Origin of the sequence: Psychrobacter sp. FME5, from assembly GCF_014861375.1 — a bacterium.
In the GTDB taxonomy this organism is placed as follows: Bacteria; Pseudomonadota; Gammaproteobacteria; order Pseudomonadales; family Moraxellaceae; genus Psychrobacter.
This window is the reverse complement of record NZ_RRYX01000007.1, coordinates 1-57,671: the sequence shown is the minus strand read 5'-3', so window position 1 is coordinate 57,671 and position 57,671 is coordinate 1. Positions and strand designations below refer to the sequence as shown.

41 protein-coding genes (1 of these 41 running past the window's edge) are annotated in these 57,671 nt (G+C 43.5%); 24 read left to right on the top strand and 17 right to left on the bottom strand.

Translation table 11 applies throughout. The features are described from left to right. Positions 1-1,369: the 5' portion of a methionine--tRNA ligase gene (gene metG / locus EI161_RS02385; protein WP_192528892.1), read on the bottom strand. 716 nt of this gene lie to the left of the window's left edge; 1,369 of the gene's 2,085 nt are visible here — the first part of the coding sequence; the start codon lies at positions 1,367-1,369; the stop codon falls past the left edge of the window. A 405-nt stretch (positions 1,370-1,774) separates the two neighbouring features. Next, positions 1,775-3,190 carry a GntP family permease gene (locus tag EI161_RS02380; protein ID WP_192528891.1) on the bottom strand — a complete coding sequence of 472 codons (1,416 nt, stop codon included), beginning with the start codon at positions 3,188-3,190 and terminating at the stop codon, positions 1,775-1,777. A 361-nt stretch (positions 3,191-3,551) separates the two neighbouring features. On the opposite strand from EI161_RS02380, the gene EI161_RS02375 reads away from it, so the two are divergent. From EI161_RS02375 to dcd, 7 genes are all read left to right on the top strand, one after another. Continuing rightward, positions 3,552-4,265: a CoA transferase subunit A gene (locus tag EI161_RS02375; RefSeq protein WP_192528890.1), complete on the top strand. Its 714-nt coding sequence runs from the start codon at positions 3,552-3,554 to the stop codon at positions 4,263-4,265. Positions 4,266-4,443: 178 nt separating this feature from the next. Continuing rightward, positions 4,444-5,073, top strand: a complete 630-nt coding sequence (locus tag EI161_RS02370) for a 3-oxoacid CoA-transferase subunit B (protein ID WP_192528889.1) — start codon at positions 4,444-4,446, stop codon at positions 5,071-5,073. A gap of 71 nt (positions 5,074-5,144) precedes the next feature. After that, positions 5,145-5,945 carry a 3-hydroxybutyrate dehydrogenase gene (locus EI161_RS02365; protein ID WP_192528888.1) on the top strand — a complete coding sequence of 267 codons (801 nt, stop codon included), beginning with the start codon at positions 5,145-5,147 and terminating at the stop codon, positions 5,943-5,945. A gap of 198 nt (positions 5,946-6,143) precedes the next feature. Next, on the top strand, positions 6,144-7,496 hold the full coding sequence (gene mgtE, locus EI161_RS02360; RefSeq protein ID WP_192528887.1) for a magnesium transporter: 1,353 nt from the start codon (positions 6,144-6,146) through the stop codon (positions 7,494-7,496). Between the two features lie 221 nt (positions 7,497-7,717). After that, entirely contained in the window at positions 7,718-8,944 is a 1,227-nt protein-coding gene (apbC, locus tag EI161_RS02355; RefSeq protein WP_192528886.1) for an iron-sulfur cluster carrier protein ApbC, read from the top strand. A gap of 155 nt (positions 8,945-9,099) precedes the next feature. Then, positions 9,100-10,251, top strand: a complete 1,152-nt coding sequence (locus EI161_RS02350; protein WP_225735189.1) for a DUF2804 domain-containing protein — start codon at positions 9,100-9,102, stop codon at positions 10,249-10,251. Between the two features lie 157 nt (positions 10,252-10,408). Next, positions 10,409-10,984 (top strand): dCTP deaminase, encoded by a 576-nt coding sequence (gene dcd / locus EI161_RS02345; protein WP_192528884.1) that lies wholly within the window; start codon positions 10,409-10,411, stop codon positions 10,982-10,984. 105 nt (positions 10,985-11,089) lie between these two features. On the opposite strand, the gene EI161_RS02340 is transcribed toward dcd, so the two are convergent. From EI161_RS02340 to EI161_RS02315, 6 genes are all read right to left on the bottom strand, one after another. Beyond that, the gene (locus EI161_RS02340; RefSeq protein WP_192528883.1) at positions 11,090-11,527 is read right to left on the bottom strand and encodes a ClpXP protease specificity-enhancing factor; all 438 of its coding nucleotides are present in this window, start codon (positions 11,525-11,527) and stop codon (positions 11,090-11,092) included. 309 nt (positions 11,528-11,836) lie between these two features. Beyond that, positions 11,837-12,451, bottom strand: coding sequence for a glutathione S-transferase N-terminal domain-containing protein (locus EI161_RS02335; RefSeq protein WP_192522809.1), 615 nt, complete (start codon positions 12,449-12,451; stop codon positions 11,837-11,839). A gap of 243 nt (positions 12,452-12,694) precedes the next feature. Further along, complete coding sequence (locus tag EI161_RS02330; RefSeq protein ID WP_192528882.1) at positions 12,695-13,402, bottom strand: cytochrome c1; 708 nt, start codon at positions 13,400-13,402, stop codon at positions 12,695-12,697. Further along, positions 13,402-14,622, bottom strand: a complete 1,221-nt coding sequence (locus tag EI161_RS02325) for a cytochrome b (protein WP_413038494.1) — start codon at positions 14,620-14,622, stop codon at positions 13,402-13,404. Before EI161_RS02325 ends, EI161_RS02330 begins: the two co-directional genes overlap by 1 nt. Positions 14,623-14,629: 7 nt before the next feature. Then, positions 14,630-15,214, bottom strand: coding sequence for a ubiquinol-cytochrome c reductase iron-sulfur subunit (petA, locus tag EI161_RS02320; RefSeq protein WP_192528881.1), 585 nt, complete (start codon positions 15,212-15,214; stop codon positions 14,630-14,632). Between the two features lie 504 nt (positions 15,215-15,718). Next, positions 15,719-17,659: an ATP-binding cassette domain-containing protein gene (locus EI161_RS02315; RefSeq protein WP_192528880.1), complete on the bottom strand. Its 1,941-nt coding sequence runs from the start codon at positions 17,657-17,659 to the stop codon at positions 15,719-15,721. Between the two features lie 158 nt (positions 17,660-17,817). Here EI161_RS02315 and EI161_RS02310 point away from each other — a divergent pair, with 158 nt between their 5' ends. The 8 genes from EI161_RS02310 to EI161_RS02275 all read left to right on the top strand — a co-directional run bounded on the left by EI161_RS02310 (position 17,818) and on the right by EI161_RS02275 (position 36,141). Beyond that, positions 17,818-18,078 carry a SlyX family protein gene (locus tag EI161_RS02310; RefSeq protein ID WP_192522805.1) on the top strand — a complete coding sequence of 87 codons (261 nt, stop codon included), beginning with the start codon at positions 17,818-17,820 and terminating at the stop codon, positions 18,076-18,078. Between the two features lie 224 nt (positions 18,079-18,302). Then, positions 18,303-19,793 (top strand): OmpP1/FadL family transporter, encoded by a 1,491-nt coding sequence (locus EI161_RS02305; protein WP_192522804.1) that lies wholly within the window; start codon positions 18,303-18,305, stop codon positions 19,791-19,793. 518 nt (positions 19,794-20,311) lie between these two features. Further along, positions 20,312-21,793, top strand: a complete 1,482-nt coding sequence (locus EI161_RS02300) for an outer membrane protein transport protein (protein WP_192522803.1) — start codon at positions 20,312-20,314, stop codon at positions 21,791-21,793. Between the two features lie 482 nt (positions 21,794-22,275). After that, positions 22,276-23,661: an OmpP1/FadL family transporter gene (locus tag EI161_RS02295; RefSeq protein ID WP_192522802.1), complete on the top strand. Its 1,386-nt coding sequence runs from the start codon at positions 22,276-22,278 to the stop codon at positions 23,659-23,661. Positions 23,662-23,952: 291 nt separating this feature from the next. After that, complete coding sequence (locus EI161_RS02290) at positions 23,953-27,681, top strand: transferrin-binding protein-like solute binding protein (RefSeq protein ID WP_192522801.1); 3,729 nt, start codon at positions 23,953-23,955, stop codon at positions 27,679-27,681. A gap of 668 nt (positions 27,682-28,349) precedes the next feature. After that, complete coding sequence (locus tag EI161_RS02285) at positions 28,350-28,619, top strand: hypothetical protein (protein WP_192528879.1); 270 nt, start codon at positions 28,350-28,352, stop codon at positions 28,617-28,619. Continuing rightward, entirely contained in the window at positions 28,585-34,437 is a 5,853-nt protein-coding gene (locus tag EI161_RS02280; protein ID WP_192528878.1) for a transferrin-binding protein-like solute binding protein, read from the top strand. Before EI161_RS02285 ends, EI161_RS02280 begins: the two co-directional genes overlap by 35 nt. 126 nt (positions 34,438-34,563) lie before the next feature. Further along, the gene (locus EI161_RS02275; protein ID WP_192528877.1) at positions 34,564-36,141 is read left to right on the top strand and encodes a surface lipoprotein assembly modifier; all 1,578 of its coding nucleotides are present in this window, start codon (positions 34,564-34,566) and stop codon (positions 36,139-36,141) included. A 91-nt stretch (positions 36,142-36,232) separates the two neighbouring features. Here the strand turns inward: EI161_RS02275 and putP are convergent, their stop codons facing one another. Together putP and EI161_RS02265 are read right to left on the bottom strand one after the other, a co-directional pair. Then, positions 36,233-37,732 (bottom strand): sodium/proline symporter PutP, encoded by a 1,500-nt coding sequence (gene putP, locus EI161_RS02270; protein ID WP_192528876.1) that lies wholly within the window; start codon positions 37,730-37,732, stop codon positions 36,233-36,235. Between the two features lie 651 nt (positions 37,733-38,383). Then, on the bottom strand, positions 38,384-39,256 hold the full coding sequence (locus EI161_RS02265; protein ID WP_192528875.1) for a LysR family transcriptional regulator: 873 nt from the start codon (positions 39,254-39,256) through the stop codon (positions 38,384-38,386). Between the two features lie 382 nt (positions 39,257-39,638). On the opposite strand from EI161_RS02265, the gene leuC reads away from it, so the two are divergent. From leuC to EI161_RS02235, 6 genes are all read left to right on the top strand, one after another. Next, positions 39,639-41,057, top strand: a complete 1,419-nt coding sequence (leuC, locus tag EI161_RS02260) for a 3-isopropylmalate dehydratase large subunit (RefSeq protein WP_192528874.1) — start codon at positions 39,639-39,641, stop codon at positions 41,055-41,057. A gap of 25 nt (positions 41,058-41,082) precedes the next feature. After that, positions 41,083-41,547 (top strand): hypothetical protein, encoded by a 465-nt coding sequence (locus EI161_RS02255; RefSeq protein WP_192528873.1) that lies wholly within the window; start codon positions 41,083-41,085, stop codon positions 41,545-41,547. Positions 41,548-41,593: 46 nt separating this feature from the next. Then, positions 41,594-42,256: a 3-isopropylmalate dehydratase small subunit gene (gene leuD / locus EI161_RS02250; protein ID WP_192528872.1), complete on the top strand. Its 663-nt coding sequence runs from the start codon at positions 41,594-41,596 to the stop codon at positions 42,254-42,256. A gap of 140 nt (positions 42,257-42,396) precedes the next feature. Next, positions 42,397-43,134 (top strand): hypothetical protein, encoded by a 738-nt coding sequence (locus EI161_RS02245; protein ID WP_192528871.1) that lies wholly within the window; start codon positions 42,397-42,399, stop codon positions 43,132-43,134. 142 nt (positions 43,135-43,276) lie between these two features. Next, positions 43,277-44,380, top strand: coding sequence for a 3-isopropylmalate dehydrogenase (gene leuB, locus EI161_RS02240; RefSeq protein WP_192528870.1), 1,104 nt, complete (start codon positions 43,277-43,279; stop codon positions 44,378-44,380). A 414-nt stretch (positions 44,381-44,794) separates the two neighbouring features. Beyond that, a complete protein-coding gene (locus EI161_RS02235; protein WP_192528869.1) occupies positions 44,795-46,027 on the top strand; it encodes a L,D-transpeptidase family protein in 1,233 nt (410 codons plus the stop codon). A gap of 276 nt (positions 46,028-46,303) precedes the next feature. On the opposite strand, the gene infA is transcribed toward EI161_RS02235, so the two are convergent. From infA to dinB, 7 genes are all read right to left on the bottom strand, one after another. Beyond that, positions 46,304-46,525, bottom strand: a complete 222-nt coding sequence (gene infA, locus EI161_RS02230; RefSeq protein WP_068036477.1) for a translation initiation factor IF-1 — start codon at positions 46,523-46,525, stop codon at positions 46,304-46,306. A 121-nt stretch (positions 46,526-46,646) separates the two neighbouring features. After that, entirely contained in the window at positions 46,647-47,486 is an 840-nt protein-coding gene (gene truA / locus EI161_RS02225; RefSeq protein ID WP_192528868.1) for a tRNA pseudouridine(38-40) synthase TruA, read from the bottom strand. Between the two features lie 106 nt (positions 47,487-47,592). Beyond that, a complete protein-coding gene (locus tag EI161_RS02220) occupies positions 47,593-48,678 on the bottom strand; it encodes an asparaginase (RefSeq protein WP_192528867.1) in 1,086 nt (361 codons plus the stop codon). 193 nt (positions 48,679-48,871) lie between these two features. Beyond that, positions 48,872-50,440 (bottom strand): FimV/HubP family polar landmark protein, encoded by a 1,569-nt coding sequence (locus tag EI161_RS02215; RefSeq protein ID WP_192528866.1) that lies wholly within the window; start codon positions 50,438-50,440, stop codon positions 48,872-48,874. Positions 50,441-50,491: 51 nt separating this feature from the next. Next, the gene (locus tag EI161_RS02210; RefSeq protein WP_192528865.1) at positions 50,492-52,342 is read right to left on the bottom strand and encodes a FimV family protein; all 1,851 of its coding nucleotides are present in this window, start codon (positions 52,340-52,342) and stop codon (positions 50,492-50,494) included. Between the two features lie 144 nt (positions 52,343-52,486). Continuing rightward, complete coding sequence (gene queA / locus EI161_RS02205) at positions 52,487-53,674, bottom strand: tRNA preQ1(34) S-adenosylmethionine ribosyltransferase-isomerase QueA (protein ID WP_413038493.1); 1,188 nt, start codon at positions 53,672-53,674, stop codon at positions 52,487-52,489. 411 nt (positions 53,675-54,085) lie between these two features. After that, entirely contained in the window at positions 54,086-55,171 is a 1,086-nt protein-coding gene (dinB, locus tag EI161_RS02200; protein ID WP_192528863.1) for a DNA polymerase IV, read from the bottom strand. A gap of 579 nt (positions 55,172-55,750) precedes the next feature. Between dinB and EI161_RS02195 the strand changes: the two genes are divergently transcribed. From EI161_RS02195 to EI161_RS02185, 3 genes are all read left to right on the top strand, one after another. Further along, positions 55,751-56,014, top strand: a complete 264-nt coding sequence (locus tag EI161_RS02195; RefSeq protein WP_225735188.1) for a hypothetical protein — start codon at positions 55,751-55,753, stop codon at positions 56,012-56,014. A gap of 302 nt (positions 56,015-56,316) precedes the next feature. Beyond that, positions 56,317-56,526, top strand: coding sequence for a hypothetical protein (locus EI161_RS02190; protein ID WP_192528862.1), 210 nt, complete (start codon positions 56,317-56,319; stop codon positions 56,524-56,526). 78 nt (positions 56,527-56,604) lie between these two features. After that, positions 56,605-57,594 (top strand): formylglycine-generating enzyme family protein, encoded by a 990-nt coding sequence (locus EI161_RS02185; protein ID WP_192528861.1) that lies wholly within the window; start codon positions 56,605-56,607, stop codon positions 57,592-57,594. Positions 57,595-57,671: the final 77 nt, after the last annotated feature.

Genomic DNA, 57,671 nt, shown 5'->3' with positions numbered 1-57,671 from the left:
TATCAGCACACTGCATGATTAGGCGCATGGCACGAGAGAACTCACGGTTTTCATAAGCCACCGCAATTTCATCGCCCGTTTTGGTAATGTCTTCTAACAAGCGCGGCTCTGCACATACTTCTGTGAGCATACCATCGTATTTTTTCACCAAGAATCCAGCACTACGACTGGCGATATTGACCACTTTGCCGACCAAATCAGAGTTGACCTTTTGCATAAAGTCTTCTAAATCAAGATTGATATCCTCAACTTTGTCAGACAGTTTACTGGCAAAATAATAACGCAAGTATTCAGGATGTAGATGCTCCGCATACGTTTCGGCTTTAATAAAAGTACCGCGTGATTTACTCATTTTTTCGCCATTGACCATCAAAAAGCCATGCGCAAAGACGCCCGTTGGTGTACGGAATTCACTACCAGCAAGCATCGCTGGCCAAAATAGCGCATGAAAATAAACGATGTCTTTACCGATGAAGTGATAAACCTCGGTTTTATGCTCGTTTTCTTGTGCCCAATAACGGTCAAAATCGAGCGCATTTTCAGTGCCTGCGCGTTTATCGCATAGGTTTTTAAAGCTGGCCATATAGCCGACTGGCGCGTCTAGCCACACATAAAAATATTTGTCTGGCTCATCGCTTGGCGTATCTGGAATTTGAAAACCAAAGTAGGGTGCATCACGAGAGATATCCCAGCTGGTCAGCCCAGCATCAAACCATTCTTGGAGTTTATTGGCGACCGATACTTGTAGGCGGTTGTCACTATGGGTCCAGTCTTGTAAGAATTGCTCAAATTCAGGCAAGTCAAAGAAATAGTGCTTAGAGGTTTTGAGTACTGGTGTGGCATCAGATAGCGTTGAATGCGGGTCTTTAAGGTCGGTCGCATCATAGGTAGTACCGCACACCTCACAGTTGTCGCCATATTGGTCTGGCGCATCACATTCAGGGCAAGTGCCTTTGACAAAACGATCGGCCAAAAATAATTGCTTTTCAGGGTCAAATAGTTGCTCGACGTCTTTAGTGCTGATATGTCCAGCATTATTCAGACGACGATAAATCAGCTCAGAGAAATGCTTGTTTTCTTCTGAATGGGTGGTGTGATAATTATCAAAATTTATTAAAAATTTATCAAAATCAGCCTCATGCGAAGCTTTAACCGAGGCAATCTGTTCCTCTGGCGTCACACCATTGGCTTCTGCCTTGAGCATGATAGCCGTACCGTGTGCATCATCTGCGCAGACATAAGTGACCTGATGGCCTTGCGCTTTCATAGCACGCGCCCAAATGTCAGTCTGAATGTATTCTACAAGATGCCCCAAATGGATATAGCCATTGGCGTAGGGCAGCGCACTGGTTACTAGAATCTCACGCACTTTTATCACCTATATTTTTATATAAACGGGTTGGTTATCAAACGTCGCAAGCCATTTACGACCAGCAGACGCGATATTATCAATGCTAAAAAGGTCTAAAAACTTCTAAAAAAAGCAAAAATTCGAAAAGTGTGCCTATGATACCGTAATTCGGCTAAATTTGTGACATTCCTCAGTAATTAATCCGCTAATGACCTCTATATCGCGTATAGACTGTCATTGAATTATTAGCCGTAAGTCATAGGTTTTAGATGGATTTATTTGTCATAAAAAAGCCATGAAAAAACCCACCAAGCAATCGCTCAGTAGGTCTTCGTATCGTCAGTTTAAAATAAAAGAGATACATTTTTAGCACTGTATCGCTCTTAGATTTAACCCACTACGTTTTTGACTGATGCAATCGAATTAAAATGACCCAAACATCGTACCTAAAGTGATGACCGTCGCCACGGCGACCAGTGGAATCACCATGGTGACCATGGCCACGTTTAGATAAGACTGCTTATGGGTCAAACCACAGATAGCGAGTAGAGTAATGACCGCGCCACTGTGCGGCAGAGTATCTAAACCGCCAGCTGCCATCACGGCGACTCGGTGCATTAGCTCTGGATCGATACCAGCGTTTACTGCCATTCTTAGATAGTCTTCACCCAACGTTGATAGGGCGATACTCAAACCACCAGACGATGAGCCCGTAATACCAGCAAGCGTAGTCATCGCGACCGCTTCTGAGATGAGTGGATTGTCAGGATTGAGATTCAAAATACTGTCACGAATGAGAAGAAAGCCTGCCAATGAGGCGATCACCGCACCATAACCGACTTCTGATGCCGTATTAAAAATTGGCAACATGGAGTCATAAGTACCACGGTTGATGGTTTTTTGTAGGTTATTCCAATGACCAATACGTAGTACGATCAACACCACGCAAGCCACGACCAATGAAATGATAATCGACCACAGACCAAGCGAGCCGGCGATATTTAGGTCAGGAAACTGAGTTTGTAAGCCACTAAAATCCATTGATGGAAAGACAGCATAAGTCAGTAAGGCGTTTAAGCCGATGACCAGTACCAGCGGAATCATAGCAACGGTAAATGAGGTGTGATGCGTACTCAGCGTCTCAGACTCTTTCTTGATTGCCCCAACGCCGCCCACATCGCCTTCATCGTGCTGACCATAACCTTCGCCTGCTGCGTTGGCTTTTCTGGCTCGTGACTGCAACCATAACCAACCACCAATAAACATCACCGTACCGCCAATAATGCCTAAAATAGGCGCGGCAAAGACATTGGTATTGTAATAGGGAATCGGAATCGCATTTTGAATGGCTGGTGTGCCTGGCAACGCAGTCATGGTAAAGGTAAATGAGCCCAAAGCAATTGCTGCTGGTATCAAGCGTTTAGGAATATCAGCCGCCTTGAACAAGTCTTTGGCGATAGGGTAAATGGCAAACGCTACGACAAATAACGACACGCCGCCGTAGGTTAAAATGGCGCAGACTAAGATAACCGCTAAAATCGCTTTACTGGCACCGAGTTTTTCTACCACGGTTTTGGCAATGGCTGTCGCCGCCCCAGAGTCTGCCATCAAACGCCCAAATAGTGCGCCTAATAAGAAGATAGGGAAGAACTTGAGCAAGAAGCCACTCAATGCGCCCATAAAGATATCGGTATAGGCGGGAATGCTGCTTAAAAAGTCGCCTGACAATAATACCGCTAACATCGCCATAATCGGTGCCAAAATCAGCACGGAATAACCGCGATAAGCGAAGAACATCAATAGTAACAAAGTAATGATAATAGCGAATGTGCTAAACATGAGAGCCTCTCCTTGGCCGGTGTTAAATCGCGAATAATTAATGTTTGCTGCTACTGCTCAATAAAAGAATCTTATTCAACTGTGGTTGGTATTTTGATAACAAAAGGTGAATACGAAAGCGATATTAATATCGCTATTATCGAGTAGCGCAAGCACTAAGCACCGCTCCCATTTCCTTATGGTTATTCTCTAGTCGCTGCGAGAATAATATGTTAAGTTAGCATAAGTGTCTTTTATATGATATATCGATATAGAATGTATTAATATAAAATTAAAAGATAAAAGGGTGGCTAGATTACTGATAGTGAATTCAACATACCCCAACTTAAATAACAAAAATGAGACTTGCAAGGAGATAAGCATGAGTCAATCAAAAGTATATAGCAGTGCCGAAGAAGCCCTAAAAGGTGTTGTTAGTGATGGACAAACACTGGCTATCGGTGGTTTTGGGCTGTGCGGTATTCCAGAAGCGTTAATCACCGCGCTACGCGATAGTGGTGTGAAAAACTTAACCTGTATCAGTAATAACGCGGGTGTTGATGACTTTGGCTTAGGATTATTATTACAAACCCGCCAAATCAAAAAAATGATTTCCTCTTATGTCGGTGAAAATAAAGAATTTGAGCGTCAATACTTGGCGGGCGAGTTAGACGTGGAGCTGACCCCGCAAGGAACATTAGCCGAAAAGCTACGTTCAGGCGGCGCGGGTATTCCTGCATTCTACACCGCAACTGGCGTTGGGACACTCGTCGCTGAAGGCAAAGAAACCCGTGATTTTGACGGGCGCACCTATGTGCTTGAGCATTCATTACGTGCGGATGTGTCCTTGATTAAAGCGAGAAAGGCAGATAAATCGGGCAATTTAATTTTTAATAAAACTGCCCGTAACTTCAACCCAGACTGCGCGATGGCTGGTAAAGTGACTATCGTCGAAGTAGAAGAAATCGTCGAGAATGGCATGCTCGATCCTGATGAGATTCATTTGCCCGGTATCTTTGTTCAGCGCATCGTCTTGAATGATAACCCTGAAAAGCGTATCGAAAAAACCACGACTAAAGCAGTCGAAGGTGCTTAGGTAATGGTTTAAAGAAAATATTTTTAAAGTGTTAAATTAATAATAGAATATCGTAATACTATTCCTAAAAATTTGAGTAGCAAGGAAAACGAGTGAAAGTGCTACATTTAGTAGACTAAGTGAGTTTAACGCCGCTAATCATATTTTTTGGGGTAGTTATAAAAATAAGGAAATCACCATGGCATGGACAAGAGAACAGATGGCGCAGCGCGCCGCACAAGAACTACAAGACGGCTATTACGTAAATTTAGGAATAGGCTTGCCGACCCTAGTAGCAAACTACATTCCTGAAGGTGTGGATGTCTGGTTGCAGTCAGAAAACGGCCTATTAGGTATCGGTGAGTTTCCAACGGCAGAAAACGTCGATGCCGATTTGATTAATGCGGGCAAACAAACTGTAACGGCAGAGGCTGGCTCTAGTTATTTTAGTAGCTCAGAGTCGTTTGCGATGATTCGCGGCGGTCATGTCAATCTGGCAATATTGGGAGCGATGGAGGTCTCAGAGCAGGGCGATTTGGCTAACTGGATGATTCCTAAAAAGATGGTCAAAGGCATGGGTGGTGCGATGGATTTGGTCGCTGGCGTGCAGCGCGTCATTGTATTGATGGAGCAAGTCAACAAACACGGCGATCCAAAAATTCTTGCCAATTGTGAGTTGCCATTGACAGGCAAGGGCGTGGTCGACCGTATTATTACTGAACTTGCGGTATTAGATATCACTGATAAGGGATTGAAACTGGTAGAGTTGGCAGAAGGTGTGAGCTTTGACGAGCTGCAACAAAAAACACCAGTAACCATTATTCAATAGTTATAGTGGAGTCACTTTAAAAATGAGACAGTGCTATCGGTTACTCGATAAAATAATAAAGAGGATAAATCATGGCGACGCAACTACAACAGGATTTGACCGGTAAGGTCGCTCTAGTCACAGGCGCGGCAAGTGGCATCGGCCGCGATATTGCTGAAACTTATGCTAAAGCAGGCGCAGCGGTCGGTATTGCTGATATCAATATTGAAGCGGCGCAGCAAACCGTTGATGCTATTAAAGCTGCTGGTGGCAAAGCACTCGCGATTGCCATGGATGTCACTTCTGAGGCGGCAGTAAACGATGGTGTACAAAAACTGGTAGATAGTCTTGGTGGTATTGATATTCTCGTTTCCAATGCTGGGATTCAAATCATTGATCCGATTAATAAGATGGCTTTTGAGGATTGGAAAAAAATGCTTGCCATCCATTTAGATGGTGCGTTTTTGACCACCAAAGCCGCCGTGCAGTATATGTATGAAGGCGATAAAGGCGGTACAGTCATCTATATGGGCTCAGTACATTCGCATGAAGCGTCGCTATATAAAGCGCCTTATGTCACGGCCAAACACGGACTACTTGGACTGTGCCGTGTATTGGCAAAAGAAGGCGCTGAACATAATGTGCGCGCGCATGTGGTCTGTCCAGGTTTTGTCAAAACACCTTTGGTTGAAAAACAAATCCCGCAACAAGCTGCCGAAAAAGGCATTAGTGAAGAGTCCGTGGTTAATGACATTATGCTAGCCAATACCGTCGACAAAGAATTCACCACCGTGGATGATATTGCTCAACTGGCTTTGTTTTTAGCGGCTTTCCCAAGTAATGTCTTTACTGGACAATCTATCGTTGCCAGTCACGGCTGGTTCATGAATTAGCGCGGCGTCTTTCATGTTTTTGATGGTTTTAACAAGCTTTTCATTGGTTTACTGTTTATTAAGCAGCTAAAAAAAGCCTAAAGCTTGATAAAAAAAGATCAATCCAGTAGGATTTAGCTTTATATTAACCTGAGCCAATAGTATTGGCTCTTTTTTGTGAGCGCTTGCTGCATTGTTTCGGGCGCACGGAGTAACATAATGACTAATGAAGATCTTGCGTTGAGTTTTGCAGCGAAACTAAGCCGTGCTATCGAACAACAGCATTTTGAGCAAGCTGTTAACGATGTTCAGACGCTACGTCCTATCGATATCGCCGATATAATCGCACTTATTGAGCCTAAATTGGCATGGCAGTTATTGGAGCATCTGCCCAATCGTTCGACGATATTTGCCTATTTAGACGCTGATATTCAGGTGGCGCTGGCTTATGTTTTCCCGCGAGCAGTGTTAGCAAAGATAGTAGGAGAGATGCCATCGGATGAGCGGGCGGACTTATATAAGCGTCTTAGTCAAGACCAACGTGATGTATTATTACCCGCCTTAGCCCAAGCGAAGCGTGAAGATATTCGCAGGTTGGCTTCGTATGCAGAGCGTACTGCTGGGGCTTTAATGAGCTCAGACTATGCAACGTTAGGCGCTGAGATGAATGTTGCTGAGGCATTAGCCGCGCTGCGATTAGAGGCTCCGGATGCCGAAACTATTTATCATGCCTATGTGATTGACGATAACCGTAAGCTACTAGGTGTGGTGTCATTAAGAGTGCTTATCTTAGCATCGCCTGAACAATTAATTAATGACATCATGGTCAGCTCTGTCATATCTTGTGATGTGAACGACGATCAGGAAGACGTCGCTAAAATGGTTGCGCGTTATGACTTAATTTCTTTGCCAATTACCGATGCAAGTGGAGCATTGGTCGGTATTGTCACCCACGATGATGCGATGGATGTGGCCAGCGATGAGGCTACCGATGACTTTCATAAGTCAGGTGGTGTCACGACGATGGTCGGTCGCTTAAAAGATGTCAGTATTACCGTCCTATATCGTAAGCGGGTTTTTTGGCTGGTATTTTTAGTATTTGGTAACTTACTCTCAGGGCTGAGTATTGCCAATTTTGAAGACGTCATTGCCGCCAATTTAGTATTGGTATTCTTCTTGCCTCTATTGGTTGATAGTGGTGGTAATGCCGGTTCGCAGTCGGCAACCTTGATGGTGCGTGCACTAGCAACGGGTGATGTGGTCATGCGTGACTGGTTCTCGCTACTAGGCCGAGAAGCATTGGTTGCCTTATTGCTGGGTGGTACGATGGCAGTCGCTATTGCTCTTATCGGTTATGTTCGCGGTGATGCAACAGTATCTATGGTACTGGCATTAAGTATGGTTTGTGTGGTCATGATTGGTAGTGTGATTGGCATGAGTCTACCTTTTGTACTCAGTAAGGTGGGTTTTGACCCTGCCACTGCTAGTGCGCCTTTGATAACTTCGATAAGTGATGCTTCAGGCGTGCTTATTTACTTATTCATTGCGTCAAAGTTTTTACCGATAGGTTAGTTTTTACTTTATTCTGTCTAACAAAATACTTCTAACGCTTAGCAGCGTCTTTGAGCCTCAGACCTACTGACAGTGTGGTTTTTTTATACCTCTCATTGAGCTACACTGTATATATATAAACCGTTTGGTTTAAATGTATTTAAAATACTTGTTTTCGTTAAAATGTTAGTTGAAAACATATTCTTTATATTTGCCAGACTTAATCATTAAGAGAGGTAGCCATGTTTAACTTTATAAAAAAAAGAGCAGCTTCGAAACCTGAGACTCCAGAGCAGCAAGCCGCACTTGATAGCGCCGTTGATAGGGTTTTGTTAGGTTATCATGTGGGTACGACCAGTATTGCTACCATGGTAACAGGGCTTGAACGCACGGGTGACCAGTTGACTTTAGATTTGCGCCTGCCACAAGACAGTAACCCTGAGACGATCCAACAAGAGCTTGGGCACCTATTGCACCCGCATGGCATCAAGGCCATTCATATGAATGTACGTCTGCCTGCTCCAGAAAAAGGTGCAGGCTCGAGCTTACCAAAGCAGATACCAAAGACCACCAATGCGATGGACAGTCAAAATCAATCGTCGGTAAATGCTAATAGTAAAACTACGGATGCTGAACCGCCAATTACCAAACCTGCACCGACCCAAGCATCACTAACGTCACATCCGCGTATCCGTCATATTATTGTTGTCGCATCTGGCAAAGGTGGTGTCGGTAAATCAACCACGACTGTCAATATTGCTTTGGCATTACAAAAGCTGGGCAACCGTGTTGGTGTGCTGGATGCGGATATTTACGGCCCCAGTATGCCGACAATGCTAGGTGTGGCCAGTGTAAAGCCTGAGCTAGAAAATGAGCAGTTTGTTCCTATCAATGCCCACGGTATGGCGATGTTGTCGATTGGTAGTCTACTGGATGGTGATAATACGCCTGTCGCGTGGCGTGGACCAAAAGCCACTGGTGCGTTGATGCAGCTGTACAACCAAACCAACTGGCCGCAGCTAGATTATTTAGTGATTGATATGCCGCCAGGTACTGGTGATATTCAATTGACGCTGGCACAGCGTATTCCAGTCACGGGTGCGGTGATTGTAACCACACCGCAGCATATTGCGCTACTGGATGCCCAAAAAGGTATCGAGATGTTCAACAAAACCAACATTCCAGTGTTGGGCGTTGTTGAAAATATGGCGCTACATACTTGTAGTAATTGCAACCATATCGAAGCCATCTTTGGTACAGGCGGCGGCGAGAAAATCGCTGAACAATATCATGTGCCACTGTTGGGACAACTGCCACTGGCCAGTGGTATTGGTGCGCAAGTGGATAAAGGTGAACCAAGCGTCTTAGCGGATGATGAGTTTGCACCATATTATCTTAGCATTGCCAAAAATATCGAAACCAATATCAGTAAGTTTGCCAAGCCGGTCGATGATAAGCGTATTTTCTGATAAATAAAAATCCTGTTGAAATGACAGGATCAACCTTGAAAGTATTGAGATTTCATTAAACAGAAGCGGATGAGGAAATCTATCGTTATCCGTTAATGAGTGGCCATCAAGGAACGGTGGCTACTTAAATTATATTTGGCCAGGATGCCATGACGATGAAGCAAGATTATAAAAAATCGCTGGTTAGCTTTCAACCCGTTGCGCTTGACCAACTTATTCAAAACGGTCAGCCTAGTTTTGGCGTCTTTTCTCAAGTCAAAGATATCAATTACCTAGATTACTACAGCCATCTTATTTCACAAAAATCACTGCCCAATTGGCGTAAAGAACTAAAAGCCAATCAGTTCTGCTTTATCCAAATTATCGAGTCGCCTTATCGAATTTGTTTGGCGCTTGCTACAATTAAGCTGGCAACCAGTGCGTTTGTTTACCTTTATAATGACAATACTGAGCAGCTAGAGATTTGTGAAGCATTGCAACCTTTGACACGCCATACAGTTTTGGAAGGTGATTGCTATCAAGGAAAAATGGCGTTTACTCACTCAAAACTGACATTAACATTAGATTTTACTCCTAAACAAGTTAACGTAGCATTAGACAGCCAGTATATTGCTGTAAATACCATGCTTACGCGTCAAGATCAGCCATTAGCAGTCTGCACACCGACTGGCAGGCGTGGCTGGACGTTCACTCAAAAAGAGCCGTTCACAGCGATAACTGGTCACCTATCAATCAAAGCCGACTCACGATTTAATGTGGGTGCTCCTAGTACGCCTCCCAAGCAAATAGACTTTACCGATACGACTATCGCCAATCTGGATTGGACGCTAGGCTATATGCGTCATGAGACCAATTGGTTTTGGAGCTGTATCAACAGTTATTTACCAGACGGTAGTCACTTTGCCCTAAATCTAGCGATGGGTGTCAATGAGACAGGCGCCAGTGAAAATGCTTGCTGGCTTGATGGGCAAATATTTTATTTACCACCAGTGATGTTTGCTCGTGATGGATTAAGTATATCACCCGACCAGCAAGATTTAGTGCCTAAGAGAGTGCCTAAGAATACAGTCATTAGCAGTCAGAAGCCTTGGCGTATCTATCATCAAAACCTAGGCTGGAGTCATGTCGATATCGATTTAACCTTTACGCCTATCCGCAGTTATAAAAAGACCGATAATTTTGGTGTCATTGCCAGTATTTTTGAGCAATGGATTGGTGAGTATAGCGGTGAGATTCGTATCAAAGATAAGGTGATTAAGCTTAACAAAGTAATCGGGTTGGCAGAAGACCATTTTGCTAAATGGTAGCGTAGCAAAATATATAGTGATGATAAGTGGGTTCTCGAACGTATTAACTTTAAAGTCGCTAATGCTCTATAAATCGCGCTATCAATTCCGTATAATCGTCGCTATCAAAATACCATTCAAGTTATAACCTCTATTTTATATCTGCTAAGGAACAACAATGTCTATCAAATCTGACCGCTGGATTCGTAAAATGGCTGAAGAGCATGGCATGATTGAGCCATATGAGCCAGGTCAAGTGCGCTTTAATGATGCTGGCGAACGTTTGGTGAGCTACGGCACCTCAAGCTACGGTTATGATGTGCGCTGTGCCCCTGAGTTTAAAGTTTTTACCAACGTGCATTCAGTGGTCGTTGATCCAAAGAACTTCGATGAAAAAAGCTTTATCGATATCATCGGTGACGAATGTATCATTCCGCCAAACTCATTTGCCTTAGCGCGTACGATGGAGTATTTTCGCATTCCACGTGACGTATTGACGATTTGCCTTGGCAAATCTACTTATGCGCGTTGCGGTATCATCGTCAACGTGACGCCGCTTGAGCCTGAATGGGAAGGGCATGTGACTTTAGAATTTAGTAATACCACCAATTTACCAGCGCGTATTTATGCGGGTGAAGGCGTGGCACAAATGCTGTTTTTCCAAAGCGATGCCGATGATGTTTGTGAGACCAGTTATAAAGACCGCGGCGGTAAATACCAAGGACAAAAAGGGGTGACGTTGCCTAGAACTTGATGCTCTACATTCTACTGAACACGTAAGGCGATGAACCTGCTAGATTAGCAATAAAAAAAGCTGGACGTATTAAGTACGCCCAGCTTTTTTATGCGGTAAGTTCTGTTATTTTAAAACCTTTAAACCTGCTTTGTTATCGCGTTTAGGCTTAGGTGAGGCAGTGGGGCTCTTATCAGTAGTTACTGTCGAATCTTCTTCTGGTTGATAGCCTTCATACTCTTTTGGATCAAAAAACATGCCTTGCGAATTTTCTTTTGCATAGATACCCATTACCGCAGTTAGTGGCACCCAAATATCTTGTGACACCCCACCAAAACGCGCACTAAAGTAAATGTAATCATTTTCCATACTCATATTACCAGTCGCACGGCTGGCGATATTTAGCACGATACGTCCATCTTGTACGTGTTCTCTTGGAATCTGTACATTTTCAGCGGTGGCATCAACCATTAGATACGGGGTAAGCGCATTGTCTTCTATCCATTGATATAGCGCGCGCACCATGTAGGGACGGGTTGGGGTAATAGATATGAGTTCACTCATCTAATGATTTCCTATACTAATGAATTGTAATAATTTAAAGATATTTTTTCAGTGCTTCGTTAGCTGTTATCTATAAGCGACACTTAGCTCCTATTTTCTTGTCATCTATCTTAAGACAGCGGTCAGGCATTGTCTAGGGCGCATCCTCATTTTGAAAGTGGTGATAAAAATGAGATAAATTGTAGCCAAACAAGGAAAATAGTACAGATAATATTGAGATGTGAGCAAGCTATTTGACGCAGTTTGGCAAAGATTTAGTCGTTTTTAGCCTATTTAAGGTTTAATGCTTAGGTTAAGAACATGTCCTAATTAACGCACACTTTTTTGAAAGCTTTTACGCTCAAAGACTCGCGTTTGATAGTCAAACAACGGGCGGCTAATAGCACGCGGTAGCTCGATACCCATTTCTTCAAGACGCCATAATAGAGGGGCTAAAAGCACATCACACCAGCCAAATTCATCTGCCATAAAATAAGGCTTATGCGCAAATAGGGGTGACAAAGTAATTAATGAATCAGTTAGCTGCTTTTTAGCGATGGCAGCTTGTGCTTTGTTAAAGCTGTCTGGATGCATCAATAAGCGTTTGCCCAACACCAACCAATCATGCTGAATACGCCAAGCCAATTGCCGAAATTGTGCACGCTCTTGCGGTGTATCAGGGAGCAATTTATTAGCGTGGTAACGCTCCTCTAAGTACTCAAAGATGACGTTGGTCTCATAGAGCGCAATCTCGCGCTGCTGCAGGACAGGTAAGGTGTGGTAGGGGTTTAGCTCAGTCAAGTCTTCAGGACGCTCAGAGTGCAGCCGTGACAAATAATAAGCCAGCTTTTTTTCTTCAAGTAATAGGCGTACCACATGACTGTCGTAGCCGTCATCAGCGTATAAAATTAGCTGACTACTTGGAATGTCATTCGCATCAATCATGAAAGCCTAATGTTAACAGTAAAGGCTGTTATCGTAAACAAAGTCGCACTGTTTATCAAGGCAACGTACGTAAACATTGCGTATGAGCCTGCTATCCAGCTAATGATTTATAACCATAGCGCGTGGCTATTAACGTGTCGATTTTATTTCGAACTGCCTATATAAAAATATCAAAGACATAAAAAAGGCACTACCGAAGTAGTGCCTAATCTTAGAATCAATTTCTGGGTTTTTATCGTCTGTTTATTTTACATCTTTCCAGAATTCTTTATTCAATAAATAAACTGGAATTAATAAAACGAGCAAGAATAAAATAACAAAGAAACCAATTACTTGACGGTCATGGCGAACAGGTTCTGCCATCCACGCCATAAAGTTAACCAAGTCACCGACTTCAGATTCAAACTCTTCTTGACTGAGCTCTTCTTGCATATTATGCAAGACATGCGGCATAGCAGCATTGGCAAGCACTAAGTTATTAGCGCCCCAAGGACGGCTTGGATCTTCATAGAATGACAATAGGTAGGTATAAACCCAGTCATCACCACGTAGCCTAGTCTCAAGCGATAAGTCTGGTGGCGCTGCACCAAACCATGATGCTTGTACTTCTTGGTCAATCTCAGCATTGATATGATCACCAATTTGATCGGTGGTCACCATCAGATACTTTTCAACCAGTTCAGGTGGTATCTCTAAGTCTTTAGCAATGCGCGAATGGCGAACGTACTGTGCTGAGTGACAACCTGCGCAGTAGTTCATAAACGTCTTCGCACCGTTTTGTAGCGATCCCTTATTGGTAAAATCAATAGGAGCGCTGCTACAAGCCAGATTTTCTACAACACCATCAGCATTGGTAAAAGTACCGCAATCAGCTGCCATCGACGTACCAGCAGTCAAGGTTAATGCCGCGCCTAAGCCTAGACCAGCTAGGGATTTAATTAGCGTGCTCATTAGTGACCTCCGGTAACGCGTTCTGGTGGCTGTTTACACTTCTCAATAGCCGTGTAGAATGGCATTAATAAGAAAAACAAGAAATACAAGACAGTAAATATACGTGCCAAAATAGTTGATGTTGGCGTCGCTGGTGTCGCACCTAAATAACCCAATACTACAAAGCTAATAGCAAAGATAACCAGTGCAATCTTAGATAAAATACCTTTGTAACGTATAGAGCGTACAGGTGATCTATCGAGCCATGGAATCAAGAACAGTACGGCAATCGCACCACCCATTGCAATCACACCACCCAGCTTATCAGGAACCGCACGTAAGATGGCATAGAAAGGGGTGTAATACCATACTGGCGCAATATGTGCTGGCGTTTTCAGTGAGTTTGCTGTCTCAAAGTTTGGTGGCTCAAGGAAGAAACCGCCGCCTTCTGGGAAGAAGAACACCACTGCAAAGAACAAGATAAAGAACACTACAATACCAACCATGTCATGCACAGTATAGTACGGATGGAATTCGATACCGTCTAATGGTACACCGTTTTTATCTTTTAGCTTCTTAATGTCAACACCATCAGGGTTGTTCGAACCCACGTGATGTAGCGCCACTAAATGCATAAACACTAAGCCGACCAGAACTAACGGAATCGCCACGACGTGTAAGGCAAAGAAACGGTTTAGGGTGATACCAGAAATGATGTAATCACCACGTACCCATTCAGCAAGACCGTCACCAATGACTGGTAGCGCTGCAGGTAGGTTTAAGATAACCTGTGCACCCCAGAATGACATGTTGCCCCAAGGCAGTAGATAACCGAAGAAACCTTCTGCCATCAACGCTAAGTAAATACCCATACCGATGAGCCAAATAAGCTCACGTGGTTTTTGGTATGAACCATATAGCAAGGCGCGGAACATATGCAGATAGACCACCACGAAGAACGCAGATGCGCCAGTCGAGTGCATATAACGAATGAGCCAGCCGCCTTTGACATCACGCATGATGTACTCAACAGAAGCAAACGCTCCTTCGGCGCTCGGGTTGTACATCATCGTCAGCCAAATACCAGTGACTAACTGGTTGACCAATACCACCATTGATAATACGCCAAAGAAGTACCAAAAATTAAAGTTTTTTGGTGCATAGTACTTTGACATATGGTATTCATAGGTTTCAGTCGCTGGAAAGCGCGCGTCCACCCAATGCATTAACTTTTTACCCATGCTCATATTAAGCCTCCCCAATCGTCAAGATGGTACCATCCATATTGTAATCTGGGACAGGTAAGTTAAGCGGTGCAGGAACGCCACTATAGACGCGACCTGCCAAGTCATACTTAGAACCGTGACAGGGGCAGAAAAATCCGCCATACCAATCATTACCACCCAAGTCAGCCGCGCCCACATCAGGACGGTAGTTTGGTGCACAGCCTAAATGTGTACAGACGCCTTCTACGACCAAGATTTCTGGTGAAATAGAGCGTTCTGGGTTTTTGCAATATTCAGGTTGCAATGATTCGCTAGAATCAGGGTCCGACAGTAAAGGTTTTACCGACTCTAAGGTCGTTAGCATATCTTCTGTGCGTTTGACGACAAAGATGGGTTTACCGCGGTATTTGACAACGATCATCTGTCCTGCATCGATAGAACCAATATCTTGGGTCACTGCAGCCCCTGCAGCCTCAGCTTTAGCGCTTGGGTACCAAGAACGGACAAAAGGTGTTGCCACAGCAGCTACCCCAGCTGCACCAATTGCGGCAGTTGAGGCAATAAGAACTCTACGGCGTTGTACATTAACGCCTTCGGCTTGGCTCATTAATACTTCCTCCAGGTGAATGAAATGGGATTATCCCACACTGGGTTTGTGGCTTAGAAAATATACAATATCAAGCCACTTTAGCTGTGCCTAATTTTGCTAATTGTTGCTATTCTAAGCTATTTCGGTGATAAAATAAATTATTGCGTTAAAAATAAAGCAACCTTAATAGAACATACTCTAAGGTTGAACATGACAATCAAGTCAAAACAGCTGTATTATCAATGTCTAACATCAGTTTCTGTATTAAAGATAGTAAATTTTATGACCTTATAATTAATAAGGATATTCAGCAATAGCGAATGATACTTGAAATTAAGGTAATGTTCACTAACTTTCAGTATCTAACCGCTTTGTAAGTCGCTGTAAATCCATAAACATTACTTCAAACTGCAAAGTAGTGTTTACTTCATGTCTTTTAAAACTGAGTCAAATCACTAACTGCTTATAAAAAAATTAAAATACGGTAACGATGTTATCAAGATAAAGGCTCACTGTTTGATTTTAGCCTTCGAGCGTGCTCCAGCGTTCAAGCTTGTTCATCATCTCTTCTTCAATCGTCAATAAACGCTCACTAGCAGCAGTAGCCGCGTCTATATCTTGGGTAAACCATGAGCCGTCAGCGAGTTTTTCTTCTAGTTGCGTTTGTTCTGTTTCTAACGCTGCGATTTCTTTTGGTAAATTATCGAGTTCGCGTTGCTCGTTATAATTCAGCTTTTGCACTGTTTTACTAGGCTTCGCTGTTACTGGTTTGTTAGCGCCTTTACTACTTGTGGCGTTATTAACAGGTGCTTTGGCCGCCTTTGCTGCTTCCTCACGGTTTTTTTGCACCAAATACTCTTGATAGCCACCGACGTACTCTTTGACGATGCCTTTACCGTCTGCATCGGTATCGAACACCCAAGTAGAGGTGACGACATTGTCCATAAACGAGCGGTCATGGCTGATAAGTAATATCGTACCGTTAAAGCTACTGACAGATTCTTCTAATAGCTCAAGTGTCGCCATATCCAAATCGTTGGTTGGCTCATCGAGTACCAGAATGTTAGCAGGCTTTAATAGTTGCTTGGCAATGAGGACGCGGTTACGCTCGCCCCCTGACAATGCCTTGACGGGCGTACGTGCACGCTCTGGGGCAAACAAGAAATCTTGCAAATAGCTCATAATGTGTGTCTTACGACCACCGACATCGACGAAGTCTGAGCCTTCTGAGACGTTTTGCGCCACACTGGCTTCTAGATCTAACTGATCACGCAGCTGATCAAAGAAAGCGATTTTTAGGTTAGTGCCAAGCTCAACGTTACCGGTCTTGATCACATCATCGTCTGACATATCGAGTAGGGCTTTGATAAGGGTAGTTTTACCAGCACCGTTGGGACCGACGATACCAATTTTGTCGCCGCGCATAATCGTGGTGCTAAAGTCATCTACGAGCACATGGTCATCGTACTGTAGGTGTAGATTTTTAACTTTACAGACCAGCTTGCCGCTTTTCTCGCCTTGACCCATGGTAATATTGACATTACCGACTTGCTCACGGCGCTCACTACGCTCTTCGCGTAGTGCTTTTAGCTCACGCACGCGACCTTCGTTACGGGTACGACGCGCTTTGATACCTTGGCGAATCCACACTTCCTCTTGCGCCAGTTTTTTATCAAAGTTGGCATTGTTCTTTTCTTCAGCCAATAATTGCTGTTCTTTTAGCTCTTGATAGCGTGCGTAACCTTTTGCGCCTTGGGTGACGTCATAGCTGGTTAACTGACCGCGATCTAGCTCAACGATACGGGTAGCAAGCTTATTTACAAACGCTCTATCATGGGTGACAAATAACAAGGTCAAACCCTGCCAGTCTAATAAAAAGCGCTCTAACCATTCGATGCTTTCAACGTCCAAATGGTTGGTCGGCTCATCAAGTAGTAGCACGTCAGGCTTAGTGACCAAAGAGCGCGCCAATAACACACGGCGCTTACGACCACCAGATAATGATGATAAGTCATCTTCTGGATCCAGACCCATCGTGGTAATCAGACGGGTGGCATCACGTTCTAAATCCCAGCCATGGACGGCATCGATATCATGTTGCAGCGTTGCCATATGCTCGCAGGCATCCATATCACCGTTGGCGCATAGGTCGACTTGCTTATTATAGTTAATCAGCAAATCAGCGGTGCGGCGGCTACCACCCATGACGATATCTAAAATACGTCCACTGGTTTCAGGAACATCTTGCTCGAGCATCGCCACGCGCATACTGCTGTTGGTGATAATTTCACCGCTGTCAGGCTGTAATGTGCCATTAATCAGCTTAAATAAGGTGGATTTACCTTCGCCATTGCGACCAATTAAACACACGCGTTCACCAGCATTGATCGAAAAATCAATGCCATCAAGAACTGGAGCGACGCCAAAGGCTAGATGAATATCTTTTAAATGTATCAGTGCCATAGAGTATCTTAAGCTTATATAATAGTGAGGTAAGGGGTTGTTGCAAAATTGCCAGCAGTATAACATGCCACCACGTGACTGTAGTGCGTGTAAATGGTTTTATCCATACTATTTATAGATTTTATAATGATTGTATTTACCACAACGTAGAGAAGAATATGAGCCAATCCAACGATCAAGACAGCGTTTCGACTGCGCACGCAGACTTACAAACCCAACAAGTCATTGAGTTACAAATGAGTATGGCGCATTTAGAGATGACCGTAGAGCGACTTGATACCGTCATTGCGCGGCAAGATAAAGATATTCAGACACTGCAACGCCAGTTGCAGCTACTTTATGAACAAGTTGAAAATCAAGATACAGAAAGCGGTATCGCCCCTTTTGATGTGATGGCAGACAGACCGCCGCATTATTGATAGGTAATGAAAAATAAAGCCGTTTTATTTGAATCTAGGTAAAATAATATCCACATTTAAACATAAAGGTACTGTCTGGTGACTGTTTAGTCATAAATGCGAAATAATGTGTTTTTGCAGTTGTTTTACTGTGCGAAAATCTTTACTATCCTCCACCTCGGATACTGCTTGCTTAGCGAACATAGGCATAGCAGTAAAACAATGCGGATGTTTGGAGATATATAATGCGCGCAACTTTTCATTTAAAAACTCTCACAGTTGCTGTTGCAGCTCTTTCTATTGCTAGCGTCGCTAGTGCTGCTGGTCTTGATCGCTCAGGCCAAGATATCACCGCATTCTTACAAGACGGCTTATATGCTGAAGCTGTTTACACTTACATCGATGGCGACGTTAGTGGTCACGATAATGCTTATGTTGGTAATGATAAAAACGCGTATCAACAAGGTAATAAAGTTGATGACGTTGCCGAATCTTATGACTTTTTCCGTTATGGTGTAAAAGCAGATATCAACGACACGTTTAGCGTTGGTATCTTATATGACGAGCCATTTGGTGCGGCGGCTGACTATAGTGGTGATAACAACTTTGTAGCGCAAGGTGATCTTGAAGCTTCTATTAATGCCATTTCAGGCGGTGCCGCTAGCAGTAAAGCAGACGCTGGTGAAAAGATTGGTCAGTTGACCCAAGGTGCCCAGCAAGCAGGCGGTTTGGCGGCAGATTTAGCAGAACAAGCGCAAGCTGCTACCACACCGCAAGCGGCTAAAGAACTTGCTGCTCAAGCGCAAGCGGCAAAAGAAAAAGCAGAAACGCTGGCAGGTCAAGCCCAATCGCTTGGTGCCGCAGTTGCTGCAGCCGAAGCAGAGCTTGCTACTAAAGGCGAAAGTACCAACGTTGAAGTACGCAGTGAAAGTATCACGGGTATCGTTGGGATGAAGTTTGGCCAAGACAAAAACTTCCAAGTCTATGGTGGTCCAGTAGCACAACAAATTCAGGCCGACGTAAAATTACGTGGTACTGCTTATGGCCCTGCGACTGGTTACACAGCCCATATCAGCCGTGATCAAGACTATGGTTGGTTAGCAGGCGCCTCTTATAGCAAGCCTGAAATTGCGCTAAAAGCTGCTTTGACTTATCGTTCTGAGATTGACCACAGTTTAAATATTGATGAGACATATCCTGTGGCGGGCGCACTGGGTAAAGAACCAGTACAGGGTAATAAGATTGATATCACCACGCCTAAGTCAGTAAACTTTGATTTCCAAACCGGTATCAACCCAACCACGCTAGCAACAGCAAAAGTACGCTGGGTACCGTGGAGTGATTTTGCAATCGTACCACCGCTATATAACGAAGTCAGCAAAAACGCGACCAAAGATGACACTGGTTTGCCGTTGGTAAGCTATGATAAAGATCAGTGGTTAGTAGAGTTAGGTCTTGCTAAACGTTTGACGCCAGCGTTAGCAGTGACTGGTAATATCGGCTGGGACAGTGGTGCTGGTGATCCAGTAACGTCACTAGGTCCTATTGAAGGCTACTATAGCGCGGGTCTTGGTGCTAAATATAACGTCACTGAAAACTGGGCAGTCTCTGCTGGTGGTAAATACCTATGGTTCGGTGATGCTAAAGGCCAAATCCCAACCAAAAATATCGTTAGTAACTTTGAAGACAACGACGGTTTTGCTCTTGGTGTAAAGCTTTCTTATCAAGCGAAGTAATACTGGCTATCATTTTAATACCAAACCCAAAAAGTACGATTAGCTGTGTCAAACTTGTTTAGTCTACAATGCGTAGCACTTACATTCGTTTTCCTTGCTACTCTAATTTTTGTGAATGGTATGACTATACTTTTAAGTTGATGAATGAGTAGCAAAAAGCGATCCTTAGGGGTCGCTTTTTTGTGCGTACTATAAATTAAAAATGTACTCATATATCTGTTTTATGTGTCTTATATTGCTCGGGTCAAGTTGATTATTATTGGATATAAGTTGGGTAATAAAGTATGGTAATCAGTATGAACACTTAATAACGTAAACTATTGTTTATCAAAGATATTTTTGACGACTTTATAATAAAATTATTGATAATAAATAAAGTGTTTTAACTGTTGTTTTAGTGTTAAAAAGTCATTACTATTCATCTTAGGACGTCGTTTACATAGTCTTATGTTTTAAGCAACAAAGCTAAACATTGATGATGAAGACGATTAAACAACGAGGATGTTTGGAGATACACAATGCGCGCTACTTTTCATGTAAAAGCTCTTGTCGTAGCAATCGCTACTCTTTCTGTCGCTAGCATGACTAATGCTGCTGGTCTTGATCGCTCAGGTCAAGATGTCACTGCATTCTTACAAGATGGTACCTACGCTGAAGCCGTCTATACCTATATCGATGCCGATGTTAGTGGTGTTGATAATAACGGCAATGACACAGGTGATGTTGCCGAATCTTACGACTTCTTCCGTTATGGCGTAAAAACAGATATTAACGATACTTTTAGTATCGGTGTGTTATACGACGAACCATTTGGCGCTGCTGCTGCCTATAATGGCGATAATAATTTTACTGGCGCTCCAACTGAAGCAATTGATGATCTTATTGCCACACAACTAGACGGAAAAGTGCCAGGGCAAACAATTACTAGCGCTGAAGGTTTAGATACTTATGTTGAGTCTATTCAAGATGATCTCGCAGCAGGTAGAGAACAGGTTAAACAAGCTGAAGCAGCCATTGCAGCAAACCCAGCACTCGAACCCGCTCTACGTCCAACAATTGAGGCTGGTAAAGCACAAATTGCGGCTGGTGAAGAACAGCTAGCTCCCTTAGAAGGACTAAACGGTTATGCTGCTAGTCAGCTTGCCAATACCGAAGGCACAAATGTAGAAGTGCGCTCTGAAAGTATCACCGCGATTCTAGGTGCCAAGTTTGGTGCTAATAAAGAGTTTCAAGTTTATGGCGGTCCAGTCGCTCAGCGCATTCAAGCAGATGTAAAATTACGCGGCAGTGCATACGGACCTGCCACAGGTTACACCTCGCATATCAGTCCTGATCAAGATTATGGTTATTTAGCAGGTATCTCTTATAGCAAGCCTGAAATTGCTTTAAAAGCAGCTTTGACCTATCGTTCAGAGATTGATCATAATATGAAGATCGCTGAATCCTATCCATTAGCAGGTTTATTAGCGGGTGATCCAGCTGCCGCAAATCAAGCGACTTCCATGGAAATCACTACCCCAAAATCAGTAAACTTTGACTTCCAAACAGGTATTAACCCCACCACTTTAGCCACGGCAAAAGTTCGCTGGGTACCATGGGGTGACTTTGCAATTGTACCACCGCTGTATAACGAAATTAGCAAAAACGCGACCCAAGATGATACCGGCCTTCCATTAGTGGATTATGATGATGATCAGTGGCAAGTAGAGCTTGGTCTTGCCAAGCGTCTAGCACCAGCTTTAGCGGTAAGTGGTACAGTGGGTTGGGATAGTGGTGCAGGTGATCCAACGACATCATTAGGACCTATCGATGGCTACTATAGTGTGGGTTTGGGGGCAAAATATAATGTCACTGAAAACTGGGCAGTATCAGCCGGTGGTAAATACTTATGGTTCGGTGATGCTAAAGGTCAATTACCGACTAAGCAGATCGTAGGTGATTTCCAAGATAATGATGGCTATATTCTTGGTGTGAAACTCTCTTATCAAGATATCAAGTAGTAAGAGAGTACCGAACAGTCAGTGAACAACTGTTGTTATTTTAAGTTTGTATATATAATAAAAAAAGCAGCCTATCATAGGCTGCTTTTTTTCGTTTAAAGTATATATAGAAAAAATAATGTTAATAATCAGGTATTTATGTCAGTTCTTATAATAAAAAAATGCTTAATCCAGTCTAGTTAGTAGCAAGATATCACCCATCACCATCCTTATAGTAATAGCTAACTTAACATAAATCTGTCTTCTCAAAACCGTAAAGGGTGTTGCTATAGTGGCAAACTTTAATTATGATATTGAAATCAGTTACGTTGTCTTACATAGCGGTAATGTCTGATAACAATGAAAGTAAGGTCGCGTAAGCGATGATTACATTCAATAGTTAAGTCGTTTGGCAAAGGATTGCACTGCAGCAGCTTCAGTTGTTATGACAAATTGTAGTAACTAAGCTATTTGCCAGTTTTTTTATTCATGGAGGATGTCACGTGTCGCAAAATTTCCCTATTTCTAAGCTCACTCTAGCCCTTATCACCCTATCTGCTGCATCACTAACACAAGCCGCTGGCCTCGATCGTTCAGGCCAAGAAATCAAAGGCTTCTTTAACCCTGGTACTTATGCCGAAGTTGATTTTGCTTATATCGATACTGATGTTTCAGCACATGACAATGCCGGTGCTATCGTTACCCCAACTGACGAGATTCGTAATGGTATCACTTCTACAGAAGCGGCTTACGAAAAAGGTGTGTCAACTGGCAACGCTACTCCAGATTCCTATAGTTTTATGCGCTACGGGGTAAAAACTGACATTAATGAAAATTTCAGTATCGGTGTGTTTTATGACGAGCCTTTTGGTGCAGAAGTAGAATACTCTGGGGATAATGCTTTTGTTTCTCAAGCAGGCAAAGATACCATTGCTGACTCATCGTCAGGGACATCTGTTCCTAATGAAGTCATCAACCCTTCAGTATTAGATCCAGACTATGACAAAAACACCAACGTCAGTGTGCATACGGAAACGTGGACAGGGCTGCTTGGTTACAAAGCTAATGGCTTCCAAGTATATGGTGGTCCAGTGATGCAAAAAGTGAAAGCAGATGTGCATCTGCGAGGTCAGGCATACGGCCCATTGACAGGCTATGATGCCAATGTAAACCCTGACACTGACTACGGTTGGGTAGCGGGTTTAGCCTATAGTAAACCTGAAATTGCCTTAAATGCGGCACTAACTTATCGCTCAGAAATTAAGCATAAAACCCCAGTGGGCGAAAGAGTACCATTACTAGGATCACCGCTAAAAGATATAGCGTTAGGTAAGCTTGATATTGACCCAGACTCTGAACTTGGCCAGTCTATTGGTGAATATGCAACGACCGATGCGACTGTAACCACACCTGAGTCAGTGAATTTAAATATTCAAACTGGTCTAAGTGAGAAGTATCAACTATTAGGTACTGTAGATGTGCGCTGGGTACCTTGGAGCGATTTCACTATCGTCCCTCCGCTTTATAATGCTTATTCTAAAGCGGCTGACCCAGACGGTTTACCACTTTTATCCTATGACAAAGACCAATGGAAAGTAGATGTTGGTTTGGCCAAACGTTTTAATGAAAAGCTAGCGGGTTCCGTAACAGTTGGTTATGACTCTGGTGCAGGCGATCCTGTCAGCTCATTGGGTACTATTGACGGTTATTATAGCTTGGGTGGTGGTGTGAAATACAACGTGACTCCTGAGTGGGCCGTGTCAGTCGGTGGCAAATATCTGAAATTTGGTGATGCAACAGGTCAGCTACCCAACGGTAGTATCGTCAGTAAAGCCGAAGACAATGATGGTTATATCGCTGGTGTAAAACTCTCTTATCAAAGCCAGTAACTTATCACCTGGCTATGTTGTTTTACCATAAATACTAGAAGAGATCTTACTTAACCAATGGGTTAGGTAAGTGTTATCAAGCGTAAAAATTTTATTGATACTAAGTAATTATGCATAAAAATATCGAATAATTTAAAAATGAACGCTTGCGTTATATTTTACGAATGGTTATTCGATTTTGATAAATTGACTTAGTGAACTGAGTTTTATTATCTATATATATTGCCCAAATACTAATGTGGCAATGTGTAGATAAAGGAATATCTATCAATCATCCATGGAGGAAGAAGAATGTCACCTAACCGTCATTCAATCTCAGCTGTATCGACAGCTAAAAAATTCAAAACCCCTTTAAAAGCCAGTGTTGTGCTTTTAACATCAATGATACTCGCCGCCTGTAATACAACTGACGATCCTTCTTATAATCTTGATGATGTCTTCAGCCCAATACCTGGCGCGACTGATGCAGCACTAGAAAAAGCAAAAGCTGAGGCTGAAAAGGCTAAAGAGGAAGCCAAAAAAGCAAGAGAAGAAGCCGAGGCTGCGAAGAAAGAGGCGGCTGAGCAAATAGCTGCCGCTGAAAAAGCAGCTGAAGAAAAAGCAGATGCGGCTATCAAATCTCAGCAAGAGGCTGAAGCTGCCGCCGCTGCGGCTGAAAAAGCCAAAGCAGAAGCTATTAAAGCACAAGAAGAAGCAGAAAAAGCGTTAGAAGACGCTTTAGCAAATGGTGGGGGTTCAGAGGCCCTACAAAAAGAAGCCGACCGCAAAGCCAAGCTAGCAGAAGAAGCAAAGGCAGACGCGCAAGCTGCTGAAGCCGCTGCACAAGCTGCTCAGCAAAAAGCAGAGGCAGAAGCGACAGCAGCCCAAGCAGCCCAACAAGCTGCACAGGATGCAGCACAGGATGCAGAGATTAAAAATGCTCCAGAATCTGTGAAAACTGGTGTCCAACACATCAGTATCGATGCGTCTGGTTTAGGCCAGGGGGCATTAACGACTACTACTCGTGACTTTGATATCACAGATGAAACCCAAGTAGATGCACGCGCAGATGAAGCTTCAGGTGGCTTAGTTTCTGATCCGGTAGCATTAAAAGTTAGTGGTGATAACGACGATGTAGTAGCGGAATCTAATGGCTTCAAATCTTTTGAAAATACGACCAAAGTTAATACTTCTTCATTAGGTGAAGTCGATCTAGTTTATACCTCAACCTATAAAGATTTTGGCGATGACTTAAGAGTTGCCCATATTGATGGTGCTGCTGCTGGTTTGTTACCAGTCAACGGTGTTGCTGTGGTGGGTAATGCGACCCAAGCTGAGAACATGCCGACAGAAGGTAAAGTTGGTTACACGGGTGATGCAACTTATCGTGAAACTGGTCAAAATAAAGATATTAAATTTGGTACCTCAGTATTCACCGCTGACTTTGTAGCCAAGAATATCAAAGGTGACTTAACCTTTAGTGATAAGAACATTGGTTTAGAAGCAGACATTGATGGTAATAAGTTCTCAGGGAGCAAAGACGATTATAATACCGACGGTGGATTCTATGGTGGCGATGGTCAATACGTAGGCGGTATATACGAAGGTAACGGCGCTCAAGGTACTTATGGAGCGAAATCTGACGCTCAAATTAAAGCTGAGGAAGATGCTAAAGAAGCGGCTGGAAAGGCAGATGCTACAGAAGAAGCCTTAGCCAATGCTAAAGATCAAGCGGCACAAGCGCAAGCCGCTGCAGAAAAAGCCCAGGCTGACGCTGCAAAAGCCCAAGAAGCTGCAAAGAAAGCCCAAGAAGCTGCGGATAATGCAGGTAGTGGCGGTGATGATGAAGCACTTCAAGATGCTTTAGATAGAGCAGAAGCGGCTGAGAAAGCAGCTGAGAAAGCCGAAGCAGATGCAAAAATTGCAATCCAGGAAGCTACAGAAAAAGCACAAGAAGAAGTGAAAGCGGCACAAGATAAAGTCGCGGCAGCTCAGTCAGAAGCAGCAGCTGCTAAAAACACCGCTGCCGCCGCTAAAGCAGAGGCAGAAGCTGCTGAAAAAGATGCAGCAGCCAAAGTGGCAGCTGCAAAGTCAGCTGCAAAAGAAGATGTAGCCGAAGCTAACAAAGCAGCAGACCTAGCCAAAGAAGAAGCTAGAAAAGCTAAAGCCGCTCAAAAGGAGGCGGAAGGAGATACTAAGGCAGCCGAGGATAGAGCGACAGCAGCAGCAGCAGAAGCAGCAGCAGCGGAAAAGAAAGCTCAAGAGTTGCAAGATAAGTTAGATGCAATAAACAATCCAGATGAATATAAGTCTGAAGCCGAAACAGAGAAATCAGGGGTTCAGCATCTATCTGTCGATGCAAGCGGTCTAGGTCAAGGCGTTAAAGCAACAACAACTCGTGACTTTGCTATCCGTAGTACTTCTGATGTCGATGCTCGTGCCGACTTAGCGCTTGAAGGTGTAGTTCCAGAACCTATAGCCATTAAGGTTTCTGGAGAAAATGATATTGACACAGCCAACGGCTTTAAATCTCACGAGGATACAGCCACTGTATTAGCAGAAGGCGATCTAGCTTACACCTCAGTCTATAAAGACTTTGGTGAAAATGGTGAGATGCGCATTGCTCATATTGACGGTGCCGTCAGTGCAGGAGGTGGAGCAATTACAGTCCCTGTAGATGGGGTAGCTGTAGTGGGTAATAAGACAGCGACCTTACCGACAGAGGGTAAGTTTGAATATGCAGGTGACGCCACCAATCGCAAAGTCGGTTTAGACAATGAGATTGAATATGGTAGCTCAGAGTTTACCGCTGACTTTGTTGACAAAAAAGTCGACGGTACACTGAAGTTTGCTCAAGCGGGTGATATTGCGCTGGAAGGAGCTATTGATGGCAATGAGTTCTCAGGTAAAAAAGGTGACTACAACACAGAAGGCGCTTTTTACGGTGAAGATGCTAATTACATCGGTGGTATCTACGAAGGTAATGAGTCGCAAGGTACCTTTGGCGCTGAGAAAGATGGTACACCAGCCGACGTAGATACCCCAGTAGAGCCAGAGTTGCCAGAACCCCCTGTCAATCCTGGTGATCCAGCTAACGAAGATGTGACTGGCGTTATGAGTAACACCATTAGTAGCGAATCAGGATTGGGTACTGAGGATGCGATTGGTTTCCGTCAGTTTGTTACAGACAATGAAACTTTTACTGAGACAACTGGTGAAGGCGAAGACATGACGCCGACCATAGTTGAAGATAATACTATAGATAACTTGCCAGGCTATGATCAGTTTGAAGCCCGTCTTGATATTGTTAAACCTAACAAATTCAAGCAAACAGCTACAATTACAACCGTTAGAGACAGTGATATCGCTTTTGATGCTGATAGTGGTTTCATGAAATCTGATGGTCAGAATACGGTCACTTTCGAGGAAGTTGGATCTATTGTTGGTGATATTGAACTAAAATATGACTATGATTCTGTATATAAGAACTTTAATTCACAGATGCAGATAGGTCACGTTTACGGAGATCTTCGTAAAGAGAATCCATTCGGTGGTGTGAAATCACGTTATGCCAACGTTTACGTAGTGGGCAACAGTACTGCTCAAGCTGATATGGACTACATGCAACAGCAAGCTCAGTATAATATTGATAACAACATCAACGATGGTAATGTTCAATATGCTGGTGTCGCGACCTATATGGATAATATTCATTTAGGTTCAGGCGCTATAAACAATCCAGTGGTCAATGGCGAATCTAATTTTGACGTTGATTTCGTCAATAACTCTTTATCAGGCAAATTAGACTTTGCTGATATTGACAAAAATATTGATATTAAGGCTAATATTGAAGGTAATACCTTTGCTGGTAGAGAGGGTAATGTTGAGACCTCAGGTGGTTTCTATGGCGAGGATGCTAATTTCTTAGGCGGTATCTACCAAGAAGCTCAACTTGATGGTGAAGACGGCGTACCAGGAACGGGTACTACTCCTGGAACCGGGACAACCTTCCAAGGTACCTTTGGCGCTGAAAAGCAATAAATTAATATGAAAGCTTTTGAATAAGAAAAGCACCTTAGGGTGCTTTTTTTTATGCTTTAAATTATGTACCAAGAATTAGAAATAGTGATATTAGATAATAAAATTATTAAAACGATAGATGGCGAATTAGTAAACTAGTGTTTGCCTGTATAGTTAGGTTTTTAGCAGTGATTATATGGAATTTATTGAAATTAAGAGGGTTTTCTATGATTTTTGATGCTTGATAAAACAAAGTGTTAAAAGGATATTCTATAAGTATATAGGTTGTTTTTTAATAAAATAAGTATGCTCAATACACTGTATTTTTAATTTAAAAATTTTATTTGGAGATATGATTATAAAAACAAATACTTGAGCGGACTCAGTATACAGTTGTTTTTATTAGTTATTTTAAGGGGTTGTTAGGCTGGATTTTATTTAAAATATTTATTAATTTAAAATAGTGTCTGATGTAAACTACATTTTCAGTCCATAATTTCGATACATCTTATCTTGGTTAAGAGGTGTTTTTAAGCTAATTAGTAACTAAAAGTTACCTATAGAAATATTTGAATAATAAAGTTTGACTTTTTGTAGGCGATTTGTTTATCTATTCAAAGCACCGGATTTATGTTGTGCTTCAAGGATTAAATAATAGAATATCACTAATTCTTCATGGAGGAAGACGAATGTCACCTAACCGTTATTCAGTATCGGCTGTATCTACAGCAAAAACGCTAAAGACCCCACTCAAGGCCAGTGTGGTTATTTTGACTACCGTTATTTTGGCTTCATGCTCCTCTAGCAGTGGAGATAACGCTATTACACCTAAACCCACTCCTACAATCCCAGTAGATGATAATGGAACGGGAGGAGTGGCTGAGGGTGAAGGTTCAGGCGGTAGTGGATCTGATGGAGGTGGGGTTGGTACTACTACTGAAGCAGAAAAAAACGATTAAAGCTGCGGAAGAAAAAACCAAAGCCGCAGAAGAAGCGCTTAAAGTAGCAGAAGCAAAAACCAAAGTAGCAGAGGCAGCTTTAAAAGCAGCAGAGGCAGGTTTTGGTAAAGAATCAGAGAAAGCAGCAGAAGCATCAAGAAAAGCAATTGATGCTGCAAAAGAAGAGGCAGCGAAAGCGAAAACCGCCGCAGAAGCAGCTCGAGTGGAGGCTGTCACGAAAATCGAAGCCGCTGCGAAGGCATCTAAGACAAAAGTAGATGCTGCTAAAAAAACAGCAGCCGATGCAGTCGCTAAAGTCAAAGCCGCTGAAGAAAAAGCCAAAGCAGCAGATAATCGTGCAACAGTAGCAGAAACCAAGGCTAAAGAGGTCGAAGCATCGCTAAAAGCTGAAATAGCGGCGAAAAAAGCAGCGCAAGTAAAAACCAAAGCCGCAGAAGCTGAAACTAAAAAGGCTCAAGCTAATGCTAAGACAGCAGAAGAAAAAGCAGCAAAAGCAGTTAAAGATGCGAAAGCTGCTAGGACTGAGGCTGATAAGAAGGTTGCAGATATAGAAAAAGCATCAGCGAGCCAGATTGCTGAGGCTAAGAAAGCTGCAAAAGATGCCCAAGACGCACTCGAAACTGCAGAAGCTAAAGCAATTACTGCTGCAAAAGTGGCTGCAAAAGCTGCTGCGGATGCTGCAGATGCTGCCCTTAAAGAAGCTGCAGCCAAACTTGACGCTGTCAAAACTGCCTCCGCAACCCAAATTGATGCTGCCAAAAAAGAGGCGGCAGACGCTCAGGCACGTGCTGAAAAAGCAGAGGAAGATGCCGCCGCTGCTCAAACACGTATAGAAGCAGCGGAAGCTACTGCTAAATTAGAAGCTGAGAAAGCTGAGGAAGCATTACTAGCCAAACAAAACGCAGAGCAAGCAGCAACGGCTGCCCAAGCCCAAGCCCAAGCTGAAAAGAAAAAGGCAGAAAAAGCCCAAGCCGAAGCCAATAAAGCCAAAGGCGAGTTAACGACTGCACAAGAAGAGTTAGCTGCCGCCGAAAAAGCCCTAGCAGACGCACTGGCCTCAGGTGGTGGTAACACCGAAGCCCTGCAGGCAGAAGTGGATCGTCGCCAAGCGGCACTGGACACAGCAAATGCTAAAATCATTGCTACCGAGCAAGCACAAGCTGATGCCGCTGCCGCCGCCGAAGCACAGTTAGCTGCTGCCAACCAAGCCACGCAAGCGGCCAAAGATGCATTAGCTGCCGCACAAATCAACAATGCTCCTGAAACTAAGAAGTCAGGTGTACAGTCATTAAGTATCGACCCATCAGCTGCTGGCCTACCTAACGCCTTTACCGCTACCACCCGTGACTTTAATGCCACTGATAATAGCGTTGAAGCTCGAGCAGACACCGCATCAAGTGATCTACTACCAATCGTCAACGTCACCACCTCTGGCGCAGATGATACCAACTTACAAGACGGTTTTAAATCGCACGACGACAGTACCGAAATCACAACCGCTCTTGGCGTACTGCCATTGAATTACAACTCAACCTATAAAGACTTTGGCGATGACATGCGCATCGGTCACATTGACGGTGCAGCAGCCCTTGGCGACAACCAGCTACCAGTAAACGGTGTTGCTGTCGTTGGTAATGCGACTCAAGCGGCAAACATGCCAACCGACGGTAAAGTTGGTTACACAGGTGATGCCACTCATCGTCAGCTAGGCATTGGTAATGATATCGAATTTGGTAAATCAGTCTTCACTGCTGACTTTGTGGCTCAAAACGTCAAAGGCGATCTCACCTTTGATAAAGCCGGTAAGATTGGTTTAACCGCTGGCATCAATGGCAACCAATTCTCAGGTACCGCTGATGATAATGCTGGCTATAACACCGAAGGTGGATTCTTTGGCGGTGATGGACAGTACCTAGGCGGTGTCTACGAAGGTAATGGCGCTCAGGGTACCTATGGTGCCAAGAGTGACAAACAAACCGCAGCAGAACAAGCGGCAGCAGACGCTCAAACCGATGCTGATAACGCTCAAGCTGCTATCGCCGATGCTAATGCCCAAGCGAATGCAGCTCAAGCCGCTGCTGACAAAGCCAAAGCGGATGCTATTAAAGCTCAAGCCGCCTTGGCTGCCGCTGAAGATGCCTTAGCGAATGCTGGTACGGGAGATGGTGGTCTAGCCGCTGCATTGGCCCGCGCAGAAGCCGCAGAAGTCGCGGAAGCCGCAGCGTTACAAGCTGCAGAGACTGCAGAGGCGGCAAGAGCTGCTGCTCAAGCCGCACAAGTCGCTGCTGAAGAATCTGCCTTGAAAGCAAAAGCAGCTGCTGATAAAGCAGTTGGTGATGCGAAGGTAGAAGCGGATAAAAAAGTAGCAGAAGCCAACCAACAAGCGGCTGATGCTAAAACACGAGCTGATAAAGCTGAAACTGATGCTACCACTGCTAAAGCTGCAGAAGCCAAAGCTAAAGCCGAAGCTGCCACCACTAAGGCTGAAGCCGCAGAGGCAGTGGCCGCCGCCAATGCCAAAGCAGATAAGGCTAATCAACAAGCGACGGCTGCCCAAGCCCAAGCTCAAGCTGAAAAGAAAAAGGCTGAGAAAGCTCAAGCTGAAGCCAATAAAGCCAAAGGCGAATTAACGACTGCACAAGAGGAGTTAGCTGCAGCAGAAAAAGCCCTAGCAGACGCACTGGCCTCAGGTGGTGGCAACACCGAAGCCCTGCAGGCAGAAGTGGATCGTCGCCAAGCGGCACTAGACACAGCAAATGCTAAAATCATTGCTACCAAGCAAGCTCAAGCTGATGCCGCTGCCGCCGCCGAAGCACAGTTAGCTGCTGCCAACCAAGCAACGCAAGCCGCCAAGGATGCGTTAGCTGCCGCACAAATCAACAATGCTCCTGAAACTAAGAAGTCAGGTGCTCAGTCTATTAATGTAGGTACAACAGCTGCGGGTTTACCAAGTGACTTTATAGTAACGACCCGTGATTTTGAGATTGGTGAAAATAATGTCATAGCTCGTGCTGACGTAGCTTCTGGAGATCTACTACCTAAAGTTGATGTCAATATTTCAGGTGCAGGAGATACCGAGCTTGCTAATGGGTTCAAAAGCCATGATGACAGTACTTCTATTACAACTGCTTTAGGAGAGTTGCCATTAACTTATACCTCAGTGTATAAAGACTATGGTGATGACATGCGCATTGCTCACATCGATGGTGCCGCAGAACTCCAAGGCACTGAAATTCCTGTAGATGGCGTCGCTGTCGTTGGTAGTGCAACTCAAGCGGCGAACATGCCAACCGACGGTAAAGTTGGTTACACAGGTGATGCCACTCATCGTCAGCTAGGCATTGGTAATGATATCGAATTTGGCAAATCAGTATTCACTGCTGACTTTGTGGCTCAAAACGTCAAAGGCGATCTCACCTTTGATAAGGCCGGTAAGATTGGTTTAACCGCTGGCATCAATGGCAACCAATTCTCAGGTACCGCTGATGATAATGCTGGCTATAACACCGAAGGTGGATTCTTTGGCGGTGATGGACAGTACCTAGGCGGTGTCTACGAAGGTAATGGCGCTCAGGGTACCTATGGTGCCAAGAGTGACAAACAAACCGCAGCAGAACAAGCGGCAGCAGACGCTCAAACCGATGCTGATAACGCTCAAGCTGCTATCGCCGATGCTAATGCCCAAGCAGCAGCAGCCCAAGCCGCTGCTGACAAAGCCAAAGCGGATGCTATTAAAGCTCAAGCCGCCTTGGCTGCCGCTGAAGATGCCTTAGCGAATGCTGGTACAGGAGATGGTGGTCTAGCCGCTGCATTGGCCCGTGCAGAAGCCGCAGAAGTCGCGGAAGCCGCAGCGTTACAAGCTGCAGAGACTGCAGAGGCGGCAAGAGCTGCCGCAGAAACGGCTCAAACCGCAGCAGAAGATGCAGCTATAAAAGCACAAGCTGCGGCAGATAAAGCTATTGGCGATGCCAAAGTAGAAGCCGACAAAAAGGTTGCAGAAGCCAACCAACAAGCGGCTGATGCTAAAGCACAAGCTGCAAAGGCGCAAACTGACGCTGATGAAGCTGAAACTGCAAAACTAGAGGCTGAAGCTAGGGCAAAAGCTGCAGAAGATGCTTTAGCAGCAGCAGAGGAGCTACCACCAGCACCAACCAATCCACAGGCCCCTGTAAATGCAACAATAAGCGGTTTCCAAAACACTATTTCAGGTGATGACAATAGTGCTATCAATACCAATACTTCTGATAACTACGATAAGCTTAAGGTTAATATATTAGAAACTGGTTCTGGACGCTATGATGATAATACTACCACTGACTTTGCTTTGCGTAATGAGGCTGATCTAGACTATGAAGGTGGCTTTAAAAAGAGCTCTCTATATTCACTGCCAGCAGGGTATTTGAACAGACGTTTTAAATACACGTCAACCTACAAGAATTATGAGGATCAAATGCAAATAGGTCACATTCATGGTGATCTTAAGACTACGAACAATGGTGCTCGACTAGATTTAATATCCAACGTCTACGTGCAGGGTAACAGTACAGATAATGCCGATATGCAGTACATGAAAGACCTATCACAATACAATGTTGATAATGGTATCAACGACGGTAAGGTCAGCTATAAAGGTGATGCTAGCTACATAGGTAACAGTAAGGATGAAATCATTGGTCACGATCCAATCATAGGTACTTCAGAGTTTTCAGTTGACTTTGTTGACAGCCAAGTCGATGGTACGTTGTTATTTGAAGGTACTGGTGTCAGTGAAAAGACTATCAAAGCCGAGATTAATGGTAATAGCTTTGCAGGTAACTGGAATGGGGTTGATACTAAAGGAGGCTTCTTTGGTGAAGATGCAGGCCTACTAGGTGGTGTCTATCAAGTTAGTGGAGGTAAGGGTACTTATGGTGCGACCAAAGTGGATCCAGAAGCGGCACCTGATCCTACTGAGTCGAGAATGACTGGCTTCCAATCGACGGCACTGAGCAGTAAAGAGAAAACCTTACCCTTAGGTTTGGGTCAATTAGATAATGCTATTGGCTATGTAGACATTCGCGATGATAAATCTGATTGGACTGAATTGAAGACGGAGAATGGCTCTGAAGTACCAGTGGATAATGGCAAAGGTAACAATTTTAATAGCTTTAAAAATGGCGTGGTTCGTGCCGATATGGTCAAGCCCGATTCTGTGTTAAAACCTATAGCAGTGTCTCTCACTGATAACGGATCAGTAAAGGTAGATGCAGGTAAAGGTGGACAAAACCCAACCTTTAACTACAACGCCGTATACAAAAACTTTGATTCGCAGATGCAAGTAGGACATGTCTATGGTAACTTTAACTCATTAGTCGGGGACGTATCACGTGCAGCCAACGTCTATGTAGAAGGCTATCTGACTTCTCAAGCAGGTATGGATAACTTGAAGAATGTCAATGATGGTACAGCCCAGTATCATGGTATGGCGACTTATATTGAAAATATTCATCTGGATGATAACGCTTCTACTGCGCCAGAGAATGGAACTTCTGCTTTCAATGTTGACTTCGTTAATGGCTCAGTTGATGGTACATTAGCGTTTGATGATGGTGACTATAAATACATGCCTGCTGGTAATGAAATTAAAATCGATGCAGACATCACAGGCAACACCTTTGCTGGCAATAAAAATGGTATCGATACCGCTGGTGGTTTCTACGGTGAAGATGCACAGTTCTTAGGTGGTATTTATCAAGATGCTGCAGACCAAGGGGGTAAAGGGACTGTTGCTGGAACCGGTACTAAATTCCAAGGAACCTTTGGTGCCGAAAAGCAATAAATCGCTGTGACTGTACAGAGTAAAGAAAAAGCGTCCTAGGGCGCTTTTTTTCTCGCTTAAACGACTAAAATCCCTTAGGATACTTATGTTTGGAAATTTATAGATCGTACTTAGGTAAGGATACCCATGAATAATCAATATATGCGCAAACCTCTCACAGCCGCTATTTTACTATCGATGATGGCGGTTTCTATATCAGCTGTGGCTGCTCCAGTTGCTCCAGACGCCCCAGACGCCCCAGACGCACCAGAGATAGGACCTGATCTCGACCAAGCTACTGAGCTGCTCAAACGTGAGAACCAAACGTCAGTCTCTAATCCTACTGCACCTTCTACCAGCGTCTCTGATACAGAGGCACAGAATGCTATCAGAAGCCGTCAACAACTTGCCGCTGCAACTGCTTATAACTTAGAAGCCTTAAAAGCCAATCCATCAGCGTTTAGCAAGTTTTTGAATGATGCATTAGCTGCGCAAGATATGGTGACCGTCAAGCAGATACTTCCCCATTACAAAGCGTTAGAGATCAACGATCCAATGCTTATCAAGTTTGCTGATGCACTCGTCTATCGCAGTGAAGCTAAAAACAAACAAGCCATTGCCATCTATCGCGGTATGTTAGCGGAAGATCCAGACTTCCATCCAGTACGTTTAAATATGGCCATCGCTATGCAAGCAGATAAGCAATATGCGGCGGCAAAAGATCAGCTTTTAAAACTACAGTCTGTTGATTTGCCAGCGCCTGTCATGGCCAGAGTGAAAAACTCATTGTCTCAAATAAATAGTTCAGAAAAATGGCGATTCAATGCCTCTGCCAGCTATGTAAGGGATAGTAATATTAATGATGCACCATCGTCATCTATTCAATCTGACTTAGGGCGCTCGATTGAGCAAAAGTCTGCCAACGGTATACAGGTGTCCGGCAGTGCAAATAAACGCTTTAACTTACCTGATAACTTTTATGCAACGGTAGGTGGTAATGCCTCGTTAAAAGGCTATTGGGATGAAACTGATTACAACGATTATCTATTCACAGCCTCTGCTGGTGTCGGCTATGATGATGCGAAAAACGACGTTTCTTTGACGCCATTTGTAACCAAACGCTACTATGATGAGGAGCCTTACAGTTTACGTAAAGGGGTAACGGTCAGTGGCTCACGCTGGGTCAAGCCTAAATTGAAGCTGTCAGCTACAGGCATTGTTTCTAAAGAAAACTTTGAGGATGATAGCAATTCAAATCGCAAAACAGATGGCCGATTCTTGGGGTTGAATGCTTTTTATATTAAAGATGCTAAAGAATATTTCTATGGTGGGCTTGGTAATTATAACAATGATGTACCCAAGTCGAGTATTATTAGTTACGATCGTAATTCTGTGAATGCTGGTTGGGGACGTGAATGGAAGCGTGGTCTCTCGACATTAGCGACAGCAGGCTATGGAATAAAAAAATATGACAATCCTGGAGATGCCTACCCAGAAGGAAGCGGTGCATGGAAAGGCTACTACAATGCGGTAGGCGGTGAGCCTGGCTCAACCAGAAAAGACAAAACCGCTTCCTTAGGTTTGCAAGTGTGGAAACGCGACTTTACGGTATATGGTTTGACCCCGCGCTTAGTGTTTGATTATGAAACCACCTCAAGTAACTTTGCTTACTATGATGATCGTGATGAAAAATCTGCGACCGTGTTACTAACCAAAAGCTTTTAAAAACATGTTCATTACCATGTGCACATAATAAAAAACCTCGCCAAATCATAGCGAGGTTTTTTTGTACTTATGAGACAATAAATAGTAATTTTTACTTATTCAAGTTCATTTCCATCTCTTTAAACTTCGCAGTAACAGACGCTTTTGGCCCACCTGTCATAATACTCACCGCAAAGATGGCGATAGTACTTAAAATAAAGCCTGGAATGATAGCGTATAACCAACTGTTTAATGGCATACCATTCATCTCGAAAGGACCATAGACCCATAGGATAACAGTCAATGCACCGATAACCATACCAGCAACAGCACCGTTACGGTTCATACCGCGCCAGATTAGACTGAAGATAACCAACGGTCCAAATGCAGCACCAAACCCTGCCCAAGCGTTAGAGACTAGGCTTAATACAGAGCTATCAGGGTTAGAAGCAAGTAAAATCGCGACTACAGCAACGACTATTACTGAGATACGACCGACCAATACTTGGCGAGCTTCAGGTGCTTCTCTATCAAAGAATAACTTGTAAACGTCTTTAGTTAGTGAGCTTGATACCACCAATAGTTGTGACGAAATCGTACTCATAATGGCGGCTAAAATAGCTGCTAATAAGAAACCAGACACCAATGGATGGAACAAGAATTGAGTAAATACCAAAAAGATTGTTTCAGGATCGTCTAATGTCATCGCTGTTTTTTGTACATAAGCGCGACCAGCAATACCTGTTACACAAGCACCGATAAGACTGATGATCATCCAGCTCATACCGATGTTACGCGCAGTTGGGACGTCCTTTACTGAGCGAATCGCCATAAAGCGGACAATAATATGTGGCTGACCAAAATAACCAAGTCCCCAAGCGAGCAAAGAGGCGACACCAAGAAAAGTAACACCACTAGTAATATCTAACATACTTGGATCGATGGCTCTGATGGCATCTGTTGTTGCTCCAACACCACCGAGGTCAGTCAAAGCAACGATAGGTACAATGACCATTGCAAACAGCATAATGATGCCCTGTACAAAGTCAGTCATTGAAACGGCTAAGAAGCCACCAAATAGCGTATAAGCGACGACCACACCAGCAGTTACCCAAAGGCCTGTGCTATAAGAGAGGTTGAGCGAGCTTTCAAAGAGTTTGCCACCGCCGACCAAACTTGCCGCGGTATAAACAGTGAAGAATAAAATGATAACCACGGCTGAGATGACGCGCAGCATGTGCGACTTATCTTCAAAGCGGTTGGCAAAATAATCGGGTAAAGTAATGGCGTTATCTGCGACTTCGGTATAGACACGAAGGCGCGGCGCCACGATGATATAGTTTAAAAACGCACCCAATGTCAAACCAATGGCAATCCAAGCACTGACAACACCGTCAGCATACATGGCACCTGGTAGGCCTAATAATAACCAACCCGACATATCTGACGCGCCTGCTGACAGTGCAGTCACTGCAGGGCCGAGACTACGGCCACCAAGCATGTAGCCTTCGGTATCATTAGCTTGTTTAAAGTAGGCGTAAATGCCAATCCCAATCATTACCAAAAAATAGGCGCCAAGTGATACCAGCACGCCACTAGAAACTCCGTTCATATAAAATCCTTAACCAATGTTGTTGGCTGTCATTATTTTTAACGAGAAAAATTAAGTCTTACAAGACGATACCCAAAACAATATCTAAAGACAAAAAAAGCCATTAAGTAGGACATAATGGCTTTTATTCAATATCTTCTGTTAGTTTTATATGATTGATGCTGTTTTAGGGCTAATACTTATCAGTAGTGCTTTGAGCAATGGGAGCATTACCTGCTTAACTTGATTGCTCGCATCTGCCAATTAAATACTAATATCAGCCGCCTATATAACCAATCATTTAAAACCATTAAACCTACTGCTAACCATCATATCTTACTCGAAGTGTTCAATATATGTATATCAGTGTGGTTATGGTAAGTTTTTGTTATAGAAACAACGTCAAGCGTATTATAACGTATGAGCGCCTTAATTGCGAATTCGGTACTTTTTAAAGCGCAAGGCGCTCTTGGCAAACGGTCTAGAAGACTCTAGGGCATGTCCTCAATTCAAGCGATTGTATCTAAATGGGCTAAAAATGGCTAAATTTTGCCAAACGTCGTCAAATAGCTGATTAATATCCCGATATTATTTGCGCTACTTTCCTCGTTTGACTGCAATTTATCTCATTCTTATAACCATTTTTAAAAAGAGGACACACCCTAATGACTTTTATTCAATAGGAGCAAGCAAGTCTAGTAAGGCAGTAACACTGCTAGATTGTGTGAGTTTTGGATTGATGACCACACCTAAATAGCGCTGCAATTCAATGTTGTCTGCCATGTCGATACGTTCTAAGTCCTGACTGATCATGGTTTGAGGTAATACTGACCAGCCGAGTCCCACAGAAACTAACATACGGATAGACTCGAGTGGATTGGTGCTCATCGTGGCATAAGGCTTTAGGTTGTGCTTAGCGAACTCAGCCAAGGTAATTTGACTGGTAAAGGTATTGGCTGATGGCAAAATAGCAGGGTAACGTGCCAATTGCTCTAAGGTCACTTTGGATTTGGTCGCTAAAGGCGATAGCGTGCCCGTCATAAAGTAAAGTGGGTCTGACCACAGCGTGTGATAGGTCAAGCGTTTATCATAAACTGGTGGCAGCGTGACAAAGGCCAATGATAAATCACCATCCAGCACGGCTTTATGCGCCTTTTCTGAATCGACAAAGTGAACCTCTAGTTGAACGGCAGGATAGGCTTGAATAAAGTGTTTGAGCACAGGCGCTAGGTGATGCAGGCCGATATGGTGGCTGGTGCCGATGACCAGCTTACCAGACACAATGTGCTGAGAGTGCTGCAGGTTGATTTTGAAGTTTTCATAGTCTTCAAGCCAGCGCTTGGCGTGAGGGAGCATCTCACTAGCCGCTTGGGTTGGGACAATTCCACGACCTACCGTATCGAACAAAGTAATGTTAAACTCATCTTCCAAATTTTTGATGCGTTTACTGACGGCAGGCTGAGTGATAAACAGCTTCTCTGCTGCGCCTGAGATACTGCCTGTGTGCATAACGGTGACGAATGTCGTTAAATTTGTGGTGTTCAAACGAGTTTCCTTAGTAACTTGGGTTACTTAGCGAGCTATAAATAAAAGTTGGCGGACATGATAAATAATGTATTAGAAATAAAAGTTTGTGTCTAGAAAGAAATCATCAATTATTATTATAGAATTAGCCTGCTATAATCACAAGACATCGAGACGTATTGTGACATATTTATTATATTTACGGCGTAAGTCGCGATATAAAGCTTATTTTTTAACCGTTATTCAGTAATAACTATAAAATTACGCCAAGCGATGTTTATATTATGAACAGCATTGAGCCAAATTCTAGCTCACGTCCTAGTAAGAATACGAGACACAGAAGCAGGCGAAACATACAAGTAAGTGAAAAACTAAGCAATTAGCAACCAATGAGGATAGCAACATGGCTGGTCAAACGTTATATGACAAACTTTGGAACGCTCACGAAGTCACTAAGCGTGATGATGGTTCGAGCCTGATTTATATCGACCGCCATCTGCTACACGAAGTGACGAGCCCGCAAGCTTTTGAAGGCTTGGAGTTGGCCAATCGAGCGCCATGGCGGCTGTCAGCCAATATCGCCAGCCCTGACCATAATGTGCCAACAGTGACCAAAGAGCGTCTAGAAGGCGTACCGGGTATTAAAGACAAGGTGTCACGCTTGCAGGTAGTGACATTGGACGACAACTGTGCCAAATTTAATATCGCTGAATTTACCATTAATGATGCCCGTCAAGGTATCTTGCACGTAGTCGGCCCTGAGCAGGGCTTGGTCTTGCCCGGTATGACCGTCGTTTGTGGTGACTCGCATACAGCGACCCACGGCGCGCTCGGCTGCTTGGCACATGGTATCGGCACATCCGAGGTTGAGCATGTATTGGCCACTCAGTGCTTGATCGCCAAAAAAATGAAAAACATGCAAGTCCGCGTTAACGGCAAGCTTGGTGCTGGCGTGACCTCAAAAGACGTGGTGCTGGCTATTATCGCGCATATTGGCACGGCTGGCGGCACAGGCCATGCCATCGAATTTGCTGGACAAGTATTCGAAGATATGAGCATGGAAGGACGGATGACCGTCTGTAATATGGCGATTGAGGCAGGTGCTCGCGTCGGTATGGTTGCGGTTGATGACATCACTATTGATTACGTCAAAGGTCGTCCATATGGCCCAATCGCTGAACAGTGGGAGCAAGCTGAAGCTTACTGGCGCACACTTTATTCAGATGATGATGCAGTATTTGACACCATCGTTGAGATTGATGGTAGCGAAATAGCCCCGCAAGTGTCTTGGGGTACATCACCTGAGATGGTCGTTGATATTACCCAGTCAGTACCAACCCCTGACCAAGCAGCAGATGAAGCGCAAGAAGAGGGCTGGTTACGTGCTTATACCTATATGGGTCTAGAAGCTGGTCAAAAAATCACCGATATCCAGCTGGATCGTATTTTCATTGGCTCATGTACCAACTCGCGTATCGAAGATTTGCGTGATGCCGCCGCGGTCATCAAAGGTCGTAAAGTTGCTGATACTGTGAAAGAAGCCATCGTCGTGGCTGGTTCTGGTCAAGTGAAGTTGCAAGCAGAGGCAGAAGGTTTGGATGTCTTATTTACCGAGGCGGGTTTTGAATGGCGTGAGCCAGGCTGCTCAATGTGTCTAGCGATGAATGCTGATAAGCTTGAACCAGGGGAGCAATGCGCCTCGACCTCGAACCGTAACTTTGAGGGTCGTCAAGGTGCAGGCGGTCGTACGCACTTGGTCAGTCCAGCGATGGCAGCAGCGGCAGCGTTAGCGGGTCACTTTGTAGATGTACGGACGTTTTAATTCTATAGTTGTATAGAGCACAAAGATGAAAAGGCTGTTTGTTTTATTCTGCTTATTGAGCAGCTCTCAGCTAGCGATGGCTCGTGATTACTGTAATGGAAGATTTGCCTATTGTGTCGATGTGCCAAATCAATTGAAATGGTTGCCAGAAGCGGATAATGGTGATGGTCGTCATTTTAAGTTGCCCAACTCCAATGCCACTATTTTGGTCTTTGGGAGTAATACACCAAATGTCTTCTTTTATACAGATAGTGATTATTTGAAAGAAAAGCAGCATCGATATAAAACAGGCATGACAGTTACTTACGAGCGGTTAAAAGATAAAACCTATACGGTAAGTGGCTATAGAGAGGATGGTCAAGTTTTCTATCATGTTATTAAGGTTAATAATGGTCAGGAAGTAGTATTACATCTGAACTATCCTGAGAGTGAAAAAACTAAAATGACAAGTATTGTTAAACAAATGGCACGCTCTTTTGAGCTTCATTAAGCAGCTAGGAAATTTACGTTAGTAATCGATATTTTAAGGAAAAACCATGCAAGCTTATAACACCCAAACGGGTATCGTTTGCCCACTTGATCGCGCAAACGTCGATACCGATCAAATTATTGCAAAACAGTTTTTAAAATCCATTAAACGTACTGGATTTGGTGTCAATTTATTTGATGATTGGCGTTACCTTGATGAAGGTGTGCCTTCTTTAGGTGATGGTCAAAACGACACTGCACGAGTGATTAATCCAGATTTTGTTTTAAATCAACCACGGTATAAAGGTGCTAATATTTTACTGGCGCGTCGCAACTTTGGTTGTGGCTCTAGTCGTGAGCATGCGCCTTGGGCGTTGTCTGAATACGGCTTTCGTACGGTAATCGCCCCAAGTTTTGCAGATATTTTTTATAATAACTGCTTTAAAAACGGTATGCTCCCAATTGCATTGGACGAGGAAATCGTTGATACCTTAATGAAAGCTACCTTTGCTAATGAAGGTTACGAGCTAACAGCAGATCTAGAGCGTCAAGTGGTCATTACACCAACGGGTGAAGAGTATGCCTTTGAGGTCGACGACTTTCGTAAGCACTGTTTGCTAAATGGTCTCGATGATATCGGCCTGACTTTACAGCATAGTGATGCTATTAAAGGTTATGAGCATAAAATGATGCAAAAAACACCATGGATATTTAATGAAGTACACGCTTAGTTTGACCAATATATAGGTCGCTGCTCATAAAATCGCTCAACAGTAGCAATGCAGCGTTGAGTTATGGCGGTGAACTGGCTAAAATGAAGGGTAGTTTTGACAAACTTTTATTATCTCTCTTATGAATAGTAGCCGCCATTATGAATAAAAAACGTTATGCTTTATGGACCAGTACTGTTGTTACTGCAAGCTTATTGCTATCAGGCTGTCAGCTATTAACTGGTTATCAGAAAATAGATGAGGCCGAAGAAGCAAAGGTGTGGGCAGGGAATATTCAAGCTGTCGATGGTGAAGTAAATATTGCTTGTATAGGCACTTATCACTGTGAGATTGTACAAATCGACCGCACTCTGGTGATTGCGCCTGATACACACAAACCCTTCAATGCCAGTATGCTGGTCGCGATGAAAGCGGCTAATAATGAGCGTTCGCAAGCGCCTATTTCGCAAGAGTCTATAAAGATGGATATGACACCATTGGCCAATAAAAACTCGATAAAAATTGTGCCATTATCGGCCTCTGGTATGCCAGGACTGACCAATTATTATGCTCGAGTAAAACCTGCCAAGCGTGAAGTACATGTCGATTTTTATCCAGAGAACAACGTGGGTTATGTCGAACGTTTTGCGATGATTCATGATTTTGTCGAGGCAGGTACATACCAATTACGCGCTTATCAAGAAAAGTCTCGTGAAAGCTCTGGTAGCTTACTTGACACAGCATCACCTGAGCCTTTATGTATCGAGCTACTACAAGGCAGTCAGGTACAGCGCCGATTCTGTAAAGAGCTGGGCACCGAGCATCAGGGTGAGTTTGTAGAAGCCAGTATGAATAAGACAGTACCAGCGACCTCTAAAGCCAAAAAGGCTAAGGTATAAGAGCTAAAGTGTCGTCATCGATACATTGATTTTTAAAACATTGATTTTTAAAGCATTGTTTTTTAAGTCATTAGCTATATTCGGCGATAATAAATCAATAAAAAACCACCTAAGTTAATAAAAACTATTCAAAAGGACCAGTATGGCAACGATTTTAACATTAGCGGGCGATGGTATCGGCCCTGAGATCATGACTCAAGCCATTGATGTGCTCAATGCGGTCAATCAAAAGTTTGCGTTAGGGTTAACACTGGAGTCTGGATTGATTGGCGGTGTGGCTATCGATGCAACTGGCGAGCCTTTGCCAGCTGAGACATTAGCTCGAGCCCGCGCAGCAGATGCTGTGTTATTAGGAGCCGTTGGTGGTCCAAAATGGGATGGTATCGAACGCAGTAAGCGTCCTGAGCGTGGTCTGCTTAAAATCCGTGGTGAGCTAGGTCTATTTGCTAATCTGCGTGTGGCGAAGCTTTATCCGCAGCTTGCTAATGCCTCAAGCATCAAGCCTGAGATTATCTCAGGCTTAGATTTGCTGATCGTTCGTGAGCTGACGGGCGGTATCTATTTTGGTGAGCCACGTGGTATCCGTACCCTAGAAAACGGTGAGCAGCAAGGCTATAACACTATGGTGTATAGCACTAGCGAGATTAAGCGTATCGGCAAGGTGGCTTTTGACTTGGCGAAAACACGGGCGCAAGCAGCAGATACGGCAGCAAAAGTGTGCTCAGTGGATAAGGCAAATGTCTTAGAAGTTACCGAGCTGTGGAAGCAAACCATGATTGAGATGCAGCAAGCGGATTATACCGACGTAGCGTTATCACATATGTATGCGGACAACGCCTGCATGCAGCTGATCAAAGACCCCAAGCAGTTCGACGTCATGGTAACGGGCAATATGTTCGGGGATATCTTATCTGATGAAGCGGCGATGCTCACAGGCTCCATCGGCATGCTACCATCAGCAAGTCTCGATGAATCAGGAAAAGGCATGTATGAGCCATGTCACGGTTCAGCGCCTGATATCGCAGGGCAAGATAAGGCCAATCCATTAGCAACGATTTTATCGGTTGCCATGATGCTGCGTTATACCTTTAAGCAAGAAGAAGCCGCGCAAGCGATTGAGCAAGCGGTAAGCGACGTCCTAGACGACGGTCTACGCACTGTAGATATTTTGGATAATAGTGAAGCTGGCCTCAAACAAGTGGGCTGTAAAGAAATGGGTCAGGCGGTATTGGCCAAACTGGTCTAATAGACACCGCTAGACACTGCGTTAATATGAGCTGATTTTTTAAATACTTATAGTGATAAACCCATAACTTGCTGAGAAAGTTATGGGTTTTTTTGTGCTTGATTGAAAAATTTGCTAACGGTAACACACTAAACCATATACTCCCAAAAAAGTACCTTTTTTAACACAGACACCGCAGGACAAGGGTTTTATTAACATAAAGCTGTTATATCCTCACAGGGGGATATGACATTATTAACAGCACATAAACGACTAGAAAGATAAATGACTGCTGCAAAAAAATAGTGGTAAAAACCTTATCTTAGCAAAATCGGCTATTAAAGCATCAAAACTCAAAATAACAAGCCTTGACGGCCATATCATAAAAGAAGAATTACTTTTATAAAAATTATTTTTAAACATTAGGGGCATAACATGTATAAATTAACGAAGATTAGCAGAGCGATAGCTGTTATTGGTCTATCAACGGCAGTTTTTATGGGTCATAGTGTGGCCGCAACCACTGATGGTAAAAATACTACGGATAGCATGAGTATTGATCGTAACGTCGCTACTAATATGGTAAAAAATAGCAGGGCGATAAAAGATAGCAGTGCGATAAGAGACAGCAGTGCGATAAAAGACGGCAGTGCGATAAAAGACGGCAGTGCGATAAAAGACAGTAGTCCGGTGACCAATGAGGTCAGTCAAAAGCTAACAGGCGATAGCCAGACAGTAACGTCACTGAATAAACTACTACCTACGATAAAATATACGACAGACAATTTGCCAGAAGTTGCCCAAAAAGTTAATGCCGCTACTTGGACAGCAGGTAGCGAGATTGACCGCAGTACGGGTACAAAATTGCAAGCATTATTAAACTGGCATCATAATGGTGTTGGTCATATTGATGGTTATTGGGGTGAAAATACCAGAAAAGCTATGCAAGCGTTTCAAAAAACAAATGGTTTAGCGGTGACTGATACGTTAAATAGCGAGACATGGCAAGCATTGACTAAGGATGAGCAGCTTACGGCACAACCAGTTCTAGTGAGTTATCAGCTAAATGAGTCGGATGTCAATATCAAAACCACAAAGATACCTGCTGATACTAATGCAAAAGCCAAGCTCGATGGGATGTATTATGAGCGTATTACAGAGGGGCTGGCGGAGAAATTCCACATCAGCGAGAAATATCTCAAGACACTGAACCCTAACGCCAGTTTTACTGCGGGCGAGACTATCACTGTTTATAATCCAGGTAACCCTAATACCAAGCCTGTCAGTCGAGTGGTCGCTGATAAAGCCACTGAAACTTTATATGCTTATGATGACCAAGATAATTTGATTGCCAGCTATCCGACCACAGTGGGTAGCACTGCAACGCCGTCGCCAACAGGCACCCATACGGTCGAAGTGAAAGTCCATGAGCCCAACTATACTTATACGGCTGATGATGGGAGTAAGTCTATTTTACCACCAGGACCTAATAATCCAGTCGGCTCAGTATGGATTGGTCTGAGTAAACCTTCGTATGGTATTCATGGTTCACCAGACCCTGATCGCATTAGCCGCCAAGCGTCAGCAGGTTGCATACGTTTAACCAACTGGGATGCGTTATCGCTCTTAGGTGTTATCAAAGATGGTGCGACTGTGGAATTCCAATAAATTTCTGATTTTTATTTTTAGATTGTTGTCTTAAAAAGCCATAAAATCCAGACACAAAAATACCGCTCATATGTAGCGGTATTTTTTATGGTAAAAACAGGTATTAACAAACTAAAATATTGATAGGCAATAATGAGCAGGTTGGCATTTTCATTATTATTATCAGTTAAACCACTCAAGCGTTCGTGTGTATATAAGCTATCAGCGATAAAGAAGCTGTTCGACAACGGGCTGTATTTATATAAACGCTTTTATAACCATTTCAGTTAATAAAAATTAGTTTTTACCACGATAAGTAATGCGACCTTTGGTGAGATCATAGGGGGTCATTTCAACCTTAACCTTATCACCAGTCAGAATGCGGATGTAGTGCTTACGCATCTTGCCAGAGATGTGTGCAATAATTTCGTGTCCGTTTTCTAAACGAACTTTAAACAATGTATTTGGAAGGGTATCAATGACTTCGCCTTCAAATTCAATAATATCGTCTTTTGCCATAATTTGTATCAATCGATTGAAAATAAGCCCATATTATACGTAAGTTAGCGGATTAAAGCAATACGGAACCTGATTTTTGCTTGACAGTCTGTAAGTGATATGTATGCCAGATTATATTACTTTAGTTAGGCAAGTTTAACCAGATAGGGGTCAAAGGCGCATCTGGAAATAATCGCTGGAAGCGTTCAGGATAATAAGCATTGATAAAGTATAAACCATCGCCAGAGGCGGTCGGCGGTGCAATGGTACGGTCTTTTTTATGCAAAATAGTCAGAAAATCTGTTGGCGCTAACTCGTGTCTGCCGATAGCATATAGCGTCCCCATTAAGTTACGAACCATATGATGCAAAAATCCATCGGCCTGAATATCAAAAACGATAAATTGCCCATGGGCAAAGAGATTGGCGTGGCTGATGGTACGTACTGGCTGATTGGATTGACACGCGGCGGCGCGGTAGCTACTAAAATCATGAGTACCAACGATATCAGCCGCAGCCAGTTGCATCGCTGCCAAATCAAGAGGCTCATAAATATGGGTCACTTGGTGATTGAGGATAGCAGGGCGCTGTGGCTGATTGAGAGTGATATAGCGATAACGGCGGGCAATAGCACCAAAGCGCGCATGAAAGTCTGCTGGCATCGGTTGGATCCAGCGTAGAGCAATGTCGTCAGGCAACAGGCTATTCACACCGCGTAGCCAGTTGTGAGTAGGGCGGTAGGCATGAGTGGTGAAATGGGCGATCATATTGCTAGCATGCACACTGGCATCAGTACGTCCCGCCGCAACGACCTCTACTGGTTCGTTGGCGACTTTGCTGATAGCTGTCTCGAGCGCTTCTTGTACTCCTAGCACTTCTCGCTGCCGTTGCCAGCCATGGTAATGTGTGCCTAAAAATTCAATAGCAATCGCTAAGGTATAGGTTGGCGAGCCTTCAGATTCGCTAATATTGGTGTCGGACATGGTAGTTTTGGTGCTTATCATTGGTGGAGAGTAATATAATCAGTTCAAAATAAAATTATAGCCAATAGTGCTGTATCGTTTTTGAAGTAAATTAACGGTATCGTCTTTAGCGTTTTTTAATGGCTGTCCCAGTCTGACTAACATTATTTGACCAGCGCTGACGGCGTTTCGCTGGACTGTCATAACGCAGTAACAGCCATAATAGTCGGGCATAAATGGCAGGAATGGTTAAGCGTCCACCAGCAATTACCTGATGATCGTATTGCCAGCTACCCGCTGCATAAGTGTCACTGACACCACCGTATGGTGATTGACTGGCACATATCACCATATGTCCTTTTTCATAAGCAAGATCTAACGTTTCTGCTAGTGCTACAGAGTAAGGCACATTACCAGCGCCAAACCCTAGCAAGATGATGCCAGAGGGCGGTTGTGATAATAAAGCCTGTAGCTGATTGCTCATTACTTCCGTATTGTTAGGTAAGCAGTACAGGGCATGGATACGAGCTTGCTCAGCGCGAGTTTTGATATCCTTAAGCACCGCTTGCTGATCGTCGATCCAATGCACTCGGCGGGTGTCTGGGAGGCTTTTGATATAGCTATTGGCGGGATAGGCTGCCCGTGAGTGCCCTGTAAATGCCATCAAGTCATGGCTGTGAATTTTTTGTACCGTTTGCGCAGGCCACGACTCACCACCAAAATTAATTTTAACCCCTGATTCGCCTGCTGCGGCCACTTTTAATGCATCGTTAAGGTTGTCCCACGCGTCGCTATGAGCATCGATACGGTAGTCGTGCAACACCTCACTGTCCAATAACGGACGCATACTGCCAGTAACCACCACACAAATATCGCTGCCAGCAAATGCCTCTGCTAAAAATGCCCCCAAATAGCTCAAGGTATCGGTGCCAGTGATTAACACAAAGCGCCTATCACCTTGTGCATAAGCGGTCAGTAAAAGCTGATAAAAATGCACAAAATCATTGGGAGTAAGTTGGCTACTGTCTTTAATCAGGGCATTATCTAACCAAGAGATTTTTGGTAAATTGACGGCGTTGTCTTGTTCGGTCAGTAGTGTTTGCAACGTTGGCAAAAATATCTCTGCCGATAAAGGCGTTAAAGGTCGGCCGTAGCTACCAAATGTACCACCAGCATAAATCAGTTGAATAGGGTCGGAGAGTGTCTTTGTCATAGCAGAGGTTGGCTTATATTGATGCAGTAAAGGAAGATGAAGGAGGTACTCTAGTAGCAGCTACAGCATGTCTTATTGTGATAATAAAGAGTATAAAGGCTAAATGCAAAAAAATCGGCAAGTATTCTTCAGCGATAGAATACTTGCCGATATGGTTTTTAGTGTTCGAATAACAGCCGTTTATGCATTATTGCTATGCTGTACGCTCCAGTAATGCTTGTGCTTGGCTTTGTTGTTCGCTATTGCCTTGATTGATTACTTCATTGAGCAGACGTTTGGCGCTGTCATACTCACCCAACTGTAAGTATTGGCCAGCCAAATCCAGTGTCACTTGATTGCTGTCTAATGCTTTTACAAAATCAAAGTCTGCTGCAAAGCGCGATGAGAAGTCTTCTGCTGTTTCAACAGGCCCTTCAGTAGAAAAGCTTTCTTCAGTCGCAATCTCAGTCTCAACGTCGACTGGGGTAGCTGCTGTTGGCGCGTCTAAATCATACGCATCATCTAGTGAGGTATTGTCGTCGAATAGCATGGGTGCAGTCGGTGCAACACTGGTTTCTTCAGGCTGGCTGATTTCTAGCTCATTATCCTTAAACGATTCTTCGAGGTTGATGCTTTCAAAGCCATTATCTTCTAGCACAAGACCATCAATATCACTATTGGATTCAAAGGTAGGTTTGTCGCTTTCTAACGCACTTTCTAGACTATTTGACTCATCGAGACTTTCTAAAGACAATGTAAAATCATCTTCAAGGCTTTGGCTTGCATCGCTAGTTAATTCTGCAGCAATTGTTGCATCAGTATCTTTATCGGTATCGCTGACTAAATCGTCAAAATCTAAAACAAATTCTTCATCTTCTAGTGCCATTTCTTCGTTAGTACTATCAGCGCTGTCTGAAGCTATCGAAGTTGTCGTTAGGGTGTCATTTTCTTCAGGTAAATCAAGGCTAAAGTCGAAGTCACTAAGGTCATCAGAGTTACTAAGATTATTTAAGTTACTGTCTTCGACGATTGCCGCGTCATTACCAGATGTATCGATATTAACCGTATTGAGGCTTTCATCGTCTGCCATATCTAATGTTGTGGCAGGCGCAGCATCGGTTGTGTTAGGTTCGTTAAGATCGTTCTCTAAATCACTCAGTGTAAGATCGAAGCTATCCTCGATAGTTTCATTTATCGATGTATCACTGTAAGAGTCAACGACTGGTTCTTCAGCTAGTGTGTTTTGCTGATCGACTTGATGGGTAGGGAGGTCAAAATCGATACTCTCAAAGTTCTTTTCTTCTTCCACTGGTAGGTTTTGTGTGAGTTCTGAATTCTGTTCTTCAAAAAACAACGTCTTTAACTCATCGGCCAACACAATGCTTTCTGTGTCATTCTGTATTTTAATCGCATCATAAACTTTATTGAAGTTTTCTGGCTGATTAATGGTCGCATATATGCTGAGTAGTTTAAGAGACAGCTGGTTATCTTTAGGTCTTTCGATTAGCCCACGGTTAAGCGTTTCAATCGCTTTGTCATAGCGCTGCTGATCCATAAAGCGTTGGGCAATCGCAATATGATCGAATTTATTGTCACCCTCTTTGTTGCTCGGGATGGTAGTGTCAATATCTGCTTTTGGCATCGGTGTTGGAGTAGAGGCATCTCTTCCTGATTTTACATACGGCTGGGTCGGAGGTTGTTGCGCTTTCTTTTTGCGCAATACCAATCCAGCTATTAATAATATAAGCACCAATCCTGCGATGATATATAGCATATTGTCCATAGTTACTCCCACGCCTATGATCGCGGCATATTGCGTTGATCAGTCAGGCAGTTATTGATTGCGTAGTTTTTCGAGACGAGCTTGTAGCTCAGCCAGTTTTTGGTTTTGTAATTGAATTTTTTTGGTATAGCTATCAAGTGCACTACTGATTTTTGACAATTGCTGAGCTTGTGATGCTGTGTTTTTTCTTGATGCCTTGAGGGTTGCTAATATATCTGTACTGAGGCCGTTACCCGTCGCCGAAGCTGACTTCTCTTGAGTGCCATCCGCGCTACCATTACGACCAGGAGCGAGCAATGAGAACTGTGCTTTAGGCAGTGTTTGCGTTTTAGTAATTTTTGGCTTTTTAGGGCGCTTGGTCGCTTGAGCTGTCTTAGGGGGTGTTTTAGTGGTTTTCTTTATTACCGGTGTATTCGCTCGGCGGCTATATTGTTTTTGCGCGCTAATAGCAGCTTCTAAATTCTGCTGTGATGGGACGACATCGTAACTGGGTAAGCTGAGCTTGGCATCGGCTTTTAATTGACCAGCATCTTTATTAATAAAAGCACCGGGGTTTTGCGTTTGAATTTGCTTCATTACTGTCTGAATGTCTAAATTATTTTCCTTCGCGATCTGCTGTGCGATAACCCATAGGCTATCGTTGCGTTGTACTTGATACTGGGCTGCACTGTTACTAGTTGCTGTGACAGCAGTAGTACTATTATTATTGTTGAGCTTAGGCGATGTATTAGCGGGTATATTACCGCTTGAAGTAGCGGATGTAGCTGTATTACTAACCTCAGAGTTAGCGTTCGATGTGTCTAAGACGTCGTTGTTTGGTGTTGGCGTAAGAGGTGACGCTGCCGTTATGCTAGCACTAGCATCTGTTTTATCACTTGGCTGTATCTGGCGGATGATTTCTATGTTTAAAGTGTCGAATGATTTATCAGGATTCTCAGCAGCTATCAGTGCCTTGCTACTTGCAGCTTTATTATCAGCGACGTTTTTATTGTTTTTTACATCATTTGCAACATCATTAGATACGTTTTTAGCAGAGCTGATGTCGAGATTACTAGCATCAGCTGTCATAACAGCATTGCTTGTGTTTTTACTTAAGCGGCCATTGTCTAGGCGGCTTGCCGAGCTACGCTTGCTACCATTAGCATCCGAGTTGTTGGCTGTGTTTTTCACCTCAAAGCCGTTGTTTAAACGATCATTATTCAAACGACCATTATCCAGACGACTAGGGGCATAAGTAAGGTTGTTACCTTGCAAGGTAGAGGTCACTGTCGGTGCCTGAATATTGGGTGCTGGCAATTTTGAAGCCAATAACTCTGTTGATGATTGAGGCGCTGATGTTTTAAGTGATGATATTAAGGGCGGCGGTGTGCCTTTTCTGACAGTCAATGGCTGATCATTGTTTGCCGACACGCTTGGTAAGTTAGGTTTTTTTGCACCCGTTACGATATTTTTAGCGGTTTTTATAGGGACGCCATCTATAGGCACGCCATCACTGAGTGGCATCAGCAGTGTCTTGGGCACAACATTACGTTGGCCTTTATCATTGATGGCTAGCACCACATCTGCAAATGGTTTAGATACAGGCTGCGAGGTGGTAATAAATACTTGACCACTGGTCGAGGAAGTTGGCTTAAAGCGGACGGTCATCGAGTCAGTTGGTGTCAAACCCATTTGTTGATAAATATGTGAGTTTGCTAAGCTTGCTGAAAAGTCAGCCGCGTGGATGTTGGTAACCATGATACTTGCTGCGAGAGGCTCATGTTGAGAAGAGGTGACAACCGTCTTACCAATCGTTGCAGCTTGCGCACTCGACACTAAGGCTGCGTAACTTATAGAACAAAGTAATGCCATCGATACCGCGCGATGTACAGTAGTCAAGCGATGAGATAAATGACAAGACATGTGCAGCCCTTTAGGATGTAGGTTATCTTTGTTGTTATAACAAAATAGCGTTTAGTTTACCAGTTTATTTCACAACTGTTGTTACCAATACACAAAATGTTTGAATTGTGTTCCATAAGTTTTTCCTCGACTATCATTGATTACTTAAGCAACGGCTGCTTTATCAAGCAACATGGCATCGCCGTAGCTAAAGAAGCGGTACTGCTTATTAATAGCATGTTGGTAAGCATGCTCAATAGCGCTTTTACCCGAAAATGCCGATACTAGCATTAAGAGTGTGGATTTGGGCAGATGAAAATTGGTCAACAGTCGATCTATCACCCCGAACTCAAACCCCGGATAAATAAATATATCGGTGTCACCGGACCAGCTAGAGAGCGCTTGCCCGTCAACCGCTGTTTTTTGATAAGCCGTTTCGAGCACGCGTGTCACTGTCGTACCAATCGCGATAACCTGCTTGCCATTGGCATGAGTTTGATTAATAAGGTCGGCAGTGGCTTGTGGTAGATGGGCGTATTCGCTATGCATGGTGTGATTGAGCAAGTTGTCTGTTTTCACTGGCGCAAATGTGCCTGCACCGACATGCAAGGTGACAAAAGCAGTATTAATCCCTTTTGCAGCAAGTTTGCTCAGTACCGTTTCATCAAAATGTAGGCTTGCGGTAGGGGCGGCCACACTGGCAAGCTTGGTTGGGTCGTGAAAAACCGTTTGATATCGAGTGTTATCTGTGTCATCAGCATGGCGCTCAAAGTAAGGCGGAATAGGTAGCTCACCATAAAGCTCTAAATGCGGCAAAATAGGCGCATCAAAGGCTAAAATAAATAAATTGTCCTGACGACCAATCATCATTGCATGCATATGACCATCAGCAAGTTGCAGACGTTGCCCAAGCTTAAGCGCTTTACTCGCTTTAACATGACAAAGCGCAACGTGCTCTGTTTTAATAGACTCATCATCTGTAGACTTTAAATGTAAAGTCGTGATGTCTAAATCTGAGATAGCAACCAAACGCTCAATCAATGCTTCAATCTTACCGCCTGTATCTTTTTGACCAAATAGCCGCGCTTTCATGACTTTTGTATCATTAAATACAATCAGGTCCCCAGCATTTAATAAGTCAGGCAACTCAGCAAACAAACGATCCTCTATGTGAGACTTATTGTTTTGATTATCAGCAGGCAAGTATAGTAATTTTGAGGCAGAACGCTGCGTTAAGGGATAGCGTGCAATCAGGCTGTCTGGTAGCACATAATCATAATCCTCAACGCTCAAATAGTTTAAGCCGCCGTTGTTTTCATCGGTATCAATCAAGGTGTTGGTATCAGAGTGCATAGTGTGGGAATTGGTCATAATCAGTCTTTATATGAATATAAATTTTGGCGTAATTGTAGCAGAAACAAGCCTGTGAAAGGATGATTTAATAAGGACTCATGCGCATAAAAGCCACTTGAAAGTCGTTTGAAAACCATTTGGAAATACTAAATAGCCTAAGCGTTAAGTGTTGATATTACCGTCAATAAAATATTTAGAGTCGGCTGCTTATTTTATAATAAGTCTAGGGCATGTCCTCAATCTGAACGAAATCAACTAAATGGGCTAAAAATGGCTAAATCTTGCCAAACTGTGTCAAATAGCTGGCTAATATCTTGATATTATCTGTGCTATTTTCCTTGTTTGACTGCAATTTATCTCATTTTTATCACCATTTTCAAAATGAGGACACGCCCTAAGACACGGCCTAGATTATTCAAATAAATTCAACTGCGGTAGTAATTGCGCAGCAGGGGTTAATGAAGAAAAAGTCACGCCCACTAGGCGAATAGGTAGCCCACGAGGAATGTCTAAAAATAACTTATCGAGCCAATAATGTGCAGACTTGGCGCTATCAAATGCCGTCGATAGTGTGTGTGAGCGGGTAATTTGAGTAAAATCTGCGTATTTGATTTTAAGGGTAATGGTATAGGCGAGTAGCTGTTTTTTTTGCAATTGAGTAAAGGCATCGGCGTTTTGCTCATAAATCTGTACGCGTAATTGGTCATCATCACTTAGATTGTCTCTAAAAGTGGTCTCCGAGCCAACAGACTTGTGCGTCCGCTCAGATTTCACCGCACGCTCGTCACGCCCATGAGCAATATCGTGATAAAACTGTCCGCGCTTGCCAAATTCCTGTACCAATACAGCGGCTGGCGTGCGTCGAAGGTCAGCGCCATCACTGATACCCATCGCATGCAAGCGCTTGGCAGTCGCTTTGCCAATACCGTGGAAGCGCTCGATAGGCAAGGTGCTAATAAAGGCATCGGCATCTGCTGGGGTGATAATGGCTGTACCATTGGGTTTATTGATATCAGAGGCAATTTTGGCCAGCATCTTGTTAAATGATACGCCAGCAGATGCGTTCAGACCTGTGTGCTGTAGGATTTGCGCTCTTAGCCAATTGGCCATTAATGTCGCTGATCCCTTATGGACTTGTAGCCCTGTGACATCAAGATACGCCTCATCCAACGATAGCGGCTCAACGTGCGGTGTTAAACTGTGCATGATTTGACGGATGTCGCTACTTACTGCCCGATAGACCTCAAAACGCGGCCTGACAAATATCACCTCGGGACAACGTTTTCGCGCTTCATAGCAAGACATAGCCGAGCGTACGCCAAATTTACGTACTTCATAGCTGGCTGCCGCGACCACACCTCGACCACTTGGATCACCGCCAACGACCAATGGTTTACCGCGCAACTCAGGAAAGTCGCGTTGCTCTACACTGGCATAAAAAGCATCCATATCTATATGAATAATTTTACGAGGATTAAGGTTTATAAAAGCTGTCATAATCACTATTTTACCTGATTTAGCCGCTTTTTTAGTGTTGTTAGCTGAATTTTAACGAATTTTGAGTAAGTAGGTAGATAGTCAGGTAGATAAATAGTCAGGTAGGAAAAGACAGTATAGTAATATAGTCGAGTCCCTTTAAAACTGTACCAGCATGATAAATGTCCATTACCCTCAAATATTAGTCAACGTATAGTCAGTCCTAAATAAAATAAGTACAAACATTATAGCGAGCTACTGGGATAAGTTTTACTTGCTTGCTGTGCCTGTGCAGACAGAGGCTGCGCAAAATTTATCCCAGTAGCACTGTGTTTGTTTTATAGTGGATCGGCTATAACCTACCATTTGTCCTGACAATTTCACCGTTTGTCATGTATTTCAAAAATAGATATGTTAGTTTCGAGTAGGGTATTTTACACTATAGTGTCCAAAGGAATGGATTTTTGTAAAAAAAGTAAGCAACGCCTTGGGCTGTTTTTCATACATACCGCAGTAGTTGCTTATAGCTCATGCCGATACTGAGATTGAGTGTTGGTGAAATTAATTCTTTAACAATGTGCTGTTGTCAAAGGGTTTAGGATGATTGAGGGGCTAATGATGAATAACGATTTGAAGGGAAGCGATTTAACACGAGCGATGATATTACGTGGTGATAAGCAGATATGGTGTGCAGTTTGTGATGAGAGTGACGAGCTCGCTATGATGGATCATTGTGGTAATGATTTTACCGCTTATATTGTGTCATTTAGCGATGGTTTTTTTTATTGCAGTGGTGGTGCGCCATGGGGCTTTGCGGTACCGATTAAAATAAGTGCGGTCATGCAATCCGAAATAGGGATATAAGCACAAAGATAAGTATATTGAGCAAGGTCTACGGTAAAGTATGACGGTGGTGAGTTAAAATACTTTAAAAACGCTACGATACTGCGGGTATAGTTTTTTTGCAGCCTCTGTCTGCGTAGGCACAGCAAGCAAGAAAACTATACCCGCAGTACGTGATGTAGCGATATTACTTCTCACTGACTATAGATATAAGACAATATAAATAAGAGCTGATTTATTAAGCTCTTTTTTTATCAAAAAGCGCCGTAAAATCATATCACTTCTAGGGTGTGGAGTCAGGCGTCAGCAGTGATGGCGATAAGTTGCAAACTAAAATCACTCATCACTATGCTGAAAAACCAGCCATTGCTCAACGTACCAAAATCAAAAATACCCGAAAAGATTTCACCCATCAGTTCACCAACAAACTTGTCAAAGCCAGCAACTTAAGTGTCGTTGGTAAGATAAAATCCAAATCATTCACTTCAAGCAAGCTCGTCAAGTCTGTCTATGATGTTCGTAGAGTTATTTAATATCTCTACTTAGACAATCCACACAAATTATTAGTATAATCCTTCTGAATTCTCAACAAAAAATCACTGTAGCTTGTTATGACGCTAAAGCCTTTATTCGTATCTTTGTTCATCTTACCGCTATTTGCCATGACTGCTTGCGCTAAAGAGCCTGTGACTTCGGCAGATAGTAACGGTGTGCCGCAAACCCGTAGCAATTTAACCAATGCTGAACAGCAGCAACTAGCTGACTTCTTAGCGCAGCAAAAAGCCAACATGCGCTTTATCGAAGGTGGCAGCTATGAGATGGGTGACTTTGGTCCTAAACTTGACTGGACGGAAGGGCTGCCGATCTCTAGCGGTGGTGATAATAAGGCTTTACATAAGGTCACGCTGGATAGTTTTAGTATGAATGCTTATAAGGCGACCTATGGTGACTTTGATATCTATAGTATGGCGACAGGGCAGCCTAAAGAAGGAATGCAGGAATCTGTGATAGAACTACATCAGCCTAATGCAGCTGCTGGAATTGACTGGCAAAGCGCGCAACATTATTGTCAATGGCTGGGCCAACAGTTAGATGTGCCGATGAGCCTACCAACCGAGGCACAATGGGAGTATGTCGCGCGTAATCGTGGTCAGTATGTGTTATTCCCGACCGATACTGGAGAGATAGATGATGGTCGAAATGTTTGGACTTCAGAACAAAAAAGAGACATGAATAGTAAATATAATACCTCGGTAACAGTTCCTATAATAGGTTTGTATCCACCCAATCCATTAGGACTGTATGATATGACCAACCAAAACTATGAATGGATGATTGATTGGTATGATGCCAAGTATTATGGAAATAGCCCTGGGCATAACCCACAAGGTCCATCAACTGGCAAAGAAAAAGTATTGCGCAGCGTCGATGCCAATGAAGGTAGTGCACGAAATATTAGAGTGATGGGCGCTGTGAGCGTAAAACGCTGGTACAAAGTACCCAATCCGCCTCTTATATTAAATGATGCTGGACTTAATCAAAATCGTGAAACTTCAGCACGTTGTGTTGCTAACTCCTCTCAGCCATTAGGGGCTGTATAGAATTCAAATCAGCGGCAGCCAGATAAAGACACAAGCGAGAATTACGGCAGCCTCATAGCTGGCTTTAAGCTTATCAT

Excerpts from the sequence above, each read along its gene's own strand:
- dinB (WP_192528863.1), bottom strand. The coding sequence starts at position 55,171 with ATGACAGCTTTTATAAACCTTAATCCTCGTAAAATTATTCATATAGAT.
- truA (WP_192528868.1), bottom strand. The coding sequence starts at position 47,486 with ATGTCCGACACCAATATTAGCGAATCTGAAGGCTCGCCAACCTATACC.
- dcd (WP_192528884.1), top strand. The coding sequence starts at position 10,409 with ATGTCTATCAAATCTGACCGCTGGATTCGTAAAATGGCTGAAGAGCAT.
- EI161_RS02365 (WP_192528888.1), top strand. The coding sequence starts at position 5,145 with ATGGCGACGCAACTACAACAGGATTTGACCGGTAAGGTCGCTCTAGTC.
- EI161_RS02335 (WP_192522809.1), bottom strand. The coding sequence starts at position 12,451 with ATGATTGATGCGAATGACATTCCAAGTAGTCAGCTAATTTTATACGCT.
- EI161_RS02300 (WP_192522803.1), top strand. The coding sequence starts at position 20,312 with ATGCGCGCTACTTTTCATGTAAAAGCTCTTGTCGTAGCAATCGCTACT.
- EI161_RS02195 (WP_225735188.1), top strand. The coding sequence starts at position 55,751 with ATGATTGAGGGGCTAATGATGAATAACGATTTGAAGGGAAGCGATTTA.
- leuD (WP_192528872.1), top strand. The coding sequence starts at position 41,594 with ATGCAAGCTTATAACACCCAAACGGGTATCGTTTGCCCACTTGATCGC.
- putP (WP_192528876.1), bottom strand. The coding sequence starts at position 37,732 with ATGAACGGAGTTTCTAGTGGCGTGCTGGTATCACTTGGCGCCTATTTT.
- EI161_RS02245 (WP_192528871.1), top strand. The coding sequence starts at position 42,397 with ATGAATAAAAAACGTTATGCTTTATGGACCAGTACTGTTGTTACTGCA.
- EI161_RS02310 (WP_192522805.1), top strand. The coding sequence starts at position 17,818 with ATGAGCCAATCCAACGATCAAGACAGCGTTTCGACTGCGCACGCAGAC.
- EI161_RS02220 (WP_192528867.1), bottom strand. The coding sequence starts at position 48,678 with ATGACAAAGACACTCTCCGACCCTATTCAACTGATTTATGCTGGTGGT.
- leuC (WP_192528874.1), top strand. The coding sequence starts at position 39,639 with ATGGCTGGTCAAACGTTATATGACAAACTTTGGAACGCTCACGAAGTC.
- EI161_RS02275 (WP_192528877.1), top strand. The coding sequence starts at position 34,564 with ATGAATAATCAATATATGCGCAAACCTCTCACAGCCGCTATTTTACTA.
- EI161_RS02185 (WP_192528861.1), top strand. The coding sequence starts at position 56,605 with ATGACGCTAAAGCCTTTATTCGTATCTTTGTTCATCTTACCGCTATTT.
- EI161_RS02285 (WP_192528879.1), top strand. The coding sequence starts at position 28,350 with ATGTCACCTAACCGTTATTCAGTATCGGCTGTATCTACAGCAAAAACG.
- EI161_RS02375 (WP_192528890.1), top strand. The coding sequence starts at position 3,552 with ATGAGTCAATCAAAAGTATATAGCAGTGCCGAAGAAGCCCTAAAAGGT.
- leuB (WP_192528870.1), top strand. The coding sequence starts at position 43,277 with ATGGCAACGATTTTAACATTAGCGGGCGATGGTATCGGCCCTGAGATC.
- EI161_RS02330 (WP_192528882.1), bottom strand. The coding sequence starts at position 13,402 with ATGAGCACGCTAATTAAATCCCTAGCTGGTCTAGGCTTAGGCGCGGCA.
- queA (WP_413038493.1), bottom strand. The coding sequence starts at position 53,674 with ATGCACTCTGATACCAACACCTTGATTGATACCGATGAAAACAACGGC.
- EI161_RS02325 (WP_413038494.1), bottom strand. The coding sequence starts at position 14,622 with ATGGGTAAAAAGTTAATGCATTGGGTGGACGCGCGCTTTCCAGCGACT.
- EI161_RS02315 (WP_192528880.1), bottom strand. The coding sequence starts at position 17,659 with ATGGCACTGATACATTTAAAAGATATTCATCTAGCCTTTGGCGTCGCT.
- EI161_RS02340 (WP_192528883.1), bottom strand. The coding sequence starts at position 11,527 with ATGAGTGAACTCATATCTATTACCCCAACCCGTCCCTACATGGTGCGC.
- apbC (WP_192528886.1), top strand. The coding sequence starts at position 7,718 with ATGTTTAACTTTATAAAAAAAAGAGCAGCTTCGAAACCTGAGACTCCA.
- EI161_RS02290 (WP_192522801.1), top strand. The coding sequence starts at position 23,953 with ATGTCACCTAACCGTCATTCAATCTCAGCTGTATCGACAGCTAAAAAA.
- EI161_RS02370 (WP_192528889.1), top strand. The coding sequence starts at position 4,444 with ATGGCATGGACAAGAGAACAGATGGCGCAGCGCGCCGCACAAGAACTA.
- mgtE (WP_192528887.1), top strand. The coding sequence starts at position 6,144 with ATGACTAATGAAGATCTTGCGTTGAGTTTTGCAGCGAAACTAAGCCGT.
- petA (WP_192528881.1), bottom strand. The coding sequence starts at position 15,214 with ATGAGCCAAGCCGAAGGCGTTAATGTACAACGCCGTAGAGTTCTTATT.
- EI161_RS02215 (WP_192528866.1), bottom strand. The coding sequence starts at position 50,440 with ATGGACAATATGCTATATATCATCGCAGGATTGGTGCTTATATTATTA.
- infA (WP_068036477.1), bottom strand. The coding sequence starts at position 46,525 with ATGGCAAAAGACGATATTATTGAATTTGAAGGCGAAGTCATTGATACC.
- EI161_RS02350 (WP_225735189.1), top strand. The coding sequence starts at position 9,100 with ATGAAGCAAGATTATAAAAAATCGCTGGTTAGCTTTCAACCCGTTGCG.
- EI161_RS02380 (WP_192528891.1), bottom strand. The coding sequence starts at position 3,190 with ATGTTTAGCACATTCGCTATTATCATTACTTTGTTACTATTGATGTTC.
- EI161_RS02210 (WP_192528865.1), bottom strand. The coding sequence starts at position 52,342 with ATGTCTTGTCATTTATCTCATCGCTTGACTACTGTACATCGCGCGGTA.
- EI161_RS02255 (WP_192528873.1), top strand. The coding sequence starts at position 41,083 with ATGAAAAGGCTGTTTGTTTTATTCTGCTTATTGAGCAGCTCTCAGCTA.
- EI161_RS02305 (WP_192522804.1), top strand. The coding sequence starts at position 18,303 with ATGCGCGCAACTTTTCATTTAAAAACTCTCACAGTTGCTGTTGCAGCT.
- EI161_RS02235 (WP_192528869.1), top strand. The coding sequence starts at position 44,795 with ATGTATAAATTAACGAAGATTAGCAGAGCGATAGCTGTTATTGGTCTA.